This is a genomic window from Pedobacter sp. 22163, assembly GCF_052045595.1.
GTDB lineage: Bacteria > Bacteroidota > Bacteroidia > Sphingobacteriales > Sphingobacteriaceae > Pedobacter.
Genome location: NZ_JBQEPM010000005.1, coordinates 173,015 through 230,685, shown reverse-complemented (window position 1 = coordinate 230,685; position 57,671 = coordinate 173,015). Strand labels below are relative to the sequence as shown.

The following is a 57,671-nucleotide window of genomic DNA, read 5'->3' as shown; positions in this document are numbered from 1 at the left end:
AATACTGATCAGTCCGCGGGGGGCGATGTATAAAATCGGACTAAGGTTTTCTTTTTTGAATATTTTGAGAAATACCACTCTGATGACGTAAATCGATATTAAAATGAAAAAGCCGTTGGCCAGTACAATTGTATTGTTCAAATCGCCAATATTCATAGTAAAGCCAAAAATAACGAAGAAAAAAGTACGCAGAATAAAAGCGCTTTCGGCTGATAACTGATAAAGCTGGGATAAATCGGCTGTTAAATTTTTATATAAAAAGACACTTCTGAACCAGGCATTTTCAATCGTATCGGCATTGTTCAGAAATAGGCCTGTGCTCAAAATCAACACCAGAGAGGATAGGTGGTAAGACTGACCAATGGCATAAACCAGAATCAGTATGGCTATAATTAAGAAGAATTTAATGTGGTGTACCAATCGGCCCATTACGTATAACAACACCACACAGGCAATGGCCGATAGTAAAAGGATGAGGAAGGTACTTAAGCCCAAACCAATAAAAGCAGAGGTATTGATCGAATGATTAGTAATGGCAAAATTGAAGATGATAATCCCTAAAATATCAGAGAAAGAAGATTCATAAATTACAAATTCTTTATCGGTATTGTTTAATGCCGCTGCCGAAGGGATGGCAATGGCTGAGCTGATTACGCTAAAGGGAATGGCATTTGCAATACAGGTATATAAATCGTGGTGGGTGATCTGGTAAATGATACTGGTGATGACCACGATAGTTCCCATTAAAATGGTTAAGGCAGAGAAAAAAGCACTGCGTATAACCTTGTTTTTATGCCGGTCGTATTTAAGCTCGAGAGAACCCTCAAAAACAATTAAAATTAAGCCTACGGTACCCAATGTGGGTAGGATAGAGAGGAAATTGAAGGTTTGTATTTTAAGGTTATCGACCAGCAAACGTAAACCAATACCTAAAAGGAGCAGCAATAAAACCGATGGTACTTTGGTTTTACTTGCCACTAAATCAAACAGATAAGAGAAGATTACTAATCCGCTTAAAATAATAAGAATGGTATAAGTTGTCATATTTTTCAGCGTAGGGTAAACCGCTAAAATAAAACAATCATGCTAAGCAGAAAGAAATTTAATGTAAAAATTATGCTTTAAAGAAAAGCGCCTTCAGTTCGCTGGCGTCATCAGGGTTCATTTTTCCACCCAAAACCAAACGCAATTGCCTGCGGCGTAAAGCGCCGTCAAATAAGTCAATTTCTTCGGGTGTTTCTGGTATTAGTTCTGGCACAGGGATGGTACGGGCACTCTGATCTAGCGCAACAAAGGTATAATAAGCCTCATTACTTTTTTGGCGTGCACCACTTGGAATATTCTCTGACCAAACATCTAAACGGACTTCTACTGAGGTATTAAAAGCCCTTGTTACTTTGGCCTCAATGGTAATCACATCACCTAATTTAATAGGTTGTTTAAAAGAAACGTTATCAACCGAAGCAGTTACCACAATACGGTTACAGTGTTTCTGAGCCGAAATTGCCGCTGCAATATCCATCCAATGGAGCAAGCGCCCACCCATTAAGTTGTTTAAGGTATTGGTATCGTTTGGTAATACCAATTCGTTCATGATGGTAAAACTTTCTCTGGCAAATTTCTTTTTTAGACTCATTTGATGGCAAAAGTAAGTAAAATGTGGGTAAAATGGTATTGCAAATAGATCCGGGCGGATTTAGAAGTTGTTTCTGCGGTTATCTATGTAATTAGTGGGAAAAGTATGCGCCAGTATGTTCCCGCAGATTCAATAGATTATCGCAGATTTAGAGCCTGTTTAAATTTTTATAACAAATATAAATAGCTTTTGCTGTCACACTGAGCGTAGTCGAAGTGCTTTATTAATGCGTTGAAATGGTCTTCGACTACGCTCAGACTGAGATACGAAATGAATTTTATTTAATTTTAAACAGGCTCTTATTATTTGTTTTTAAGCGGAGATCTGCGTAATCAGCGGAAAGATGCTCTTTTTTGCACATAACTAAGCATTATGTTTGCCACGGAAGCACGAAAAACACGGAAAAACTTTAATCTCTTCTGTGATTTCTGTGTTTCAGTGGCTAATTAATTTTTGCACAGGCGTTGTGTTTTAAAAGCGATTCCTTAGATTCTAGTGGATTGAAGGGATGTTTTTTCTGCGGTGATCTGCGAAATCAGCGGGAAATAACTTGCGAACATCTTCCTTTAATCCAAAAACAATTCACCAGCTATCATGTTATCCATACAAAAAAATCCAAATTAATGCAAAACCAGACCCTGATCCAATTTTTCCATTGGTATTATAATGAAGAACAAAATTTGTGGACTAAAGTAGCTGCCGAAGCGAGTCATTTAAAAGAAATTGGCATAACGTCTGTTTGGTTGCCACCAGCCTATAAATCAAACAATGCGGCTTATGATGTTGGTTATGCGGTTTACGACCTTTTCGATTTAGGCGAGTTCGATCAGAAAGGAAGTGTGAATACCAAACATGGCTCTAAAGATGAATATATCAAAGCGATTGAAGCACTGCACGATAATGAAATTGGCGTCTTGGCCGATGCGGTTTTTAACCACAAAGCCGGGGGCGATGAACTCGAAAAAATAGCCGTTAGAACTGTAAATCCAGAAAATAGAAACGAGTTTACCAGCGATGTTTTCGAAATAGAAGCCTGGACGAAGTTTACTTTCCCTGGGCGACAGGGTAAATATTCTGAATTTATATGGAATCATGAGTGTTTTAGTGGGGTAGACTGGGCCGAAGACCTCCAAAAAACGGCCATTTATTCGATCCAGAATTATTTGGGAGAAGGCTTTGAAGAGGTTCCTTCCACTGAATTGGGCAATTATGATTATCTGATGTTTAACGATATCGATTACCGCAACAGGGCTGTTATTGAAGAGTTAAAATATTGGGGCGAATGGATCGTTGAAACCACCAAAGTAGATGGTTTTCGGTTGGATGCGGTTAAACACATCAATCCGGATTTTATTGTAGAGTGGATCGATCACCTGAATCAAAAATTTAACCGCGAATTTTTTATTGTGGCCGAAGATTGGAATGTGGTGGACAGGGAAGGACAATTAAAATATATTGAAATTACAGGAGGCCGGACGCAAATATTTGATTCGCTTTTGCACCATAACTTTTTCCTGGCGAGTAAGGAAGAGGACTTTGATATGCGGACGATTTTTGATGGAACCCTGGTTCAGGTAAAGCCAGATCTGGCCGTAACATTTGTTGATAATCATGATTCGCAGCCTTTGCAGGCACTAGAATCTTATGTCGATTTTTGGTTCAGGCCTTTGGCTTATGCCATCATCCTGTTGCGTATGCAAGGTATTCCGTGTTTGTTCTTTCCTGATCTGTACGGAGGGATTTATGATGATAAAGACAAAGAGGGCGACGAGGTGCATGTGGAGTTAGTTGCAATTCCTGCAGTGGAAACCATGAGTAAAATCCGTACAGCCTTAGCCTACGGTGAGCAGCGCGATTATTTTGACCACGGCATTTGCGTAGGATGGACCCGCGCAGGTGATGAGGAACATGAAAATAGTGGCTTGGCGGTATTGTTAAGCACGGGAGAAGAAGGGTATAAAGAAATGGAAATTGGTAAACACTTTGCAGGAAAAACCTTTGTTGATGCTTTAGGTTATCGCCAGCAGGAAGTAACCATTGATGAAAACGGCTGGGCGGAGTTTCACTGCAATGCCGGAAGTGTATCGGTGTGGGTGTTGAAGGTGGGGTAAGGATTGCAATCCGTCAACGCCATGGTCTGTGTCCTCACAGACCATTTATCCGCAATTTCATCACAAGTGGTCTGTGAGGACATAGACCACGGAATGTGACTGTCAATTCCATGCCCAGGCTCAATATCTAATCCACGCGTCATTCCCGTGCAGACGGGAATCTTAATGCACCTTACGAACTCTGCTAACCTTTAAGATTCCGAAGAAATTACCTTCGGTGAGCTCGCAAAGGCTCGGTTCGGGATGACGCCCACATGTGACGATGGTGCGCAGAAAATTTATCATACCTTTCTTATTTAGAACATAAACCTTATGAGAAATAACGTATTTTTAAGATATGGAACGCGGTGGTTGTGTTTACATTATGACAAATGCCTTTAACACGGTTTATTACATCGGTGTTACCTCTGACTTACACTCAAGAGTAATTGATTATAAATGCAAAAGATATCCAACTTCCTTTACTGCCAAATACAATTGTATAAAGCTGGTATATTTTATGTTCTATCCTGGCATTGAGGAGGCAATTGCTGAAGAGAAGAAATTAAAGAAATGGAATAGGGATTGGAAAATTAAGTTGATTAGCGATAACAATCCTCAATGGCTAGATTTGTTTAATGAGGATTTGTGACTTTTTAATGTTAACACATTTGTTAATCTCTTAAAGATGAGAATCCGAAAACCTGGCGTAATGCATTACGATTCCCAATCGAGTTGGGAATGACGCGTGGATTTAACCTTACGCGTCATTCCCGTGCAGACTGAATTTCCTACAATAAAAATCGTCATTGCGAGGCACGAAGCAATCTTAATGCACTCGCTGGTAGCGATCGTTGTAAGATTGCTTCGTCGGCTGAAAAAGCCTTCTCGCAATGACGAATTTTATTCCTAAACTATCTACAAAAAGTTATCCTCAGCCCTGTAAGCCGAAATAACAGCCAGTTCGCCTTCTTTTCCGCCTTTCGAATTGCCATGCTCCATGCCCATAACCCCTTTATAACCTTTTTTATGCAGGTGTTTGAATAGGTTTTTATAATTGATTTCTCCGGTTGTAGGTTCTTTTCGGCCTGGATTATCACCAATCTGGATATAGGCAATTTCGTCCCAACAGCGGTCGATGGTTTTAATTAAGTCGCCTTCTGTACGTTGCATGTGATAAATATCGTAAAGGATTTTACACGAAGGACTTTTAACCGCTTTACAAACCGCATAGGTTTCATTTGTTTTTTGCAAGAAAAGCTCCGGGGTATCGCTCAAGGTTTCTAAAACCATAATCAAACCGTGGGGTTCAAAAATTTCGGCTCCGGCACGCATGGCATCAATTACATTGGCAAATTGATTGCCATAAGGCAGGTTGCGTTCATAAAACCCAGGTACTACGGTAAGCCATTTTGCATTACAGCGTTTTGCCGCTTCAACCGATTTTTTGCAGGTTTCTACAAATTTATCTTTAAATTCCTTTTTGCCGGTGGTTAAAGAGGTTTTCCAGTTATCGCCACCATCTACCACAAAAACGCCCATACGCATACCCAATTTCGCCAGCAGGTTTCCAATTTTTTCCTGTTCTTCTACTGAACGGTTTAGGTAGCCATTATCTTCGATTGAACGGAAACCTTTATCGTACATAAACTGGATCTGATCTAAGAAACTCTTGCCTGCGTGGTTTTCGAACATGCCCTGGTGTGGGGCATAATCCATGTTAAAAACCTTATCACTTAATGTATTATGCTTTTCCGCTGCAAAGGTGTTGGTAATTCCAGATCCTGTAGTTATTGCACCAGCAGTTAATAAGCTGTTTCTTATAAATTCACTTCTTTTCATCGGTTTGTTTTTAAACGGATAGGTGTTAGTGTGTAATTAATTTTTTGAACCCTGTAGTTAAGGTATCAGCTACTTTGCCATCTTTTTGATGGTACACAAAATAAGCTTCGAGATTTTTTCTGTTTTCTACAAAGGCAATGGCATCTTTAAGGTGCATGGCCATTAAGGCATTGTCGTAGCCATCGGCTGTAATGGCATCATTAGCGTACACTGTTATGCTGATCATTTCATTATCCAGCGGATAACCTGTTTTGGGATCGATCAGGTGTGAAATCTTTTTCTTTCCGCTCTGGTGAAATTTCCGATAGTTACCAGAGGTGGTGATTGCTCCTGAATTTATCGCGGCGATATGCCTGATTACCGGAGTCCCATCCTTATCCGGACCTTCAATACCGATCTTCATGGTTTCGCCATTGGGTTTAGGTCCTGAAATCCGAATTTCGCCCCCCAGTTCGGCCACGTACTGCTTAATTCCTTTTTTTTCGAGATAAGCGGCAATTAAATCAACGCTGTAACCCTGGGCAATTCCGTTTAAATCGATCTGCACGCAGGGCTTTAGTTTGCTTAATAAACCATTCTTTAATTTTAGGTTTTTCATGCCCACGCAGGCGAGTATCGATTTAATGACTGCTGGATCGGGCTCGTTTTTAGCCTCTTTTGGCCCAAAACCCCAGGCTTGTACCAATGGAGCAACCGTAATATCGAAAACACCTTTTGTATCCCGATTGATGTCGAAACTCCTTTTGAGCACATCATTTATAAAACGGTCGGTTTTGATTTCTTTTTTAGCCGCATTAAATTGATTTATCAATGATCCCTTTTTGTAAAGCGACATCGATAAATCAATTTCGTTTAATAAACTATCTATACCCGCCTTAGTGGCTAAACTATCAGTGGCATAGTACATTATAGCATAATCGGTTCCCTGCGCATAACCATTGATTTTGTATTGCCTCACTTCTTTTTTCAAGGAGAACGCAAAAATCAGTGGTAAAAGGAAAAGCAAAAACCTATAACGCATCAGTTTAGTTTTAGATCACCTTTGCTTGTCCGGGCATGGCGATAGGGTATAGTCCTTTTTCATCAGGCATTAACCTTGGATTCGCATCCCATGCAAAACGCTCTGGCATTAAACTGATGTTCGAAGCTAAAGCCTCATCCCATTTAATGGTTTGACCAGAGTAAGTAGCATAACGACCGATAATTGCAGAGAATGTGCTGGTTGCTGCATAGTCTACATTACTGAATTTATATTCTCCCTTAGAAACCGCATCGAACAATTCGTCGTGTTCTGTTTGGTAAGGATTTGCGTTTCCTTTAGTATTGTGGTTATACAGTTCTTTGCCACTGTAATCTTTCATAATGGCCTGATTGCTGCCTGAAAGAAAAATTTTGCCTTTGGTACCTTGAAAAGATTCATCCACACGGTTACTGATGCCTTCGAAATGTCGGCACTGGCTATGGATTACGGCGCCATCTGCATAAGTTAATTCTATAGAGTGGTTATCGTAAATCTCTCCGTAATCTTTTCCTGTTCTCCAGGCACGGCTACCTGTTCCCTGTACCGAAACCGGATGTCCGTTTTTTATCCAGTTGGCAATATCGATATTATGTACATGTTGCTCAACGATATGATCGCCGCATAACCAGTTGAAATAATACCAGTTTCTCATTTGGTATTCCATTTCGGTTTGGTTTGCTTTACGCGGACGTACCCAAACGCCACCACTGTTCCAGTATACCTGGCCCGACATGATATCGCCAATGGCACCATCGTTAATGCGTTTCATCGACTCGCGATAGTTGGTCTGGTAACGGCGCTGTAAACCTACTACAACATTTAATTTTTTCTTTTTGGCTTCTTCGGCTGCGGCCAATACCTTTCTAATGCCCGGTGCATCTACAGCAACAGGTTTCTCCATGAAAACTTGTTTGTTCTGTTTAACCGCTTCTTCGAAATGGATCGGGCGGAAGCCTGGAGGAGTTGTTAATAGCACTACATCGGCTAGTGGGATAGCTTTTAAATAAGCATCGAAACCTACAAACTGGCGTTCTTTTGGAACATCCATTTTTGCTGCAAATTTTCCGCTTAGCGATTGGTAACTACTGTCTAGGCGATCCTGAAAAGCATCGGCCATAGCCACCAGTTTAATATTGAATTTAGTGCTCAAGGCCTGGAAAGCGGCTCCTGTTCCACGGTCGCCACAGCCAATTAAGGCAATTTTAATCGTGTCTGATCCTGAAGCATAAGCGCCGGCCAATGGGATACTGCTTAACATTGCACCGCCTGCGAGCATTGCAGTAGCTTTTAAAAAATCGCGACGATCTTGTTGGTTGATTGGTTTTTTCATGTGTTTAGTTTTTATTTTGGTTAGATAGTGTCGGTTAAAAGTCTTTTATAGGTTGTTTATTGTAATAAGCATCGATTTCGGCTTTTGATGGCGTTTTAGCTGGTCGTACTAAACGCATGCCTACAAATGGCGCTTCGGGGAACCACCAATTGCTTTTCGGGATCTGTGGATCTAATTGTTTCCATGATGGATCAGACGCTAACCTAACTGTTGATGTCAGGTTGTTCGGTGTTTCATCATAAGAGCCACCGCGAACTACATTTGGGTAGAGTTTTTCGGGTACTGCCACAGGGTTTTGTGCAGTTTTATCCTTGCTTTTGCTATAGAAATCAGCGATATACTGGTCGTAAGTCCATTCGCTCACGTTACCATGCATATCAAATAATCCCCAGGCGTTTGGTTTTTTTTGCCCTACCTGATGCGTTTTATTGTCGCTATTATCCTTATACCAGGCATAATCTCCTAATTTGGTTGCATCATTGCCAAAAGAATAATTGGTTTCCGTACCTGCTTTACAGGCATATTCCCATTCGGCTTCTGTTGGTAAACGGTAGAAAATACCTGTACGCACATAAAGCCATTTGCAAAACTGGATGGCATTATATTGTGTCATTGCTACCGCTGGCTGGTGCTCTTTACCCATGCCAAAAGTCATATCTAGATAAGGTTTTGTAGGTCTGGTTACGGCATCTACCTCGGCTGGAATAGCACTTATGCTGGCTTGTTTTTCGTAATCGCGATAAAGAAAGGGTTCAAAAATATCCCAGGTTACTTCATGTTTTCCAATCCAGAAAGCATCGAGTTTAACCTCATGAACGGGTTGTTCATCAGGTTTCCCTGTTTTACTTCCCATCTTAAATTTGCCTGCTGGTATAGCCTGCATATCGAATTTTAATTTTGTTCCATTAATGGATTGTGTGTACGATTCACTAGAAGTTTGTGCTGAAATCTGTGCACAAGGATAGGCGATTAATGCTACGGCAATTAACTTTTTAAACATAATTTTTGGTTAGATACACTTGTTTTCTAAGTGTTTATCTGTTTACTTTCTGAAACGCTAAAGTAAATAACCGCATTTAAAACAAAGAAAATTTATGTAACAATAAAGGTAAGAAATGTAACATTAAAAGTCAAACTGACAATTAAAGTTGTCGCCATCCTGAGGGATAATTTATTTTGTAAAAATCAATAAAGATGACAAAGGATCTTTTTTGGAGTAATAGGCTACGAGGAATCGTCATTGCGAGAAGGCTTTTTCAGCCGACGAAGCAATCTTACAACGATCGCTACTAGCGTGCGCTTTAAGATTGCTTCGTTCCTCGCAATGACGACCTTTCTATAGATTCTGTCAATGGTACTTGTTTCAGGATCTAATTGGCGCAGATCTTTTAAATCGATATTACTTTATAATCAATTGTCAAAGAGTGTTATAGGCGAAAGGTCTTTTACCACATAAGGAATATAAGGTCATTTAAGCTTATATTCCTTATACCGTTTGTTTTGCATTTTAACGCATCATAAATTGCAAGTTGACTTACCTTCTATCGGTAACCTTATTGCTGAGGTTGGTATAACCAATCAATGTATCCCATCGTGCACCGGGACGGCGATAATAAACGAAGATCTGATAGCTGTTTTCGGTCTGGAAGAATGCACCTTCGAAAGGTTTGGTTTCCATTGTCTTGGTGTCTTTATTAAACCAGGCAAACTCGTAATCGTATAGGCCCTGTTTAAGTATAACGTTCCCATAAAACTGTTTCCTGTTGGCATCATAGAGCAGTTTATTTTCATTGCTCATGGTATAATTGTTAAACCGGCCAACAACATAAGCATCGCCATTCGGGCTGGGTGCCGGAGCATTTAATGTAAATAAAACACTCATGTACTCTGCTTCTGTTTTATCGTCGCGTCCGTCGGTATTGCGGATAAAAAAGTTTCCATTTTCATCATACTGATTGGCAAATGCACCAACAGTTCTGGGTGCATCCTGAAAAAGCATCACATTTACGGATTGATTATCGCGATAAATATCTTTAACATTATCAGCCTTGTAACGCAAACTCCTCGTATCAAATTTTCTAAATTCGTTGTCTCCCCAAAAATCATTCGTATTGAGGTCGTTATAAACCAATTGGTTTGGCCTTACAAAAGATGGTTTAGTATTAACCTGGATAGTATTGGCATTAAAATTTTGCATCACGACTGCTTTTATATCCTGGTAGGGGTTAGGGATGGGAAAAGTATGGTTAATGGTGAAATTGATTTTTTGTTTGTAGTTTCTGTTTTCAACCTGCATGGAATTGTTTACTTCTGCCGCTACGGCAACCTGACTATCGAGAATGTAGAAGCGTTGCGAAATAACAGGTTGGTTTTTATCACCGTCTAAATAAACTTTTAGCACATAATTACCCCCAATTTTTGGCTGGATTTGGGTATTGGGTAAACTGATTTCGTAATGAGTGTATTTTCTTGTGGTGTTGGAAGAGTAGCGGTAATTGATGATGCGGTCGTCGTTAAAACTACCCAAATAATCGATGCTCGAAATTTTAGAAGTTTCCCATTCTGCGGTGCAATGCTCTATGGTATACCAGTAGTTTTTGGTGCCTGCAAGTAAATCGTCGAACGAAAAAGTTATCGTTTCTGAAGAATTGAGCATAATTACAGGTAGGCTCTGCTCTTTATTACTGTTATAGCAAAGTACAGTTTTAATATTTGGAAGATAAATTTTATTCCCATTGGTAAACGTTTTGTCGTTTTGCGCAAAGGCCAGGGTAGAAATGAAAAATAAAACCGGAATTAATATTTTCTGCATGGCTAAAAGTAAAGTTTTATTGGGAAGTGGCAAAACCGAATTGTGTATGGTTGCCACGGAAGCACGGATGAACACGGAAGATTCCCGTGCCTCGTCAAGCTTAACATCGAAGATTCTATTAGCACGATCGTCATTCCCGCGCAGGCCTATCGTGTGGACACATCTTTTGTTAACTCTATATTTGTTTTTTTAGTATATTTCATTAAGGCGGTCGTCATGCTGTCCCGAATGTTCGGGATCAGCATCTTTCCAGCTACAAAAAGGCATTTATTTCGAAAAAACATTAATTAAGCAAACATTGTCTTTCCGCTCTATGCCGCGGTGGCATGGTACTTTGGAGCGCCAAAGTACCCAAAGCGCTCTGTCAATCCAGCAATGGGCCTTTTACACAACCCTGCTCACATCAAAAAAACAGCGGCACTTCGTTTTGTGTTCAATATTTCTTAAAACTTTAAATTAGCTTTATGAACACAAAACCACTGCGTTTTAGGTTTGAAAATGCTATTTTTTCTTTCCTGCACCTGTTTTTTTGATTTCCCGGGCCCTTGGGATTGACGGCGTTCTTCGGTTATAACAGTGTGTTATTCGAGGAAGTTGGCAAAACGCCTAAAGAATCAACCTCAAAGAGATGTGTCCACACGATAGACGCAGTCGAGAAATCTTTTTGTGGTGTCAGATATTGCTATCTGGCACTAAATGATGAATTCAATAAACAAAGCCAGATGGTAACATCCGTCAGCACACTTAGGTTGCAGATGCTTCGTGCCTCAGCATGACATAGTCTTAAATGTTGTTATCCGTGTTTCTGCGCTTCCGTGGCAACAAAAAAGCCACAGAAATTTCTGTGGCCTTAATATGCTTTAATAGAGGGCTAAAACTATCCTTCCAGTTCCATAATCTCAGCAGCTAAACTTTCCCATTTATTTTGGCTGGCGTCTAACTCCTGTTTAGTTGCTAAATAACGTTTGTTCGCTTCTGCCAGTTTATCGGCTTTGGCGTAAACATGCTCATCAGCCAATTCTGCTTCAATATTTTTAACGTTCTGCTCCAGTTCGGTAATCAGCTTTTCTGTTTTCTGCAGTTCGTCGTTCAGCTTTTTTAATTGGTTGGCCGTATTTGGCGTAACAACTTTTGGCTGCTCCTTTTGTTTCTCTGGCATTTTAATCGGAATAGGTTTAGCTACAGGAATTATTCTTTTGCTATTCCATTCTTCATATTCGGCATAAGTACCAGGGTATTGTTTAATTTTTCCGCCTTCGATAAACCAGATTTTGTTGGCTACGTTATCTAAGAAATACCTATCGTGGGATACGGCAATAAAAGTACCTTCAAACTGATCTAAAGCCTGGATTAGGATGTTAACCGATTGAATGTCCAGGTGGTTGGTAGGCTCATCCAGAATCAGGAAATTTGAATCTGTTGTTAATGATTTGGCCAGGGCCACACGCGATTTCTCTCCTCCCGAAAGCACTTTGATTTTTTTGAAAACATCGTCGCCGGTAAAAAGGAAACAGCCTAAAATACTACGTAATTCGGTATCGCTATGTTTTGGGGCAAATGCCTGTAATTCTTCTAAAATCGAATTATCTAAATGCAGTGATTCTAATTGATGCTGCGCAAAGAAAGTAGTGGTAACATTATGACCGGTTTCGCAGAAACCTTCAAATTTTTCGGTTCCGGCAATCATTCTCAATAAAGTAGATTTACCCTTACCGTTTGCACCGATCAAGGCAATTTTATCGCCTTTTTCAATTACACCTTCAGCGTCATCTAAAATGTGCACATTTGGATAGCTCTTATTGGCATGCTCTATCCGCACCACGTGCCTGCCCGATGGTTTAGAAAATTTGAAAGCGAAGTTTACGGTCGGATTATCATCATCTACATCATCAATACGCTCCATCTTATCTAAAGCTTTCATGCGCGATTGTGCCATTTTAGCCTTGCTCGCCTTCGCTTTAAAACGCTCAATTAAACGTTCTTCCTGCTTTATTTTGGCTTGCTGGTTTTTAAATTCGCCCTTTTGGATTTCGCCACGTAAGGCTTTTTCTTCAACATAGAAGCTGTAGTTACCCGCATATACGGTTAATTTCCCTTTGCGCGATTCGACAGTACGGTTTACAATCTTATCTAAGAAGTACCTATCGTGAGATACGATTACAATGGCACCTTCAAAACCCATTAAATAGTTTTCCAACCATTTAATGGAAGGTAAATCCATGTGGTTGGTAGGCTCATCCAGTAATAGGATATCAGGCGTTTGCAGTAATATTTTAGCCAGCATTACACGCATACGCCAACCCCCGGAGAAGGTATTTAAAGGGCGCAATTGGTCTGCTGTACTAAAACCTAAACCAGCTAAAATTTCGTTTGCCCTGTATTCGATGTTATAGCCATCTAAAGCTTCAAACTCTTGCTGTTTATCGCTTAATTTAAATAAAACCTCTTCGCTATAATCCGTTTCGATTTTTTTAAGCAGTTCTTCAATCTCATCGTGCAATTGGTTTTGGCGTTCAAAAGCTTCCATGGCCACATGCAAAATGCTATGGTGCGAATCGTAAGAAAGTAAATCCTGGTTTAGGTAGCCAATTTTCAGGTCTTTAGACATGGAAACAGTACCCGAACTCGGTGCATATTCGCCTACAATTATTTTTAAAAGTGTTGATTTTCCTGTTCCATTGGCACCGATTAAACCAGCTCTGTCGCCGGGTTTAATGTGCCAGTTCGCGTCATCGTACAAGGCCCTTGAGCCAATCAGGAAGGTTAAATTATTTATTGAAATCATTTCGGCTGCAAAAGTACGAAATTTAAAGGCTTTTTCCAGCTGGAAAGTCAAATAGGATTAGCCAACAACATTAATTAGTTAGGAAAGCAATACTTGCTAATTGGTATCGTAGTAACCTTGAAAATCTGTTTTTGCAAAAACAAAAGCTTTTAAGTGCCTGTTTAGTAATTATTACTTTTTTAAATTGATACCCGATACAACGCCTATCTGCTCTATATCCTCAAATTTTAGTGATCTATAAAGCGGTAACGCATTACAATTGTCAGTACAGGGTTAAATGATGTTAAATTTTTATGGTATATAAAAATTATCATACCTTTGTTCTGTAATGAAAATAGTTACAGTATGAACAACAGTCATTTTTCTATATCGCTTCACATCCTTACGCTCCTCGATCAGGTGAAGGGACAGCTATTGAATTCTGAATATATTGCCGGAAGCATCAACTGTAATCCTGTTTTGGTAAGAAAAGAATTGGCCAACCTACATAAACATGGTTTTGTGCAGAGCAAGGAAGGAAAGGGTGGGGGTTCTACATTGGCGAAAAATTCTGCCGACATTAACCTGGGCGATGTTTATAGGGCGGTTAAGCAAAAAAGCCTGTTGGGCGAAAGCAAAAATGAACCTAATCCCGATTGCCCGGTAGGCAGACAGATTACCAAACACCTAAACGATTTATATGATGAAGCCGAAACCGCTTTGGTGAAGAACCTTTCATCTAAAACATTAAAAGATTTTAGTGCAGGTTTTAAATAAAAAATTTTGAGCATAACTGTAATAAAAAATATTACAATTTATATTGGATTAATAAATTTTAAAAATTAAATAACATGAAAGTAGCATTAATTGGAGCCTCTGGATTTGTAGGCAAAGCCATTTTAAACGAATTGGTAAGTCGTGGAAATGAAGTGATTGCCATTGCACGCGATACCGCTAAAATTGAAAATAACAATGATAAAGTAAGTAAAATCGCAGTCGATGTTTTAAATACTGAAAAATTAGCAGCGGTTTTAAAAGGTGCCGACGCAGTGGTGAGCGCTTTTAACGCAGGTTGGACCAATCCGAATTTATATAACGATACGGTACAGGGAGCAGAGGCTATTCAGGCTGCAGTAAAAGCTTCGGGCGTTAAACGTTATATTTTTATAGGTGGAGCAGGTACTTTGCAGATTGATGGTCACCAAATTGTAGATGGGCCGAACTTCCCTGCTGAATATAAGCCAGGTGCAACAGCAGTAAGAGATTATTTCAATACACTAAAACAGGAGCAAGAATTAGATTGGTTATTTTTTAGTCCGGCAATTGAGATGCATCAAGGCATCACCACTGGCCGTACCGGGAAATACCGCTTGGGTAAAACAAGTCCGGTTTTTAATGAAGAAGGCCGTTCCATCTTATCAGTAGAAGATTTAGCAATTGTTATTGCCGATGAGCTGGAGAATAATGTACACCACCAGGAGCAGTTTACAGCGGCATATTAACAATGGAAGTGGGAAAATGGATGATGGTGTAGTTGGATGGTTCATTGGTCATTAGTTCAGTGGTAACTGAAAATTATTAACTGATAACTGCTCTATTTTCCTTTTTCCCATTAAGTTCTTATCTTCGTGCCATGTATCGCCTTATTAAACCAATATTCTTCAAATTTGACCCTGAAAACGTACATTATTTTGTCGTGAAGCGGTTAAAATGGTTTAACGATAAATTTCCACTTGGTAAAACCATTATCCGTAGCAGCTTTGATGTACACATTAAAGGTCTAGAACGTGAGGTTTTTGGCATAAAATTCAGAAATCCTGTTGGTTTGGCCGCCGGATTTGATAAAAATGGAGAATATGTAGAGCCGCTTAGCAATTTGGGTTTCGGATTTATCGAAGTGGGTACGGTAACGCCAATGCCACAGCCCGGAAATGATAAACCCCGTATGTTCCGTTTACCTAACGATGAAGCTTTAATTAACCGGATGGGCTTTAACAATAAGGGTGTAGATGTAATGGCTGAGCGTTTGCGTTTGCTAAAAGATAAACATCCCGATATTGTGGTTGGTGGAAACATCGGTAAAAACAAGGCTACTCCAAATGAAGATGCAGTAAACGATTATATTAAATGTTTCGACCGTCTTTTTGATGTGGTCGATTATTTTGTGGTGAATGTAAGTTCGCCCAATACTCCGGGTTTGCGCGAGCTTCAGGAAAAAGAACCGTTAAAAAAAATCCTCAATACCTTACAGCAGCGAAATCGTAAAAACGATATTTCACGTCCGATTTTATTGAAGATTGCTCCCGATTTAACTGATGCGCAACTGGACGATATTATCGAGATTGTTGCAGAAACCAAAATTGCTGGCATTATTGCCACCAATACAACCATTAGCAGGGAAAATCTGGCTACTGAGAAAGACCTGACTACGCAAACCGGTGGTTTAAGCGGTAAGCCTGTTAAAGAGCGCTCCACTGAAGTAATTCGTTATCTTTCGGAGAAATCGAACAAAGCATTTCCAATTATCGGGGTAGGTGGTATTCATTCGGCAAAAGATGCAAAAGAGAAATTAGATGCGGGTGCATGTTTGGTTCAATTGTATACTGGTTTTATCTATGAGGGACCAGGGTTGATCAAAAGCATCTGTAAAGAGCTGGTTTAATAGAGTCATCACCCTGAACCGAGCCTTAGCGAGCTCACCGAAGGTAATTTATTTCAGGGTCTATCTTGCAGGAAAGATGCTGACCACGTAGTAGCTACAAGACAGTTGAAAACACTATTTATACTTGTAAAACAAGTTCAGCATGACGACCTCCTTAATGAATGTGCACTAAAAAATATAAATTAACAAAAGATCTCTCCACTACGCGTTGCTCCGGTCGAGATGACGCCGATTTTTAAAATCTGTTCATTGATAGCTGCTGAAGACCTTTACTAATCGAAAGTATATTGCATTACGGGTTAAAGAACTACTTCTGCCGGCTTACCATTTCATTAATCCAGATTGGTGCAAATGGAGAAGTACAGCCTTTAGAAACCGGGTAATCGCGATAAATGCCAAGTTTTTCACCTATGGCTAAGGCTCTTACTCTATAATCAGGGTGGTTAATGCCAATTTGGGCCAATGCGGTATTCATCGTCCATTGGATTTCTGGTGCTGCTTTAGGCATTTCTTTTTCAATCCGATCAAGAATTGCTGGGATGTCTATTCCTTCAGGTGCCCTGGTTATACGTCCGCTGGTTAAGCTCCAGCCTGCGCGGGCCAGCATAATATTTCCCGAATTCATCCACTTTTCCCTGAATTGCTCCTTATCAGGATATTCTTTAACAATGTAATTGTAAAACCAATCAGCTGCCCAGGTAAAATTTTCTGAAGCTACCATTTGCTCAATCTGTTCTGCAGATAGTGCTTTTGGTTTAAGGATTAAGATGGCCAGCAGTCGGGCGTCAATGTTTTCAGTTTCCCAGAGCTGAAGTGCAAGCTCATGATCGGTTTTGATCTTTTTGGCTATTGCCCTGATGTCGCCCATTTTAACGCCAAAAATATTTTCTCTGGCGCCGTTCTTAATGTGCATGGCGCGGACTTTCTCCTCGCCGAGCGATTCTAGTTTTGAAAGAGTTTCTGTAAGATTCATGGTTTTACCTTTCGCTGTTTCCAAATTTAAAGATTATCCAGATTTTTTAAGGCATAAAAAAAAGCATCCTTTGATCAGAAGGATGCTTTAAATTCTTTAAGAAGAAATTTCTAAAAACTATTTTGCCAAAGCAGCTAAAACAGCATTGTTTTTAGCTAATTGATCGTTTTTAGGTTGTGCAGAGCGGCTTCCTAACTCGATGTTAGTTGCTCTCTTTAAAAATGCTACCTCTTGGTGAGCTGTATTTTTATTTCTTCTGTCTTTTCTTTTTAATCTGGTAACTGCCATGGTAATAACCTTTTAATTATTTTATTTGTACAAATGGAGGTCGAGAGCGGATTCGAACCGCTGTAGAAGGTTTTGCAGACCTCTGCCTAGCCACTCGGCCACTCGACCCTTAAATTCAAGGCTGCAAAAATAGCAATTAATAGTTAGCCCGCAAATAATATCTCAATTTAATTTCGAACTCGCACTAACTCAGCACAAAAGATTGCCGCACTTACTGCCACGTTTAACGATTCGGCCTCACCAATTCTCGGAATGGTTACCGGTTTATTTATTTTTTTGATCACTTCTGCCGATATTCCCTTTCCTTCATTGCCCAAAATCACCAATCCTTCAGCTCCCCATTGCGTTTTGTAAATCGATTCGCCATCTAACAACGCCCCAAATACAGGGATGGTATTTTCCGCTAGCAAGGCTGGCAGATCTGCTTCGTAAATATTTACCCGCGCCAAAGAACCCATTGTGGCCTGTACAGTCTTAGGATTGAATACTTCTACACAGTCGGCAGAGCAGATGATGTTTTTAAAGCCAAACCAATCTGCCGTTCTGATAATGGTACCCATATTACCTGGATCCTGAACGCCATCTAAAACCAAAGTGAATTGATTTTTTAGCGCTGTTAGCGCTAATTCTCTGTTTTTTGGGATATGAATGAGCGCTAAAAAGCCTTGTGGCGTTTGCAGCGCACTAATCTTATCTAATTCGGCGTTCTTTACTTCAAATAAGTTTATATTTGCAGGCAATTTGGGTAACAAATTGTATTGTTCGCTGTTGTAAAATATAGTATGGATCTGGTAGCTTGACTGAAAAAATTCTTTTATGGATTTTATACCTTCAACAATAAATAAACCATGTTCTTTACGGTATTTTTTTTGATGTAACGACTTTATAAAACTAATCTGTGATTTTGAAAGCATACCAAAACTCAATAAATATTAAACTGAAAAGCACTGCAATATTACTATTTATTATTGTTTTAATTCAGGCCTGCTCATCAACTAAATACATTGCCGACTATCAATCGATAGTGAAAAAGGTTACTATTGATAGCGTTGATGCTAAATTTGAAGAACAGGCTTACAATTATGTTCAGAAAGATATCAGGCCGGCATCTAAGCTGAGTATCAATGTGCCTTTGTACAATTTGTTCAATACAAAAGACGGTCGGTATAAAACCAGTGATATTAAACCATTCGGTACGCCACCTGCTATCTTAGATAGTACATTGGTCGAGATTTCCAGAACACAGATACAAAAGTTTTTAAAAAGCAAGGGCTACCGCCAGGCCGAAGTAACTTCTGCCATCAAGATTGCAGATAAAAAGGCCGAAATTGTATTCAGCGCCAAACCTGGGCCTGCTTATTTTATTGAAAAACTTTCTGATTCGATACCAAATGCAAATATTAGAAACCTTTACGAATCGAATAAGGCTAAAATAACACATTTACACAAGGGAATGCAGTACGATGAAGACTCTTTAACTTATGAAAGGGAGCAGATTTATCGGATTATGAAAGAAAATGGATACTTCTATTTCTTAAGACCTTATGTAAATTTTGATGTATACGGTGCCGAAGCAAGCTCTAAAACTAACAAAATGGATCTGAATCTTAATGTAACAGATCCTGCAAATGGGCCACATAAGCAGTTTTATATTGGTTATACGCATTTGTTAATTGCGCCAAATCCTGATGGCTTGCCCGATTCGGCAAGGTATAAATTGAGCAAAGATACGTTGAACGGAATTATTTATACCGATTTCTCTAAGCGTTACAGGCGTAATCCGATCGTTCGTTACGATTTTCTGAAGCAAGGTGACCTTTATGATATCCGGAACGAAAACCTCACTTACGACCGCTTATATGAGCTAAATGTTTTCAAAAACGTAAAGATCGATTATTTCAGAAGGGACAGTACCTCAAATAAAATCAATGCGATCATTTTGCTCACCCCCCAAAAGGTAATGAGTAACCGCGTGGAGGGCGAGGTTCCGTTTAATGGTGGTACCGTTGGGTTTACCATCGGAAATACCTATACTAATAACAATATTTTTAGAGGGGCAGAACGATTCGAACTCCAGGTAAAAGGTGGTTTGCAATCGCGTATAGGTAACGGTGCCAAGGTTTTTAGTGATATTTATCAGCGCGATTTTTCAATCAGTGCCAGTATTTCGGTACCGAGATTGATGATCCCTTTCTATAACCCTGTTTTAGGTGGCAACGGAATGCCACACACTACTTTTGCAACCAGTTACATTTATGCCTTACAAAAAGATGTTTCGGTAAGAAGGATTTTCATCAACTCCATTACTTACGATTGGTTTGAAACCAAATCTAAGCTGCACTCCTTTACCCCATTAAATTTCGAGTACCGTTTTGGTAACCTTGATACATCTAAAGTGGATGCAATTACCCGCTTTAACAACCTTTATTATTCTTCACTACTCGATCGTAAAGATTTAACGCTGGGTATGAAATATACCTACACCTTGAATGCAGATAAGTTAAACCAACTGAGAACTTTTGTTTATTTAAGGGCGGGGATGGATATTGCAGGCAATATGTTGCAAGGCATATCGAAGCTAACAGGTTCAAAGCATGATCCGGCAAACAACGACCCTGCAAAGATATTGGGTTTGCCTTTTAACCAGTATACCAGGCCAGAGGTAGATATTAGGTGGTATAAACATTTGGGCGGCGAAAGGCAATTTATTGCCCGTTTAAACACCGGATTAGCCTACGCTTATGGTAATTCAATTTTAACGGGTATTCCTTTCGAAAAGCAATTTTTTGCCGGTGGATCTAACGGCTTAAGGGCCTGGCAGGCCAGAACCATTGGTCCAGGTAATTATAATAGACAGGTACTTGCCAGCGATGAAGTACGGAAGGCTGTTTTTGGGCTAGATCAACTGGGTACTTTACGGATAGAAACTAATTTTGAATATCGGTTTACAGTTGCCCGAAAATTTTTCGGGGCTACTTTGAAAGGGGCAGCGTTTGTTGACGCCGGAAATATCTGGAATATCCGCAGAGGAGAGTCGATTACACTTGAAAACCCTGAATTGGATGAATTGACCGTGTTTAAGCTTAGTAAAATGGCTAAGCAAATTGCTATTGGTACAGGGGTTGGTTTAAGGTACGATGTTCAGTATTTTGTTTTCAGGTTTGATGTGGGACTGAAACTTAAAGATCCTCAGTTTATCGGATCAGACCAGTGGGTAATCAGCAAATTTTTATCTGGGGCCAGAGATTTTAAAAATAGCTATAACGCCACACACGGGCCTGATACCTATCGTTTTCTACAGTACAACTTTGGTATTGGTATGCCATTCTAAATTAACCGAAAAGGCTTAGTGCCTTAGGTTTGGTATTCGGATCTTTAAATGAAAATTCTTTAAAGGGTTGCCATCTTTTATCCATGTGTTTGTAAACAGAAAAGGATGAAACCTGGAACTCGCGTTTAAATTTCCGGTCTTTAAATTCGGCAGAAAGCTGTTTGAAAATGGGTGGTTTTACATCTCTAAACGCCAAAGTTAAATGTGGATTGAATTTTTCTTTTTTCTCTATCAGTTTTAAAGGTTGTAATATTTTTGTAATCTGTTTTTCCAGGCTCATTAAGCCCTCATTTTGTTCAACATCGAGATAAAAGGTATGCTCAAGAAATGAATTGAAGTTTCGGAGTACCTGTGTAAATGGCTCACTGAAAGAAGCATCTGCTAAAGCTTCAAAAAATCTTTTTTCTGCATCGTAAGCTGATAGTTTTACCGGGGGGTATAAGGTAATATGGGCAGGCCGTTTTAATGATTCATGCACATTAAATTTCTCTGAAATGTATGTCCTAATCTCGTCTATGTCTTCTGCAACAGAAAAAGGAGGAACTAAACATACTAAAAATAGATTTTCCATGAATCAAATTTACTAAAAATTTTAGTAAAACAAAAAAATATAGGAATTGCTGCTGTCTATCGAGGCCACATTTATTTGTGAAGCAAATTCAGCAACTTTTAGCTTATTGCAGTCCCGCTCCCGCTTCTGCCGATTGAAATAACCGGCATCTCGCTTCGATCGGGTTTAGGGGGCTTAATATGTGCTGCTATTGGTGGTGAAATAAACCCGAGCGACAGCGTTATCCCGATTTAAAGTGATTTTTTTATCATTTAAATTTTATCGGGATTAAGCAAAGGGCGGGACTGGTATAACCGAAGCACCACAGGCCTTGCTTTTCTAAAAAAACAAATTTAATAACTTGCCGACATTGCGAGGCACGAAGATAACCGAACGAAGTGAGCTCATGAATGCCTTTAAAAACAAAGGCAAAAATGAATAATCTTAAAGCAATCGCTAGGATTGTCTTATTTATTTGCGAAGTTCAGCCCATAGTAGTAAGATTGCTTCGTGCCTCGCAATGACGATTTTAGTTAGGAAAATCAGACGAGGTTTTTTAACCCATCAAATATACTTTCGAAAAAGGTAGAAAGGTTTAAGCCATTGCTGTGGTTAAAATACACAAATACCAGAAAAACAATGACCACAAATATGATCAGTTTGCGGAAGGCAAAGGCAATAATTACCAGTATAATCGGAATGATGAAAAGCCATAAACTATTTATGGCATACGGACTTAAATCGGTATCTTTTTTATACACATACACCAGTTTGCTATGCGTACCAGAGTCGTTTTGATGTTTGATGTAAACGAAGGTAGATTTATCGATTGGTAAAGGCAGCACGGCTATGCCATCGTTAAATTTTAGTACCTGTGTAAAACCACTTACACTAAAGGTGTAGGTTCCGTTTATATTTTCGTTGGGGTTGTTTAGTGAATCGGCGGCTATTATGGCCAGTTTATTATTTTTAAGCAAATTTTCTTTTACCAGAAAATTATTGATTGCTGCGTTTTGTGCATGGCTGAAAAACCCGGTTAAACACAGCGAAAGCAAGAGTAAGATTCGTTTCATTCGATAGAACGTTTATTGTAAATTAAATAACCGATATGCAATAATACACCATTTCTTTTAACTGCATCATTATATAAATTATAACTTAAGCTTACAGGGCCGAGCGGTGAGTGGTAAACTAAACCTGCAGTACCTGCATAGCGTATTTTTGTGATGGCTTTAGCATAATCTACGTCCTGAAAATTATTCAGCTCAAACTCTTTATGTGGCAAAAATAAATAACCTTCCAATCTAAAATCGAGATTTTTTTTAACATTATAAATGTTTTTTATTCCGCCGGCAGCATAGGTAGTGGCCCTGAATTTATCCAGAAATAATGACCTGCTATCTTGCAAAGGATAAAAGGCCGGAGCAGTTAAAAGCGTAGCGTAATAATTGCTAAATAAAGGTTGGTTAGAGAAAACGCCTTCCACAATATAGCCCAATGTATATTTTTTGATGTGTAAAAAATAATTTTCCTGGGTAAGTTTTATGCTTCCCCATTGGCGCAAATGACTGCTGCCCGGAATTTTAACAAAACCTGGAGTGGTGCGGAAAATATTGCCGGGATTATAGTTTTCGCGGCCCGTGGTATAATTGAAACTTAGCGAAAAGCTTTGACCTCTGCTGGGATACTGTTTCCGGTTTAACGAATTTTTTTCGAGATTTAATGATCCCCTAAATCCATTAAAAATAGTTTGATCAAGCAGATCGCCAACCGCAAAGGTATTGTTTGGGCTATAGCGATCATTATTATTTATAAAAGTAGAATGAAGAACGATTTTGGTGTTATAATTTAAAGGCATTCCCATCATTAGGTCAATCTTACGGTCAGATTGCTCGATGTAAATGGGGCGTGGGTTTTCGATAAATATCTGGCTGGTATTATAAAAATTCCAGTGATTATAGGTTAATTCCGCCGCCAGAAACAAAGGTAGTCTGGTTGGATAATCTACCCGGCCATTAACCTGTACCGATTCGTAAAAGCGGCCAGAGTAAAAGCTGGTTCCAAAAGTATACGATTTTCGGTTGAGGTAATTGTACTGGGCACCTAAAAAAACATTGCTGATGGGCCTTGTGGATATATTGCCGCCCAATTCGAGTTTGAAGCTCTTTTTCGGCTGTGCCACCACCTCAAAAGTATAACTGTCTGTTGCTGCCTGATAAGAAATTTTAGGATATACGGTTTCGAAAGTTTGGTCGGCAACCAGTTTATAATACCCACGTTTAATATCTTGCAGGTTAAAAGTAACTTTATCGCTTTTGAAAAGTCTTTCTACGTATTTTTTCTGCTGACTGTTTACACCGGTTACGATGATATTGCTGAACTTTAAATCTGGCTTTTTCGCATTAAATTTTTCCCTTCTTTGTGCCAGTTCTTCATTGCTCACTCTTTTGCTGATTAAGGCTTTAATCCTTGGCATATCGGCTATTGTTGCATCATAGCCTTTTTTAATCAGCTCTTCTACAGGAGCAAAATTGGTTACGCTATAAGTAGCCAGATTGGGCTGGATGTATACGCCATTTTTTCCGATCATGGTAGAATCTGATTTGGATAGAAACATGTATACCAAAAAGCGGTTCATTAAACGATCATCGATGTTTTTGGGGTATTCGTTATAGGTTTTTGAAGAAACATTGGCGCCGATCACATAATCAGGTTTAAAGTCTCTTTCCATTACATCGGCAGGGAAATTATTGTACAGACCTCCATCAAAAACGTATTTTCCATCTAGTTTAATGGGCCGGTAAATAATCGGAACCGTCATGGTTGCCCTTACTGCTTCTGCTAAACTTCCTTTGCTTACCGTGATACTTTTTTGCGAAAGTACATCTGCAACCATACACCGATAGGGAACAAAAAGATTATCAAAATTGTCTTTAGAAACAGCTGAAGCCTGGGCGAAAAGCTCAAGAAAGGCAAAATTTAATGGAATATCGTTAATGAGGTTAGAACGGAAGCTAAAATGAAAACCTGTATCAATTGCCACTTTTGCGGTAAGCATAGAGGCATTGGGCGCATTTTTCTGAAAGAAAAAGGTGTAATCGCTGGTGTACCGCCCATTTACCCAGTTTTGGAAGTCGTTGCTTCGTGCAATTTTTTCTATCTCCGCAGGGCTATAACCTGCGGCATACATGGCGCCAACTATGCCACCCATCGATGTGCCTGTAATGTAATCGATAGGGATGTGGTTTTCTTCCAATGCCTTTAATGTGCCAATGTGCGCCAATCCTTTTGCACCGCCACCGCTAAACACAAGACCTACCTTTTGCGCCTGCAATTGGTTACAGTACAGAACGAAGAGAATCAGCAAAAATCTTTTAAAAGTTACCACCCTTAAAAATAGGGGTTTTCTTTTAAAATTAGTTCAATATGAAAATGTTGTATGTTAAAAATGATGCAAAACTTACCCAAATAATGTAGGGGATAAATATTAAACCCGCCCATTTGTTTATTTTATAGAACATAGATGCATTGATGACAATGATGATCAACAGTAAAATAATTTCTGCCAGGGCAAAACCTACCTCGCGCAGATAAAAGAAAATAAACGACCAACCCAAATTTAAAATTAACTGGATTAAATAAATGGCAACTGTTCGCGGGAAATGAACAATTTTATCGCGTCTAATCCATACCAGATAAGCCGCAATACCAATAAGTATATACAGTGTAGTCCAAACAGGTGCAAAAAGCCAGTTTGGTGGATTAAAGGATGGTTTGTTTAACGTTGGGTACCAGGTTTTAACCGATTGAGCGGTTGCCCACCCGCCTAAAGCACCAACACCCAGTGTGATGGCTATATTAACAATAAAAGCTAAAGGTTTAAATTTCATGCGCTAAATTTGAGTTTAAACAACGGTAAACCCTAAATGTTTTATCTGCCAATGCCTGGTACTACTGGTAGGCTTTCAGTATCATCGTTTCCGATGCTTTGTACCGCAAATAAATAATTGTCTTTACTATAAGGCAATCGTAATTCGGTGGCAGAAGTGAAAAATTTCTTTTCCCAAACTGCGCTGCTGGTTTCGCGCATTAAAACATAATAGCCTTTTACTGTACCATTAACAGGTGCTTTCCAGTATAAAAAGGTAGCGTTGCTCAGGTTTTTTACATCAACTTTTACTTCGGTAGGGCTTGAGGGGGCTTTGGCCAGATTGGCCAAAACCGCAATATTTACACCTGTATTTTTGCGTAAATATTCGAAATCCATAAATTCCTGAAGGTCGCCATACCTAATGCCTTTCTCCGTTCTAAGGTCCTGGTGCTGGTGATCGAAGTTCTCGTTCATTTCAGTTATGCGCACCGCTGTAAATCCATTTTCTACGAACGGGGTATGATCTCCACCACGGAGAAATCTATCGTTCCGGTAAATTAATTTAACTTCTAACTGATCTACATAACGCTCACCTATTTCTTTAACGTATCGTGCCAACTGACGGCTTTTGCCATCGTTTTCTAAACCAAACTGACGGATGCTCTTCGCATTTTTATCCAGCTCGAAGCTGGGTAAACCCTCACTAAATACACGTAATCTGGTATTGTCGATAATTTGTGTTTCACTACTGTTGTTGCTGCCAATCATATCGTTGTTTAACATGGCATCTACATTCCAGTTTTCTTTTTTTGCTTTTGCAGCCATAAAGCCAGAGCCTAATAAAGATTGTTCTTCACCGCTTACGGCTACAAAAATTATGGTGGCAGAAAATTTATATTGACTCATAATTCTTGCAGCCTCAATTACGCCCGCAACACCACTGCCATCATCATTGGCGCCAGGTGCATCACTGGTTCTGTTCATTACATCGGTAACACGGCTATCAAGGTGTCCGCTCACCACATAAACACGTTTGTCGTTAGCATCAGTGCCTTTTAGTATGGCTACAGCATTGCCCAAAAGTGTAGGCTGATCTACTCTTTTGCCATCGGGTTTAAATGTAATGGTATCCAGGTATGCCGTAAGCCTGCCATCTCCTTGCTTGGCAAACTGATTAAACTTATTTACAACCCAATTTCTGGCAGCTCCAATTCCTTTCGTTTTACTTTTAATATCACTAAGCGTATTTCTTGTTCCGAAAGAAACCATTTTACTGATATATGATTTTAGCGAATCCTGGTTTACAGCCTTAACCATTTTATCAATATCCTGATTTCGGTTAACCACAACCTGTGCCTGTAGCGGTAAACTTATGGTAACAAGAAATATGAGTGTGTAGATTTTTTTCATCTGTCGGGTTTTTCAGAAATAATGATTTATTTAAAGCGAATATATTGAATGATTCCTTGAATACAGGCGGTTTAAACCTAATCTCTTGTAACATTTTGGGCATAAAAAAGCCCTTTGAAATTAATCAAAGGGCCTCAAATTTAATTTTAATATTACCTTGCCACAGTTAATGCAAGCTCTTGTGTCGGGTTCCAGTTGCCAAAAGCTTTTTTAGCTGAAGCTTTGGCTGTATTTAATTCAATAGCTCCGGCAATCGTTAAAAATGTTTTTTCAGGAGAGATCTGGCTGTAAAAATTTTTAACATCTGCCAAGGTTAATGCATTAATCGAATTTTCATTTACCGTTTGGTCATAATCGTAATCCTGCAATTTTAAACTGGCAATTAATTTAGCTTTAGCTGTATTAAAAGTTTTTTGGTCGAAGCTTGCATGTTGAATTACCGAAGCCATTGCTGCCAGGTCCTTATCAAGATCTGCATTTAATGTAGCCAGTTTACCGCTGTTATCCTTAAAGCTAATATTTGAGTTTTTATTTATGTTTTCATTTAAGACCGCATTTAATAATTCAACCACACCATCTTTTTTATGGCCGAAAGCTTTGCTATCCAGCGTAAAACTAGAGTATGCTTTTGGCGACCTGTCATTTTCAGATATGATGATGTTCATGCCATTTTTGAGTTTATAGCCAACAGGTTCTTTAAAAGATTGCGCTTTAGCGGTGTAAATGCATAGCATGCTTAATGCTGCAATGAAGATTTTTTTAATTTTGTTCATTTTGTTCTTTCTGTTATGGGTAATGTTTTAATTTGGTGTGCGTTTTTAAGCTAATTTGGTGTTGTCTAGGCATTGGAAGGGTTTAAAATTCCGGACGAACGGGCGTATATACGTGATAAAGACTTAAATAGTTTTTGCAAATATATATTTTATTCATTTTGTTCATTATTTATTCGTGAAAATATTCTCCCGGTATGCTAAGTTTTATTTGCAACGATAACCTGATAGTGATGAACCATTTAATTGATGACCCATGTAATCGTCAGGGGGATTACGGGTCACTTTTTGTAGCTTAAAAATTGATTGCTGAATGTACTTGTTGCACATAAATGATTTCAACCATTTATATGTGGGGTAAGCCAAAACTGAGCACTACACCTGCAGGCTATTGATGATGATGATTTAGCTGCCGATCATTAAAGGGTAACAGGCAATTTCATTAAGTTGAGCCATTCTACGCCAGCAAAAATAATTAACCACAGATGGGAAGGGATGCACACAGATATGAAAATCCGTGTTTATCTGTACTCATCTGTGCTCAAAAACGCTTAACTTAATCCTATTGGGGTAATGGGAAAGTGCCATTCGACATCAGCAAAAATAATTTAATCACAGATGGGAGGGGATGCACACAGATATAAAAATCTGTGTTTATCTGTGCTCATCTGTGGTTAAAAACGCTTAACTTAATGCTATTGGGGTAATGGGTAATGTGCCCATTCGACACCAGCAAAAATTATTTAACCACAGATGGGAAGGGATGCACACAGATATGAAAATCCGTGTTTATCTGTACTCATCTGTGCTCAAAAACGCTTAACTTAATCCTATTGGGGTAATGGGAATGCGCCATTCTACACCAGCAAAAATAATTTAACCACATATGGGAGGGGATGCACACAGATATAAAAATCTGTGTTTATCTGTGCTCATCTGTGGTTAAAAACGCTTAACTTAATGCTATTGGGGTAATGGGTAAAACTATACCATGGTCTGCGAAAAGGCTAAAGAAATAGCGCAGGTGTTTTTAAAACAATAGCTCTGCTTTTTCTTTGCTAAAAGATTTTTAATTTATTGCTGGTTGAAAAATCATTAAGAGGCATACAGGTGATCAGATGCCGATTTTAAAGGAATATCTTCAATAAAATCTTTTATTTCCCTGATGGTTTCTTCTGGTTCGCTAATTTGCGGAAAATGCCCCGTGGCTTTCATTACAACCAAAAAATTCTCTGGTGTATTTTTATGGATAAATTCGCCGGCCGATAAAGGAGCCATAATATCGTTCGAACTTTGCAGGGTAAGACTTGGCACGCCCAGATTCTTTAAATCGTCTCTATAATCGGCCTTAAAAGTTGCCATTGCAAAGGCCAGTGCCACGCTTGGGTCGGTAGCCTCAAAACATTCCTGTAAAAAATCAGCTAATTCGGGTTTTAAAGGGGTATTCATTACTACTGGTGCCAATTGTTTGCTCCAGGCCACATAATCATCTGCTATGTGCTCAAATATGGTTTCAATATCTTCAATATTAAATCCGCCTATATAATCACGATCATTTAAGTACCTTGGCGAAGGGCCAATAAAAACTAATTTTTTGAATGCTTCTGGCACCTGTAATGCGGCAATCATGCCAATCATGCTGCTTACCGAGTGACCAACAAAAATAATGTTGGTTAAATCAAGCGCTTCTATAATATCGATTACATCACAGGCATATCCTTCGAGTGTAGCATATTTCCTTTGGTCGTATTGGCTTAGGTCTGAATCACCCGATCCAACATAATCAAATAGTATTACTTTGTAGGATTGGAGAAAAGCATCTGTAATAAATTTCCAGGAACTTTGCGCACAGCCAAAGCCATGGGCAAATACAATTACCTGGCTCCCTTCGCCAAGGATTTTAACGTTGTTTCTGATGAGAATAGGATGCAAGATATTTGGTTTAAAATTCTTACTTAAGTTAAGCAATGTTATTATGTTTTTCTTAAAAAATAAATAATGAACGCAATGCATTGCTGATTAGCGAATATTTTATGTTTTGCACTTAATTGTTATCTTGCGTTATATCTATACTAAAACGATTAAGTTGTATGAGAAACAGTATTTCTATATTATTGATAATGTGCTTTTCAGCATTTTGCGCGCAGAGCCAGGTAAATCTAAAAGCCTTTAAAGCTAACGGAGCTACCGTTTCTTCCAATCAAAAAGAACTCATGCTCACCTGGCCAGCTGGTAAAGGAACCTTAGGTAAAATGATTTTAGATCTTGATCGTACCAAACCATTGTTTAAAAGTTTGCTGTTGGGTAAGCAAGGTGCTTTAAAAGAAGTTGCTGCTCATCTCGACCCTGGATTTGTGCTGAGAATAGGTAAACGGACTTTAAGTCCGAACAGTGGGGGTTGGGATGTTTTTTTCGACCGGGTTCCAACCAAACCATATACCACAAATGTTGTAAAATTCGAAAAAGGCGCAGCCAGTGTTTCTACGAAAGGCTCGCAAACTGTGTTGCGGATAGATGGAGTTCAATGCGAAACCTTCAGCGGTGCTTTGGAAATAACAATTTACAATGGAAGTCCTTTATTTAATGTGGCTGCAGTGATATCAACCCCAAGAGATTCTACAGCTATTTTATATGATGCCGGATTAACGAGCAAAAAAGACGCCTGGACCAATATCGCTTGGTCTGATGTAAAAGGAAACCTTCAGCGCGAAAAGGCGGTACAAGCAGATCCAAGTGAAAATTTAGAAGTAAAATACCGTACCGTTATTGGCGAAAACAATGGTGGAAGTTTGGCCGTTTTTCCTGCTCCACATCAATATTTCTATCCCTTAGATGAAGCTTTTAACCTTAAATTTACCTGGAAAGGCAGTAATTATTTAAACTTAATCCCCGACTTTGGTATTGGGATCAGGCAGGATCCATTAGGCGATAAACGTTATGTACCCTGGTTTAATGCACCACCAAATACCCAACAGCGCCTTAATTTTTTCTGTTTATTGAGTACTGGGAAGGCAGGAGCAGCGTTGGATGAAGTTAAAAAGTTTACACATAATGATACTTATGTGCCGTTAGCAGGTTATAAAACAATGGCTAGCCATTTCCACAATGAGTTTATTTCGGACGTAGTGCTGAGCGGAAAAGCCGTTCCGGAAAAGCCCGAGTTTGTTGAGGTATTGAAAAAGGCAGGTTTGAATATTGTTAAGCTTGCCGAATTTCACGGACCAGGCCACCCCAAAGGACCAGATTCGGTACGTTTAAAGGAATTAGATGCTCTGTTTAAACAAACAAAAAGATTATCTGACCCTAATTTTTTATTGTTACCAGGAGAAGAAGCCAATAATTTTTATGGTGGACATTGGCTGGCATTTTTTCCAAAACCAATTTATTGGATCATGTCGAGAAAAAGCGATCAGCCTTTCGAAACCAACGATCCTAAATACGGTAAAGTTTATCGTATTAATGATAAAGCAGAAATGCTTAAACTATTGGAGCAAGAACATGGCTTAGCCTGGACTGCCCATGCCCGAACAAAGGCTTCGACAGGTTATCCAGACAAATATAAAGAAGAAGACTTTTTTAAATCGGAGACTTTTATGGGCGCAGCATGGAAGGCCATTCCAGGAGATCTTTCGTTGACGACCTTAAGTAAACGGGTATTGAACCTGATGGATGATATGGCCAACTGGGGTTTGAAAAAACACATTATCTCAGAGGCTGATATCTTTACCATTACTGAACAAAATGAAATGTATGCACACTTAAACGTGAATTATTTACAGTTGGATAAAGTACCTAATTATGCCGATGGCTGGCAGCCTGTTTTAGATGTAATGCGGAAAGGAAAGTTTTTTGTATCAACAGGTGAGGTCTTGATCCCGGGCTTTAATGTTAATGGAAAAGGCGCGGGAGAAACTTTGAAGATTGATAATAATGGAAAAGTAATGATAAACATGCAGCTCAACTGGACATTTCCCTTAAGCTTTGTGGAAATTGTATCGGGTGATGGAGCAAAGGTTTACCGCAACCGTATTAATTTAAACGATACCCAGGCTTTTGGCAAAAAGGATTACAGTTGGGCAGTTAATTTAAAAGGGCGTAAGTGGGTAAGGGTAGAGGCCTGGGATATTGCAACCAACGGTGCTTTTACACAAATGGTTTGGCTGGAGTAGTTGTACTGTCATTCTGAGGGATAATTTATTGTATAAAAATCAATATGAATGACGTGTATAATTCAATATTTCTTTTGCCCTATGACTCATCCTTGCCTCGGCTCGCCGCCGCCGATGGGGCTCTTTCTTTTTGTTGTCAAAAAGAAACAAAAAACACCGGCTGAAAATTTTTCTTTCGAAGCTAGTGGGTTGGCTGGGTCGGTGGAGCCCGAAAAATTTGTTAGGCCGGATTTAAGCAGAACGAAGATATGGTGCTATGGCCCAGTTGGGTGGAATGCATAAGCAATAAAGGGCTGATTAATAAATAATTACAAAATAATGTCAATGGTGGCGCAGCGAAGAATCTAAGCGATAAAACACCTAAACTTATACGATCTGTCGTCCTGAAGGGTAATTTGTTTTATAATGATAGGAGGATTTAAAGGATTAAATCTCCTCAGATTATCGTCATTGCGAGAAGGCTTTTTCAGCCGGTGAAGCAATCTTAATACATTCGCTATACCCATAGCTGTAAGATTGCTTCGTCGTTCCTCCTCGCAATGACGATTCTAAACTTAAATGCGCTTACATGTCTTAAATGGTAAAATAACAACGCTATGTTCGAAAAAGACCATGAATAGCATTCTAGAACTACCCCCGAAGACCAATTTGATGTTGATAAGTATAAAAGGTACTTACGAACTCCAACGTCGAGTTTCCGTGTTTTTGTGCTTCCGTGGCAAAATTGGTTTTCTAGTGTTTGGTGGGTAACCAAACAGCGTAAGGATTTAATATATGGATTGAATAGTAGTCCTATTATTGTGCAGATTCTTCACTGTGTTTAGAATGACAGCCGTTTTCAAAATGAAATTGCGTTATTGCATCAATTCTAAACCTTCTAATAGCGAGATAAAAAAAAGTAATAGAATATAAACCAGCCAACAATCCCGCACATACAGCAGATGGGGTGATTCCGAAATCGTGATTTTTAGGAAAAGAGAAGTGAAGTGTGAGCATCAATGCAAATACCACCAAAATGCTGTACAAACCATTTAGGCCTGCTTTTTTTAATATAAAAGGATAACCTGTAATTTTTTCTTCTATCTTATAGTTAATGGCGCCGGAGTGTTGCAGTATTTTTATTTTTTTTAAGATATCGAGGGTAATCATAAAGGGCAGGAGCAATGACATCGGCAATAAAAACCTGGCCAGATTTTGCTCTCCACTAAATAAATGCACCGAATTTTGTGCTTTAAAAGCAAAATATGGCACTACAGTATTTAATACCGTGTTTGGGATAAGGTGTATCAGCAGGTTTTTGCGCACAAAATTTCGCCAGTTCGACACTTTTGCCTGCTCATCGTATTGCACTTTATCAGACATTGACCAATTCGTTTAAATTTTCTTTAATCAGTTCCATTACCCTGTCTTTGATCTGCCAGGCTTCAAATTCCCGAAGGAATGATTCGTTTGACATAAAAGAGAAATCCAGCTGTCCATTAAAAGTGCTGCATACCAAAGTGTTGGCATTTTTCCATGGGAAAGCAACCGTGGGGCTGTAAATGGTTTCAATAGAAAAATGCTGATAATCCTTTGGGATGTTTAAAAGCCCCATGTTGCTGAGCGTTACATCGTGTGTGCCCTTGGTTGTTTTCAAAAAGCCAATCATTTTATTTACTGATGAATGGAAATACTCGCTCATGTTTAACAGGTCGTGAACTTTCATTTCTGCTACTTTTGTTTCCAGATCGGTTTTTAAGGCTCTTGTTTTTGTCCAGAAATCGTTTTCGCCTTGCGCTAGTTTTAACTCTACAATGGGTGCAAAGGCAAACATGGTATCTTGTTTTATGGCTTCTACAAACCGCCTGATATCAACCGGACAGATCACTTTTCCATGAGCTTTGGTGCCTTGTACATGTTTAAAAGCTTCCATAAAGGCCACACAGATGGCCGCATGCACGGTTGTGTTTTCTTCTTTACACTTAATTAATAGGTTTTTGGTGTCTTCTGCACTGATTTTCCAATGAACGGTGTAATTGCTCCTGTCTATGTTATTGTTTGAAGTAGATTTAAAAAAGAAAAACAAACGGCCAAGCGCTGCAAAAATTTTCCCTTTAAAATGGTCAGCCTTACTGGTCACAAAATCTGCTGGTAAAAGGTCGCGAACAGAAAGAAATGAAGGATATGGAGCCAGATCTTGTTCAGGATCATCAATCAAAGTCATCAGCTCCCGCATTAGATTTAAAATGGTAGTTCCATCGCAGATACAGTGTGGAAGTACGAGCAAAAGGTCTGATTCGGTTTCACCTTTTAACCAAACTAACTTAGCTAGTGGCTCGTTTGGGGCATCAAAAAGTTTATACCATTCTATTTTTGATTGTTTTAACCAATCCTCGTCTGTTAAACGATCAGCAGTTCTAACGGGTATTTTTCCAATGTTTTCGTTCCGCACGAAATATGGTGTTTTGCCTGTAGCATCGATATTCATTTGCAGCAGCGGATGTTTCTGCTGGATTTTAAACAGTGCCTTGTGCAAATTTTCCTCACTGATTTTACCCAAAATTTTGGCGCCAAAAACACAGTTTAGCGGTGTTTTGGTATCTACATGCATTATTCTTTCACCTAAAATTAATCTTCTTTTCATGCGGTCGCAGTTAAAATCCCGATTGGTTTTTCAACCTGTTCTTTAAGGATAGCTATTACTTTTTCTTTTATGGCTTCTGCTTCTACAAAAGGAACATAACCCTCGCTGGCCACAAAGGTAAAATCCATTTGATTGCGGTAGGTGGAGGCAATCATGGTGGTGGTGTTGCCTAACGGTCCCATTACCGAAGGGCTGAATATGGTTTCTACTTCGAAGTTGCGATATTGGTAACCGATGTCTATTTTGCCCAGGTTGGAAAACATACAATCATTACTCGATTTTCCATACTTTAAGAAATTAGTGAAGTTGTTTAATGCAGGGTGGCAGGCTTCCATCATCATCATCAGGCTGTAAGGATTAAGTTTGGCCGATTTATCATTCACATCTTTTTGTAAGGCCCTCACATTATCAATAAAGTCTTTTTCTGGCAGCAGGGAAAGTACAATCATTAATCCGAAGGCAAAAATGTGGTCTTTCTTAATAATCGGATTAAAATTCCGGATATCAACAGGTAATGATATTTTGTTAAATGCTTTTTCTTTTCTCACGGCTTTAAAGGCCGTTAAAACTGCGGCACTCAACAAAGTATTTACGGTGAATTGATTGGTTTTGCAAAACTGGATTAGCTGTTTGGTAAGTTCCTGATCGAATTTCCAGCGGAGCATAAAATCCTTTTTTCGCTCTACAGCTACTTTTTTGATCGGGATGATCCAAAGTGCTAAAGTGGCAATTTTGCCGATTAATCCGTTTTTGGCCCTGTTGCGGTAGCTGTTTAATACCTTTTTCGGAATTACATCCTTTATATCCATAATTGGAATTTCTTTCCCAATATTGGCGTCGGGGTCATCCAAAAGCTGAAGCAATTCTGTTAAAATAGAAAGTGCCGAAGTGCCATCGCAAAGACAATGGTGATATACCATCAAAAATTCGGATACGGCTTTACCTTTAACCCAAGTAATGCGGCAAAGTGGTGCAATTGAAGCATCAAAAACGGTTTTCCACTCATAAGTTGATTCCTCCTCCCAATGCTCATCGCTTAATCTATCTACAATGCGAACTGGAATTCTAAAGGTTTCGGTAAGATTGGTTACAAACCAAGGCCTTTTATCTTCATCAAAACGTATTGCGGCGGTTAACCAGGGGTGCTTTTTTTGGATTTTAAATAAGGCAAACCTTAAATCATCTTCATTGATTTCTCCCCTGATTTTGAAAGGTATTACAATATTAAACGGACTGTTTCCATCTCCGTATAACATCCTTTCGCCAAATAACAGTTTTCTTTTCATTTTTTAGTATTATTCTGAGTTGTCAACTTTCTAGTAACCTGGTTATGCAAGTTGACAACTCTTAAAGCTATGTTCATGCGTTCCGTCATGCTTGCGATTAGTTTAGTCGATTCGTCATGCTGTCCCGAAACTTCGGGATCAGCATCTTTCATGCTATTAAGACCCTGAAATAAATTCAGGGTGACGACCGAGAAAGGCCTCGAGATGACGACCGAAGGTTTACAAGCTGTTGGTTTCCACAACCTGTGCGGTTTTTGCAAAATCTTCCAACAATTGCACAGCTTTGTCATTCCCACCAGCTTCGATAAATGTTTCTTTTATTTTTTGTGCCGCCTCGCGGTATTTAGGGTTTTTTAAAAGCTCGAAAACGGTATCTCTTAATTCGCTGATGCGTAACCTTTTGTAACGGATGCTTACTCCACAACCTGCTTGCTCAATTAGTTTAGCCGTATGAAAATGATCATAGGCGATAGGCGTAATCAACATTGGTAAGCCATTGGTGAAGGTATCATTTACCGTATTAAAACCACCATGGCAGATTACCGCATCCATGTGCGGCATCAACTCAGATTGCGGAACAAAGCCGTTTACGATAAAATTATCAGGCCATTGTTCGAAAATATCGGGATTGGTTGCCGCTACAATGGTTACAGGCTGGTTTTCGAAAGCAGTAATCAGTTTTTGGAAAAATTCTTTACGGATATCAACCAGCAAAGTACCCAACGAAACAAAAACTTTAGGGGTGGTGGCTTGACTTAAACGTTCCCAATCAAAAGGGGCTAAATTTGGCCTCCCTTTTACCGGTCCAACAAAATGCATGTGCGGTGGTTTTTCTTCAAAACCTGCAAATGCCTGTGAAGTGAAAACCATATTCAACTCATGCGAATGGATGTGAATATCATCGCTATATATGCCTACTTCTCTTTGTAAACCTTTAATTAAGTTTTGTTGCCATTCGAATATTTTGGGTGCACTGTTAGCCGTATCACCCATCACATCGGGTGGCACCGGGGTAGTGGTAACCGATGGTATGCCTTTTAAATGTGCACTTAATGCACCGGCAAAGGTAATGCAGTCATTAATAATTACATCAGGTTTCCAGGCATCAACAAAGTTGTTTAGTCCTTTCATCATCATTTTTGCAAAAGGAACATAGGTTTCTTCAAGGGCCAGTTTCATTACCTCCGGACCAGAACACGCCGGGCCATCATCCTGACGTTTTAAAATGCGTTGTATTTCATCAGCATACGCTGCCAGATCTTCTTCAGGGTAAATGAATTCGCCGCCTTCAGGTAAATGTACCTGTGCAAGTGGGGTAATACCCAGCCATTTTACTTCATGGCCGCGGGCCAATAAACTTGCGCCAATACTTAAAGTTGGACTGATATGGCCAAAAAAAGGCGGGACAACGAAAAGGAATTTTGACATAATGTATAATTTAACTGATGAATACGTTTGAGGTTTTGTTGCTTAATGCTTCCAATAAATCGGCGGCACTTTCTGTTCCGCCAGCCTGGATAAAAGATTGTTTGATCTGTTCTGCGGCGATTTTATAACTTTCGTTCTGCAGCACTTTGTTTACCGCTTCTTTAAGGTGGTTGGCTTTAAAACGGTTAAAGTTTAAACGCTCTCCGGCACCTACTCTGAAAACACGTCCGGCCACATGGCTTTGATCGTATGCTATTGGAATAACCACCATGGGCAGGCCATTCATCAAGGTTTCGCAAACGGTATTGTGTCCGCCATGGCAAACCACGGCATCAAGGTGAGGCAAAAGTTCCAATTGTGGTACCTGGCGCTGTACCGTAAAATTGGTAGGCCATTCTTCAAATAAAGCAGGATCTGAAACGACAACTACGTGTAAGTCTTCATTAGCGAAAGCTTCGATTACCTTGGCAAAAAAGGCTTTTTTATGCTCATGATCGAAGGTGGTACCAATGCTGACCAGTATTTTTGGTTTGCTGGTATGAAATGCTTCCCAGTGGAAAGGAATTGTAGTTTTACGGCGGTTAAAAACGGGGCCTACAAATTTAAAATGCCCGGGTAAATCCATCTCTCCAAAAAAATCTCTAGAGGTAAATACCAAAGTGGCAAGATCAGAGCAGGCAATAGAATCTGTGGCATTTATACCGAATTCTTTTTGCAGCGCTACAATCTGATTTACTTCCCATTCATGCACTTTGGGCAGTTCATCCATAACTTTTATGGCTGCAGGTGCGGTAACTGATGTAACATAAGGATAGTTTTTATTGCTTGCAGCAATGGCTCCGGCAAACATCTGATGATCGGTTATCACCACATCGGGTTTGAACTGATCGAGTAAATCGGCAATGCCGTCATAACTGTGCCTGTTAAGTGGAATCAATACTTCCTCGTACAGAAATTTGATGCTATCTATACCGTAAACAATCTTTTTGGTGATGATATCGAGGTATTTTTCTGAATCTTTCTTCTGTTGGTCGTTTTGGTTGTAACTGATCAACAGCAACTCGCCTCCGGCAGGAAGTTTATCACCTAATAATTCATCTAAAGTGATCCATCCTACACGGTGGCCTCTTTCAAGCAAGGCAGTGCCCATACTTAGCGTAGGGTTAATATGGCCGGTTAGCGGAGGAACAACAAATACAAATTTTGCCATGTGTGTTTAATTTTATATTTCCTGAAAGAAGTTTAACAATGCTTCGGCGATTACCAGTGGTTGTTGTATCGGGATATTATGATCTCCCGGCACAGCGATTAATGAGGCGTTTTTAATCATTCCGTCTAAATGTTTACCTGCGTTAAGGCAATTGGAATCAGTGCCATACAGCAATAGGGTAGACTGTTTTATAGTTTCGATTGCAGGGTTGCCGAAAAAGTCTTTTTCGAGTTCCATGTCGGTTTTAATCGAAGTTTGATAAAAAAGGTACTCGTACATGCGGTGGTTACGCTCCATCTGCCTTTTACCCATTTTTACTTTTGTGGTATCAGTGAAATTTTCAACGTAATGTTCTAAAAATTCACGGCTGTACTCATCAATAATCCCCCTTGTTTTATCGTCATTCGGATCCGGTGCTTCAATTATTGCCAGTTTGTTAATGCGTTCTGGAAAGCGGGTGGCCATTTTTAAAGCAATCAATCCACCGAAGCTATAACCACCTAGATGCACTTTTTGAAGGTTTAAAACCTCTACTAATGCAAACAGATCGTTGGTCATACTCTCCAGGTCGTATCCCTCCAAAGCCTTTTCGCTCATGCCATGACTTTTTAAGTCGTACAGTACCACATGATACTTTGTGGCCAAGAGCGGCGCGATATTAAAATAATAGACAGACAGGTTGCTGAACATCCCATGAACGAGGACGATGGTTTCAGTAGCTTCTTTATTGAGCTCCTGAATGTGAACCGATTTGCCGTTTACCGTTATGATTGGCATTCTTCGATATAAGAGATAATCATGCCTAAGTTTAAGTTGATCAGCTGATCTAAATCCATTGAAGATAACCAGCCCGTAAAATCGATCTGTTCGCCAAAATGGGCTTTGATTTTTTCCGAAAAAGATACAATTTCGATGCTATCCATTTCCAGATCTTTGGTGAAAGAACTTTCAGGGGTGATATCCATTTCTTCAACAAATTCTTCACCGATTACTTCGGTGATAAATTGTTTCATGAGGTTGAAGATTTCTTCGCTGCTTAGTTTTGTAGTTATAGTGTCCATCCGATGATATAGTTTTTATGTTTGATTGTTTTGATTGTGATGTTATTGATGCATAGTTCTTCTCCATTGATTACTTCAACAGTATAGGCTTTGGGATTGCCCTGTAAACCTTTGCCGAGGTATTTTCCATAAGCTTCTTTAGCTACCCAGAACCGGGTTGCCCATTCTATTTTGTCGCGGCTTTCGAGCAGTGCCATTTCGTGATCGTTAAACACAAGATCGAAGAAACCGGCGCTCCGTTCTTCAATATGTTCGATATCGATGCCAACAGGTTCGTTAAAACGTGCTATGCCGACGGCATCGGTACCTTTATGTGCAATCGAGATATTGATGTTATCTGTTAAACCACCTTTAACGTAAGGTTTGCGGAATTCATCCGAATAGATTTCGAAGGTGATGGGGTAACAGGCCTGGTTTTTCTGTGTATTCAATAAATTCCGAACGGCATCTTTCGCCGCCACGCGACTGATCATCCAAGTTCTTCTTTTATTGGGTAAGAGGTTTTGGTGGTGCTTTTTCTCTGTCTGGTTGAAATATCTTTTCAGGATAAAATCCCATGATACCACACGCGAATATGCATTGCCGAAAAGGAAAACGCCAGGTGCAACCTCTTGCGATAAACGGTTGTGAAGCGGCGACATCGACACGTTCCAAAGGGGCTCATCTATTTCGAGTCTGCGGTTTTGCCAGCCTGATATAATGAGCCAGGTGATGCCATCTCTTTTCATCACGATATCGGCAGTGGCAAATTCATCGTTTATTTCTGTAAGTACGCAGGTACATTCGAATTGTCCTTTCTGATCGGCCATATCGCCGAAAAATTCTATTTCCTGAATTTTAACCGGAAAAGCAATCCGATCTTTTTCTAAAGTGAGTTGAAGCCATAAACCAAATAGCTGACCTGCATTATCAAGCAATGAGCCTTTTCCACCTGAGGCTTCGATGATGCCTGTGATTCCTTTTTCGCCAACTGCGGTCAGTTTTTTGATACCCTGGTAATCTGGTCCGTGGAACATGTGTGCATCGTAAATCTGTGCAGCAGTACGGTCGATATCCAATAATTTTCCAATATCGAAAGTTCTTTTCGGAGCAGGGCTTAACTGTGCAGCTAACTGCACTTCTGCATTGGCAAAACGTTCCAGATTAAGGTAAACCCTTTGCTCGTCTTTCCATTCGCCAGTTACGGTTTCCTGAAAAGGTTTAACCACGTTCATCCATTGGAAAACCCGCATATTCATGATTTTCTGTACCTTTTCTTCGGGCGATTGCGCGTTGGCTATTTCAGCAAACACTTCAAAAATCATGGTCATAGGAATTACGGGATCCATATCTTCTACCGTTGGCCAGCCTTTTGGTTGCCTCAATAGGGAATGATCGATCAGGTAAGGGCAGTTCTCCAGGCTCACATCAAGTTTTTGGCTAAAAGGTTGCCTTATGGGTTTTATTGGTTTGGTTGGCGCCCAGTTGCTCGGCTGATCGACTTGTAATGCTGCATTTTCGAACAGTTCGATCATTTCGCTCTGCATATTGATCATTTCCATCACATTCTCATTAAAAGCCTGTAAAACCGGATGTTTAGCCTCCACAAAAGTTTTAGATGGTGTTGGTTGAGCTTGTTTAATGGTTAAGCCTTTAAGTGTTTGCAGGTTATGGATAATCGGCGAACCCAGTTCGAGTTTAATGCCTTTGTTTTTTTGTTTTGGGGTTGATCTGATATTACCCAAATAATTAAGGCTGATTTCTTTTCCTTCAATAAAAAGTGCTGCCAAAACCCTTTGCAACTGCGTAATGCCCGAACGGATCGGCACATTGGCACTAATGGTGCTGATTTCTTTTCCCCTTAAAGTATCGTCGATAAAGCCGACTAAACCACCAGAACCCACCTGAATAAAAACACGCGCACCCTCTGCATATAACTTTTCGGTAAGCTCGCGGAAACGCACTGGTTTAATCAGGTGTTCGGCACTTAACTGACGGATGGCTTCAAAGCCTTCGGGATAAGTTTCTAAAGTAGTGGCCGACCAAAGCGGTGTAGTGGTTTTTCGGAACTGCATATCCTGCATGCCCTCGAGGATCAAACCCAGCTTATCGGCCACAAATGGAGAATGAAAACCCGATTGGAAAGGCAAAATCTGATGAAAAATCTGTTTTACCTTTAATATTGAAACAAGCTCTTCAAGCGCTATTTTGCTGCCACAAAGGATTACCTGTTGCGGGCAGTTATCGTTTGAAAGGTATAAATCGGGTATACTTTCGATAATGGGTTGAAGCGTATCTAAACCGCAACCCACGGCAATAAAACGCGAATCTTTCAGCTCAAAAGTTTCGGGGTTAAGCACATTCAGTAAATTCATTACCGAACTTTCTTCTGCCAGTTCCGAAGATCTTGCAGCCAGCCATTCGCCAAGGCTGTGCCCTGCATTCATATCAGATTTAATGCCCAATTGTTTTAATGCCTGATCTAAAACACTGCTTTTGTTCAGGATATTGAGTGCCTCGCTTAAAAGACCGTCCTGTTTTTCGTTTTCGTCAATACTGATGTTGAAATAATCGGCTACCGATTTGATTTCGCCACCTGCAAGTCCATCTAAACCCGGAAAAACAAATGCTATTTTTCCATCGTTCGCCAATAGTGGCGCATTGGTGTACCAAATGTCCTGTTTATTTCTCCAGGGAGAATTTTTAGCCACAATTTTTAGGGCTTTTTTGATCCTTTCGGAACTTGGATTAAATAACACTAAACGGAAATTTCCATTCCCAATGCTATAATCTCCATTTTCGAGCGATTCGATCAAGGCCTCATGACTTGGCCTTGCGATGACCAATACTTCATCTTTTTTAGACGTATCATAAGCAGTTAATACCACATGGGCATTTATTCCACCAAAACCGAATGCATTTACAGCTGCCAGTTTTGGCAAACCCGATTGGTTCCAGTCTATCGCTTTTTGCACTGCCGAAAAACGGGTTTCGGCCAGTTGTGCTACAGGTTCATCGCAATGTAAAGTAGGGGGGATGATGCCATGATATAAAGCCAGACTCGACTTGATCAATCCTGCTATACCCGCTGCAGGCATGGCATGGCCGATATTCGATTTTACAGAACCGATACCTGCTTTTGGCAGATCGGCATCCTGGCCGAAAAACTGTTTTAAGGTTTCAACCTCGGTTTTGTCACCAAGTGGGGTACCTGTTCCATGGGCTTCTAAATAGCCAATATTTTTACTTTCCAGTTCTGCGTTTTTCCAGGCTTCGGTAATGGCTTTTAATTGGCCTTTAACCGATGGACTCATTACGCTGGTTCCGCTGCCATCGCTACTGATGCCTACACCTTTAATTACTGAATAAATTTTATCCTGATCCCTTATGGCATCTTCAAGGCGTTTTAGCACAACAAAACCACAACCTTCGCCAATAATCAATCCATCAGCGTTTTGATCGAAAGGCTTTATTTTTTCTTGTTTGGATAAAGCGCCCAGCTGAGAAAAAATGCTCCAAAAGGCTGCATTCTGGCCTAAATGTACACCGCCTGCAATAATCATATCGCAACGCCCACTATTCAGCTCCTGCACGCCATGATCAACTGCAATAAGTGAACTGGCACAGGCAGCATCCAAAGTAAAAGCCAGTCCGCCTAAGTTAAGGCGGTTGGCTACCAATGATGCCACTAAATTAGGGATCAATCCCATTGCGGTATCGGCACTGAAACGGCCTTTACGCAATTGAAATTCGTGTTTTACCTTTTCAATTTCTGCATCGGTAAGTTGTGGCATCAAGTCTTTTAATACACTCGAAATTTGCTCGCCAGTTCTTACAATTTCGATGGCACGGGTTGCCCCTGGCCCCACATAATTGCCTTTGCCAATAATGATCCCGGTTTTATCGAGGGAATATTTTTTTTCGAATACTGATGCATCCGCTAATGCCTGGTGAACCAGATCTAAGGTTAACAGATGATCGGGTTCGGTACCTTCAACAGCCAAGGGTAAAATACCGAAGCGCTGCGGATCAAAATGATGATCCGGGATAAAACCTCCTCGGTTACAATAAAAGCGATCTACCCCGCTCACCGCTTTGTCGAAATGTACAGGGTCAATCCGATCAGCCGGAACCTCTTGTGTAGAATCTACGCGGTTGATAATATTCTCCCAAAAGGCCTGCATATCTTTCGCACCCGGAAAAATGCATGACATTCCAATAATTGCTACATCGCTTTTCTTCATCTGCTGTTTGGTTATGCGATTTTTACGTCCAGGTGTTTCCGGCCATAATCAATACCTGGCTTTCTTTACCATATTTAAGTTCGTTCAGGAAAGTTTCCATTCCATCCTGTAAAGGGATCAATGCAATTCCCCTGCGTTGGTATTCTTTCTCTAATGTTGGCGAAACCATACCGGCACCTTTCCACGGCCCCCAGTTAATGGCCATTACCTTACCTTGAATCTTCTGTTTTAAGGCCCAGGCATATTTATCCATTACACTGTTTGCTGCGGCATAATCGGTTTGCCCGCGGTTTCCATAAACAGAGGCAATGCTCGAGAAAAGGATCACAAATTGGGTTTCTGGCCTTAACTGCTCGGCTAATACTCTTAATGGGGTTACTTTGGTGTCGAAAACACGTCCGAAAGATTCGGAAGTTTTGCTGTGGAACAATTTATCTTCCAATAAACCTGCACCATGTACCACACCATCTATGCGACCATAATCTTCGTAAACCTGATTGATCAAACGGGTTAACGCTTCTTCATCTTTAAGGTCTAGCGACTCATACACTACCGTCGATCCACCTTCTTCTAAAGTTGCAATGCAGCGTAAAATCTGGTTGTTTTTGTAAATCCGATTCGTTTCCTGTTCTATTTCGGCAGGTTTTTTAATCTCACCCTGTTTAATTAGGTACTGTCTGATTTCATCTTTGGTCTTTAATGAAGAACTGGCTTCATTTGCCGAAGCTATTGGATTTGCAGAGCGGCCTACCAAAATGTACCTGCAAGGGTAGTCTTTGGCAAAATGAATCATCAGTTCGGCTGTAATCCCTTGTGCGCCACCTAAAACCATCACTACAGCATCTTTATCTAAGTGAATGTGCGCATCGGTTTCGGTACTCAATTGATGCGGTACAAGTTCCATAATATGTCTTTTATGGTCATTGTAAATGATCTCTGAGGGTTTATCCGGATTCAGGATTTCATTTAAGGTAATATTGGTGATTTCATCTGGCGACATTTTGGTTTCGAGACTGATGAAACGGCATTTGGTATGTTCGTATTCGCGGTCTAAGCTTTTAAAGAAGCCCGAGTAACCCTGGTAATTTCTCAAGAAAGAGATGTCCGATTGATCGTTAAAATATTGTTTGGTATCTGCAATCAGGTACACCCATTTTACGGTATCAAAATTTAGTTTTTTAATGGTTGCGAAATGATCGAGAATGCCTACTTTTTGCTGTGCTTCGAACATATTCAAAATGATGAGGCCCTGATAGCCATCCAATGAGTCTTCAAAGCTCACCAGATTGGCAATAGCACCATGTTTTTCGAGCACTTTCTTGATTTTGACCGCCTGTCCGCCACCATCATCGGTTAAGGCAAAACGCTGACCTTTTAAAATGGCTGCTTCGGTAATGGTAAGTGCAGCAGGAGTTAGCTCAAATCTTAAACGGGATAATTTTTCTTTAACCGTTTGATCATCGATGCTCTCCTCAATAAGCTTTTTTGCTTCTGTAAGCACCTCCGAGCTTTCAGCTTCAACATCGGCAATCCAGTTAACCAGGGAATTTAAGGTTTTGATTGCGGCCAGTTTCTCCATTAAGTCATCAGCTTGTTCACTTTGTGCGCCAAAACCGATTTTTTCTTTTAAAGAGGCGATAATTTCCATCCGTTTGATCGAGTCGATGCTTAAATCAGCTTCAAGATCTAAATCCATGCCCAGCATTTCTTTTGGATAACCTGTTTTTTCACTCACCACATCAAGAATGGCCGATTTTAACTGATCTAATGAAAATTTTGTTTGTTCAGCCTGGCTTGTTGCTACGGCTATCGGAGCAGGAACACTAACCGCTTTTGGCTGTTCGGTGTTTTCTACAAGCCAGTTTACCAGGCTGTTTAAGGTTTTAAGTCCGGCAAGCTGCTCCATGATTTTATCTTCCGGAAGGTTTAATTGAGAGAAACCACCCAGTTCGCTACGTAAAGCACCAATAATTTCTACACGTTTGATCGAATCGATACTTAAATCGGCTTCCAGATCCATTTCCATACCTAACATTTCTTGTGGATAGCCAGTTTTATCGCTTACAATTTGCAAAAGCACCAGTTTTAAATCTTTTTGTGCAACAACAGGTGTTATTACTTCGATGGTTTGTGCTTGTGGCACTTCCTGTTTTACCGTGAACTGATTTTCAATCCGTACTGGTTGAGGTGCCTGGTATGATGTTAAAGGTTGATTAATGATTTGCGAAGGCATTGCGGGAGCCTGCCCTAAAAAGGAAAGCATCACATCGCGTTGTGCCTGAATCAGCATTTTCATGCTGTGCAGGTACTCCTGCATCATTAAGTCTTTGGCTGAGCCATTAACCTGCTGATTTTCAGTTAATGTAGAGGTGTTATTCATAAGGATAATCGGTTTAGTAATAGGGGACGCACCATTTGCCGGAAGTTTACCTGTTGATGGAACAGCGTGTTGACCGTTCACATACCAGATAGCGGGACTTTTTTTATAAATTGAAGGTTCATCCAATTTGATGTTTTTAACAGAACGGCCTTCAAATAATTTTTCGAGTTTGATTTCGCGACCGGTAGCCATGTAACCAGCCAGTGTGCCCAACAAATTGCTGAGTTTATTTTGCCCTTGATCTTCGGTGTGTAAAATCACTTCGTCTTTACCGATGCAAGCTTTGGTTAAACCACTTAGCACCTTGCCAGGGCCAACTTCTACGAAAACCCTGGCGCCGGCGGCATACATATCCCTAAGCTCATCAACAAAAAGGACAGGTTTTATTAAATGGTCAGTCAAACGTTCTTTTACAGCGGCAGCTTCAGTTGGATATTCTTTTGCCGTGGTGTTAGACCATACGGGAATTTTTAGATCATTAAAGTTTACGCCAGAAAGCACTTGTTGATAAAGCTGTTTCGATTTGGCCACCAATGGACTGTGGAAAGCACAGGCTACCTCTAGCGGGCGGAAAGATATTTTGGCTTGTTTTAACACTACAGCCAACTGGCCGATAGCTGCTGTACTGCCTGCAATAACACATTGCGTTGGTGCATTAAAGTTTACGGGATAAACGTCTTTGATATCGCCAAGATATTGTGCAAGGTCTTCCTGTTTTGCGCTAACGGCAAGCATAGTACCCGGATCGCCGTTTTCTACTGCATTTAAAATAGATTGTGCCCGTTCTGCGCTTAGGTGTACCAGGGCTTCTTCTTCAAAAGCACCAGCAAAACAAAGCGCAGGCAATTCGCCATAACTGTGGCCTGCAACCATATCAGGCACAATGCCCAATGATTTTAAAAAGTTAGCGATTGCAAGATCAACAATACCCAATAGCGGTTGTGCCATGCGGGTATCTTTTATGCGTTCTTTTTGTGCTTTCGCATCAACCTCGTTAAACACGGTATTTGGGAACAGGATTTTTTCGTATTCAGGATAAGCTTTCAGCAGTTTTCTCATTTCAGGGAAAACCACAAAAAGATCTCTTGCCATATTTACCCTTTGGCTGCCCTGCCCTGGGAACATAAAAGCAACCTTGCCATCCTGTTTTTGAGTAAGGTAGGTGTCTTTGCTTTCTACGCCAGATAAAACAAGGTCGATTTTCATCACCAGATCTTCTGCATGATTGGCAACAATGCTCAATTGAACAGGTTTGGTATCAGCAGTTGCTAAACTATAGGCAATATCTTTCAGTTCGATCTGATCGTTCAGTTCTAAGAGATTTTTTACCAAAATCACCCTCTTTTTGGCTTCCTCGTAAGTATCGCCTCTGAAAACAAACAGTTCTGATGGCCACGATTTTAAGATCGAATTTTTATTTTCGGTATTCTGAGCACTTTCCAATACGGCATGGAAATTTGTTCCGCCAAAACCAAAGGCACTAACGCCAGCATATCTTTTTTCTTCCATCCATAAACCGGCTTCCGTATGGAAAGCGAATGGACTGGTTTGGGCGTTATAGAAACTATTTGGTGTTTTTAAATTGATAGTAGGTGGTTTAATCCCGTGGTAAACGGATAGCGATGCTTTAATCAAACCTGCAATTCCGGCAGCGCATTTGGTATGGCCAATCTGAGTTTTTACAGAGCCTAAATGTGTTTGTCCGGCGGTTGCACCCGATTGATTAAGCATGTCGGTCAGCGCGCTGATTTCAGTTTTATCACCAACTACTGTGCCTGTACCATGTGCTTCTACCAGGCCAACCAGTGATGGCGTAATTCCAGCCTGGCTATAAGCCCTTTCCAAAGCATTTACCTGTCCGTTTTTACGTGGTGCGGTTAAACCCAGGCTTTTGCCGTCGCTCGATCCACCTACACCTTTAATAATAGAATAAATCGTATCACCATCGCGTAAAGCATCATCGTATCTTTTTAATACGATCATGGCAATCCCTTCGCCAAGGGCAATTCCATCTGCTTCGGCATCAAAAGTGGCACATCTTCCTTTTTTAGAAAGTGCATGTGTGCTCGAGAACATCAGGTAATCGTTAATGCCATTGTGCAGATCTGCTCCGCCGGCCAAAACCATATCTGATTTCTCTAAAAATAATTCCTGACAAGCCAGATCGATTGCAGCCAAAGATGAAGCACAGGCCGCATCAACCGTATAATTCCGACCGCCCAGGTTTAACCTGTTGGTGATTCTGCCAGAAATTACATTCGCCAAAATACCCGGGAACGAATCTTCTGTTGTTTTTGGTAATACGGCATCTACTTCGGCTGGCATTTCGCCAAAAACCTGTTTGTAAAAGCCTCTAAAGCTATAGCTGTTGGCGAGGTCGTTTCCACCTTCGGCGCCAATAATTACAGAAACATTTTCGTTATCCACACCGCCATCTGCATAACCTGCGTGTTGCAAGGCCTGTTTAGCTACCATTAAGGTAAGCAGTTGGGTAGGTTCTATGGCCGCAAGCGACTGTGGCGGAATGCCAAATTCTAAGGGATCAAAATCTATCCTCGGGATGAAACCGCCCCATTTAGAGTGCGACATATCTCCTGCAGTAGAATCTGGATTATAATACAGCTCTTTGTTCCATCTTTCATCTGGTACTTCGGTTACCGAATCTTTGCCTAAAATGATATTGCGCCAGTATTCTTCGAGGTTTTTGGCCCCTGGGAAAATACAGGCCATGCCCACAATGGCAACATCCAGTGCTTTGATTTTATTTTCCGGAGGTGATGAAAGTGTGGCGTTTAAAATATGTGAATAGTTGTGGTCGGCTACATCCTGATGAAGATCGAGTAGCGACATCACTTCCTTATGCATAGGCGCAATCTGACCGATCATATACATGCCCAGGTCAGTTTGTTCAGCCTCGTCGATTTTTACCAGTTCATCGCCGCGTCTTTCTATACCTTTTGCGGCAATACGTAAACGGCCAACATTTAGCGTTTCGAGTTTGGCCCAGATTTCTTTTTTATCCATTCCCTCTGCCTGGAGTTTCTTTTTTTCTTCGTTAAAGAAAGTGGCAAATGAAGAATTTAAACACCTGGTTTCGTGTCCTGGAGCGGTTTCAAGCAGTACGGTTTCGTTTGCCTGCATGGCTTCCTGTTGGAATTTATCTAAAATGGCGCCTTTGCTTACAGCTTCTTTGGTATATAAATAAGCGGTGCCCATTAATACACCGATTTTCATTCCTTTGGCTGCCAAAGGGGCAGCCATTACTGAAATGAATGCAGTAGAAAAAGAATCGTGAATGCCACCTGCGAAGAAAACACTGATGCTTTCCGGATTTTCTTCCTTTAATAAACGTTCGATCTGTTTTTCCCACAATACCATGCTGGATAGGGGGCCAACGTGGCCACCACATTCGCGGCCTTCGAATACAAAGCGTTTAGCTCCTTCTTTTAAAAACATATCTAAAAGAGAAGCAGAAGGCACATGGAGAAAAGTTTTGATCCCTGCTTTTTCGAAGGGTTTAGCCTGCGACGGCCTTCCGCCTGCAATTAACAAAACAGGAGGTTTGGCATTTAATATATATTCCTGTTGTTCATCCCTAAGCTCTTGTGGTGCAAAACCTAAAATACCTACGCCCCAGGTTTTTTCGCCAGCCAGTTTTTTGGTTTCTTCAATCAGGTTTTTTGCCGATGCACCTTTTAGTAGGGATAACGCTATAAACGATAAGGCACCGGCTTCCGAAACTGCATCTGCAAACGGTGCAACATCGCTTACCCTGGTCATTGGGCCCTGCGCAATAGGATAGGTGATGTTTAAATCTTTAGCAAGCGGGTTATCCGCTTTTATCACATTGATGGCTTTGGCCTGTTTTAAATGGCCGTAAATGGCTTCTTTTATGCCAAAAATCAACTTATCAAGTTTTTTATATTTGGTAGCCAGGTCTATCGATAGGGCAATATCCTGACCCATTGGAAGATAATTTGTTTCCAGATCGTAACCTTTAAAATATTTTTGAAGACCATTATAATCTATATCTTCTGCCAATGCCGGCGAATTTGGACGGGTCAATACGCGAGCTTTATCAATCAGTTTAGTTTCTGTTCCGCTTAATTTACCACAAACAGTTTTTAAATCTTCAGGAGCGGAACATTCTGGAAATAAGGCGAGTTGGCTATCTAAAATAATTCCTGCTGCGCCTTGAGCCATTAAAGAAGCCGCTGTATGAATACCTACACCGCCCTGAACCCAAACCGGAATAGTGGTAATTTCTTTAATAACCCGTTGAAAAAGAACAAAAGAAGATTCGTATGCTACACGGCCAGCGCCTTCATTCCCTTTTATTATAATTCCATTTGCACCATTAGCTTGTGCAGCCAGTGCCGACTCAAGATCAAAAACCTGATAGATAATTTTTGCTGATGTTTTACGCTTTAGTACGAGATCAAACGGTACAATAATTAAACTTACCTGGGTAGGAAGATCAATATCAGCCAATTCTACTGAATTGATACTAACACCGAAATCGGAGATGCCCTCCGCTATAAGTGAATGAAGAGCGTCTTCAGCATCTGCTATGCTATGTCCAAGACTGAGAACCGGAAAGCAATCTGCTTTTTGTAGATTAGAAACCAATCTACTATCAGGGATTTCGAAGGGAGTTACTCCAATAATGGCGTATTTGTTCATGGCTTTAGATTTTTCTACTTCTTCTGTTTGATGGATGACTAAAAGCGAAACATAATGGTTCTTTATGCCTGCCTGTATACGCAATAACACAGCTTTTTAGGGCTACAATTAATGTGTATGATTAATTAGACTAATATACGACTTGATTAAGTCAAATTGTTTTAAAAATTTATAAATGAATGAACTGAACAGGTGTTTAAAAAGCAACCTTTTTTTTCATTAAAAATGAATTTTATGAACAAAATTCTAATTAATATTTTCAATTATGGTTCTTTATATGTTGTGTATAAATTTTAAATACAAAAAAAGACTATCCATATTGAGTTAGTATTAATAATGGGTTAATTTACGGATTTATTTTTGTAATTGACTGATTTTATACGTTTTGTGTTTGATTTTTATGTTTTTTAAACCGAAAATTATTGAATTTTTGTTGATTTAAGTTTATAAACAGGAGTTTTTGCCTTTGCTGCTATATATTTCTCAGGCTTATTAATTTTTAATTAAAAACTGAAGAAATTTATGTGGCATTGTAAATGGTTTATTTTTGTAGTATTAATTAGTATTTAAAATTGAGTGTTTGTTGTTTTCTGAATTTGCTGACAATGTACTTTCATTAAAAAAATGCTTAAATTTTAAATACGCTGTTCATTCTCGTTTTAATTGGGAATTGTTTTTATATATTCGTTTATAAATGTCAAGTAGACGTTTATTTAACCAGATTTTAGGAAAGTGATCATGATGGATTTAGTCATCAAACAGATCCTACGTCAAACCTTAAGTATATGAGCATTCAAAAGTTTATTAAGCCATTCATTTTTCTCGGTTTAATTGTCAATCTATCCCAGGCCCAGGAAAAAACCAATTACAAATTTGATTTTGGTACCGGAAAGGTTGCTAAAGGTTATACACCAGTTTTGCCAACTGATGTTTACAGTAAAGAAAAAGGTTATGGTTTCGATTTTGATTCGAAAGTTGTGGGCGTAGATTATGGTGCGAAGAATTATTTAACTTCGGATCTGGTGAAAAGTGATAAACCTTTTTATTTTTCTGTAGCCGTTCCTGAAGGTAATTACAAAATAACTGTCACGCTTGGTGATCCGAAAGGCCCCGCATTAAGTACAGTAAAAGCAGAATCGAGAAGATTGATGCTCGAAAATGTGAAAACCACAGCTGGGCAATCGCTAACTAAAACTTTTATCGTAAATATTAAAGATAAACATATTGCCGGTGGGCAACTTGTTTCATTAAAACCACGCGAACTTACCAAACTCGATTGGGATGATAAACTGACTTTGGAATTCGACCATCAAACTGCACTACAGGCACTCGAAATTACGAAGGTTGAGAATCAGGTTACTGTTTTCTTAGCAGGGAACTCGACTGTAGTGAACCAGGATGATGAACCTTGGGCATCGTGGGGGCAAATGATTCCCCGTTTTTTTAAACCTGGTATTGCGATTGCCAATCATGCAGAATCTGGCTTAACGCTGGGTTCGTTTTTAGGGAGTAAAAGATTAGCGAAGGTTTTAAGTGTGATGAAACCTAGCGATTACCTTTTTATTGAATTTGGACATAATGATCAAAAAGATAAAGGACCTAACGATGGCGCTTATAAATCGTATACCGAAAGGTTAAAAACATTCATTTCGGAAGTGAAGAAAAAAGGAGGAATCCCCGTTGTGGTTACCTCAACCAGTAGAAGGTCTTTTGGCCCGGATGGAAAAATTGTAAACTCTCTTGGCGATTTTCCTGATGCTGCACGTAAGGTTGCTGCCGAAGAAAAAGTTGCTTTGATTGATCTGAATGCCATGACATCGACCTTGTTTAATGCATTAGGCGAAGAGCCATCGAAAAAAGCCTTTGTTCATTATCCTGCCAACAGTTATCCGGGTCAGGATAAGGCATTGGCCGATAACACACACTTTAATCCTTATGGGGCTTATGAAATTGCACAATGCATCATCTTAGGGATTAAAGAACAGCAATTGGACATTGCTAAATATCTGGTTGATGATCTGCCTAAATTTGATCCGGCAAAACCAGATAATCCTGCAGATTGGCACTGGCCAGAGAGCCCTAAAAGCAGTGTGGTTAAACCAGATGGGAATTAAAATGAGAGGTAACTTAATTTTAATATTAACTTTTATTGGCTTTTCTTGTTTCGGACAAAAAAAGCCTGTAATTGAAGTTTATCTAATTGGCGGACAGTCGAATGCAACTGGTCAAGGATACTTGTCCAATATGGATGATTCGATGAAGGTTGATCACAGGGTTTGGATTTATCATTCAGGAAAACCTCATCTTAATAGTAGTTTTTTACCTGATCAATGGTTTCCATTACATGCTTCATCAGAATCGCCCGACCGTTTTGGCCCTGAACTGGGTTTTGGATCACAATTGCAAAATCTTCGTCCAAAAGCTCATATAGCCGTTATAAAACATGCACATAGTGGTACTAATCTTTATAAACAATGGAATCCAGGGAAGGACCAAAAGGATACCATAAACCAAGGTTTACAATATAAGATATTTATGAGTACGGTTAAATCTGGGTTGGATAGTTTAGTCAAACGTGGTTATCAACCTGTGATTAAGGGCATGTTGTGGCAGCAGGGCGAATCCGATGCTGATAAAGGAGAGGAAATAAGCAAGAGTTACGGTAAAAACTTGAAGCAATTCATTATTCGCGTCAGGCAGGATTTGAAAACAGCCAACATGCTGTTTGTTTACGGGTATGTTTACCCGCCACCCAATAAGAGTATAGCAATAGATGAAGTTCGAAACGGACAGCGTGAAGTGGCATCAAGTGCTAAAACATCATTATCTGTCCGCAATGCTTATGTTGTATTCACTGATGATCTCAGCCAAAGGGCGAATGATAAAAATACGCCTTATCCAAAAGATCATATCCATTTTGGTACCAAGGGGACCTGGGAACTGGGATTAAAAATGGCCGAAGAGATAAATAAACATTTAAAATAGACTATCATTTAACAATGAAAAAAATAATTACCGCTGTATTGTTTACTGCTCTGTATGGAACTACTTTCGGGCAGGCGAGGTTGCAGCCATTTAATTTAACGGAAGTAGGTTTGCTCGAAGGGCCGTTTAAGCAGGCTCAGGAAACCGATAAAAAATACATGCTTTCGTTAAATGCGGACAGGCTTTTGGCTCCTTACGTAAGGGAGGCAGGATTAAAACCTAAAGCAGCATCTTACGGAAACTGGGAAAATACAGGTTTAGATGGGCATATCGGCGGACATTATTTGTCTGCTCTGGCTTTAATGTATGCCTCAACTGGTGATGCTAAAGTTAAAGGCCGAATGGAATACATGATTGCTGAACTGGATAAATGTCAGGAAAAAAATGGTGATGGTTATTTGGCAGGTATTCCAGGTGGAAAAGAAATCTGGAAGGAGATCAAAGCAGGCAACATCAAGTCGTCGAGTTTTTCGCTGAATGGAAAATGGGTTCCTTTGTACAATATTCACAAAATTTATGCAGGGCTTTATGATGCCTATGCGGTTGCAGGTAATGTAAAAGCAAAGCAGATGCTCCTAAAACTCACCGATTGGTGTGTAGATCTGGTCTCGAATTTATCCGATCAGCAAGTACAAGAACTTCTAAAAAGCGAACATGGCGGGTTGAATGAAACTTTCGCGCATGTTTATGCGATAACGGGTAATCAAAAGTACCTTCAACTGGCAAAACGGTTTTCGGATCAATCTATCCTAAAACCATTACTGAAAAATACTGATTCCCTGAATGGCCTGCACGCAAATACACAGATTCCTAAGGTAATCGGTTTTGAGCAGATCGCCTTGTTGGATAAAGACCCTTCATGGGCAAATGCCGCCGCTTTCTTTTGGAAAACAGTAGTTGAACATAGAACGGTGGCTATTGGTGGAAATAGTGTTAGAGAGCACTTTCATCCAGCGAATAACTTTTCTTCTATGACTGAATCGCGGGAAGGACCAGAAACCTGCAATTCCTACAATATGCTAAAGCTCACCAAACAGCTGTTTTTGGCCGAGCCTTCTAACACTTATCTCGATTATTACGAACGTACGCTTTATAATCATATCCTCTCTTCGCAACGGACAGAAGGTGGTTTTGTATATTTTACACCGATGCGGCCTGGGCATTACCGTACTTATTCGAGTCCGCAGGAGAGTTTCTGGTGCTGTGTAGGCTCGGGATTGGAAAACCATGGTAAATATGGCGAGTTGATTTATGCTCATGGCAAGAATGATGTGTATGTAAATCTTTTCATTCCCTCTACCTTAAACTGGAAGGAAAAAGGTATTCAGCTTACACAACAAACACTTTTTCCAGATGCAGAAAATACAACAATCAAACTTCAGTTAAAGAACAAGCAGCGTTTTGTTTTACATTTCCGTCGGCCATCTTGGATAGAGCCAGGAAAAATGACTGTTTTGGTGAATGGAAAAAAAGTAACCACTAAAAGTAATGAAAACGGGTATGCCAGTATCGATCGTGTTTGGGCTACCGGCGATGTGATTAACATTTCATTGCCAATGCACACCACCACTGAGTTTATGCCCGACGGTTCTGATTGGGTGGCCTTTCTTCGTGGCCCGATTGTGCTCGCTGCGGCAATGGATACATTAAATCAACCTAATTTATTAGCTGATGGCAGTAGGATGGGGCATATTGCTTCAGGACCATTATTCCCGATCAGCGATGCTCCGCTCGTTACAGGAGCAAAAAATACCTTAGCAAATGAAATTACTTTGGTTGATAAAAACAGTTTAACCTTCAGTGCCCAAAATGCGATCTATCAGCCAAAATACAAATCTTTAAAATTGGTTCCTTTTTACACCCTGGCCGAAAAGCGGTATGTGGTTTATTTCCCTTACAGCAGCGCCGAGGCATTGCCAGCGCGTGCAAAGGCGATTAAGCTGGCAGAAGAAGAAAAAATGAAAACGGAACAGCGAACCGTCGATCTGATCAACACTGGAGAACAGCAGCCAGAATCGGATCACAATTTTAGGGGCGAGCAAACCGATAACGGAACTTATCAGGAAAGGCATTTTAGAAATGGAAAGGCATGGTTTATTTATATGCTTAAAAACAAAGATTTATCGGCAAATAAGCTGAGCTTAACTTATTACGGAAAAGAAAAGAATAAAAACTTTTCTATTTTGATTAATGGTGTTGTAATTGAAAAAGTAAAGCTGGATGGAAGCAAAGGTGATACTTTTTATACCCAGGAATATCAAATCCCAAAAGCGCTGTTAAAAACAGATTTAGAAGTGAAATTTGTTGCCGATCAGGGATCAGCTATTGCAAATATATATGAGGTGAGGTTGGTGAGATAGACTTTATGCTGATGTGGTCTGTGAGGACACAGACCACGGCGACTACCCAATGCGATCGTCATCCTGAACTTGTTTCAGGATCTATTTGAAGCGTTTATACCAAGCATTCACGTGGATTGGATTTATTTATATAGATTTCTCCACTGCGGTCGAAATGACGAAGGATCTAAAGGCGATCGTCCTCCTGAACTTATTTCAGGATCTTATTTGAGAAAGTTTTATATCAAGTATTATAGATGCTAAATTCAGCAGGACGATACGTAGAAGTGGTCTGTGCGGACACAGACCACGGAGAATCAGGTATTACTTCGCTTTCTTAAAACCCTTATTGCTTTAATAAGGTTTCCAGTTCTTTTTCCTTAATTGTTAATATGGTTCCGTGCCTTAAACCTTTTGGTAAGGAGATTTTTTCTGAAACATCGGTCCAGTTTTTTAAATCTGCAGATTGGATTGCGCCATATTTATGGTCGCGATACTTATCAAAATACACCATCCAATTATTGTTGATTTTTAAAGTTGTTGGTCCTTCTGCCCAATAATTTCCCGTAATTGGATTTCCCGCCTTGCTGTAAGGACCAATCAATTGATCGGCATAAGCCATTTTGATATTCTTTTGAGCAGGCTCGCGGGTCTCGTCTTTTAAAAACATGATAAACTGTTTCCTGTTTTTTACAATAGTGGCATCAATCACATTAAAACCCGGATCGTAAAGCAGTTTGGTTTCCGAATAGGTTTTGAAATCTTTGGTGGTAACGTAATACATACGGTGATTGTAGCCGCTTTCTTCTGTTGAGGCCGTTTCATTAAACTTACCCGTAATCGTTGTAGCCCAATAAATCATATAAGTTTTGGTGCGGCTATCGTAAGTAATTTCAGGTGCCCAGGTATTTCTCGCACCATCTTCTTTAGCCATTACCGGCAAAAACTGCTGCTCGCTCCAGTTAATCAGGTCTTTCGAACTGGCATAACCGATACCTCTATCTTTCCAGCTAACTGTCCAGACCATGTGAAATAAGCCATTAGCTCCCCGGATAATACAAGGATCTCTCATCAATTTATCTTTGCTTACCGTAGGCGTAAGGAACGATTGATCATTTTTAAGCGCCGTCCACTTGTATGCATCGTTACTATAGGCCAGGTGCAACCCGTCTTCCCCATTACCTTTAAAATAAGCAAAGAGATAAACTTCCTTTTTCGACTGTGCCTGGGCATTAAAAAAAGCCGATAGTAAGATTATAGAAAGGTATATGAGTTTTTTCATTATTTATTTTAATTCGAGTACCACAACTGATTGCGCAGGCAATTCAACTTTAAGCGAATTTCCTGATTTTTTTGCACCGGTAAATTTAGCATTGTGTACTTTGTTCGAATCGCTAAACGTATTTACATCGGTAAGTTTGGCTGAGGTTAAAATCTGTCCCGTAACCGAGTTCCATTTTAACCCATCTAAAACGGTGCTTAAGGCAATTTTTTTGTTTGGGTCTAAATTTACCAATGAGATATGGATTACACCACTTGCATCCTGAGAGGCAGAAACATTTAAAGCCGGAATTTTTTGATCGCCTACAGTATAATCAGGACTGGTAAATGCAATCGGTAGATATTTGGCATCCTGATGCACTTTGTACAGATCAAAAACATGATAAGTAGGGGTTAGGATCATTTTATCCTTTTCGGTTAAAATTAAGGCCTGTAAAACATTAATTGTTTGTGCCAGGTTGGCTACTTTAACACGATCGGAGTGATTATTAAAGATATTCAAAGTTGTGCCAGCAATTAAAGCATCACGTAAACTGTTCTGTTGATACAAGAAACCTGGGTTTGTTCCAGGTTCTACATCCGTCCAGATTCCCCATTCGTCAACCACTAAAGCCACTTTCTTTTTTGGATCATATTTATCCATTATTGCTGAG

39 protein-coding genes and 1 tRNA gene (2 of these 40 running past the window's edge) are annotated in these 57,671 nt (G+C 39.9%); 10 read left to right on the top strand and 30 right to left on the bottom strand.

The features are described from left to right. On the bottom strand, positions 1–1,044 hold the 5' portion of the coding sequence (locus ACTJKN_RS14915; protein ID WP_440826160.1) for a sodium:proton antiporter. Its footprint begins 135 nt before the window's first position; the window shows 1,044 of its 1,179 coding nt (coding positions 1–1,044); the start codon lies at positions 1,042–1,044; its stop codon lies off the left edge, out of view. 70 nt (positions 1,045–1,114) lie between these two features. Further along, positions 1,115–1,636, bottom strand: a complete 522-nt coding sequence (locus ACTJKN_RS14910) for an acyl-CoA thioesterase (RefSeq protein ID WP_440826159.1) — start codon at positions 1,634–1,636, stop codon at positions 1,115–1,117. Between the two features lie 623 nt (positions 1,637–2,259). Between ACTJKN_RS14910 and ACTJKN_RS14905 the strand changes: the two genes are divergently transcribed. Together ACTJKN_RS14905 and ACTJKN_RS14900 are read left to right on the top strand one after the other, a co-directional pair. Beyond that, positions 2,260–3,747 (top strand): alpha-amylase, encoded by a 1,488-nt coding sequence (locus ACTJKN_RS14905; protein WP_440826157.1) that lies wholly within the window; start codon positions 2,260–2,262, stop codon positions 3,745–3,747. Positions 3,748–4,084: 337 nt separating this feature from the next. Beyond that, complete coding sequence (locus tag ACTJKN_RS14900) at positions 4,085–4,378, top strand: GIY-YIG nuclease family protein (RefSeq protein WP_440826155.1); 294 nt, start codon at positions 4,085–4,087, stop codon at positions 4,376–4,378. A gap of 266 nt (positions 4,379–4,644) precedes the next feature. Here ACTJKN_RS14900 and ACTJKN_RS14895 read toward each other — a convergent pair whose 3' ends face one another. The 6 genes from ACTJKN_RS14895 to ACTJKN_RS14870 all read right to left on the bottom strand — a co-directional run bounded on the left by ACTJKN_RS14895 (position 4,645) and on the right by ACTJKN_RS14870 (position 13,516). Further along, entirely contained in the window at positions 4,645–5,568 is a 924-nt protein-coding gene (locus ACTJKN_RS14895) for a hydroxypyruvate isomerase family protein (protein WP_440826153.1), read from the bottom strand. A gap of 25 nt (positions 5,569–5,593) precedes the next feature. Beyond that, on the bottom strand, positions 5,594–6,589 hold the full coding sequence (locus tag ACTJKN_RS14890; RefSeq protein WP_440826151.1) for an FAD:protein FMN transferase: 996 nt from the start codon (positions 6,587–6,589) through the stop codon (positions 5,594–5,596). A gap of 10 nt (positions 6,590–6,599) precedes the next feature. Continuing rightward, positions 6,600–7,919, bottom strand: coding sequence for a Gfo/Idh/MocA family oxidoreductase (locus tag ACTJKN_RS14885; RefSeq protein WP_440826150.1), 1,320 nt, complete (start codon positions 7,917–7,919; stop codon positions 6,600–6,602). 34 nt (positions 7,920–7,953) lie between these two features. Further along, positions 7,954–8,919: a formylglycine-generating enzyme family protein gene (locus ACTJKN_RS14880; RefSeq protein ID WP_440826148.1), complete on the bottom strand. Its 966-nt coding sequence runs from the start codon at positions 8,917–8,919 to the stop codon at positions 7,954–7,956. A gap of 534 nt (positions 8,920–9,453) precedes the next feature. Beyond that, positions 9,454–10,731: a DUF5103 domain-containing protein gene (locus tag ACTJKN_RS14875; protein ID WP_440826146.1), complete on the bottom strand. Its 1,278-nt coding sequence runs from the start codon at positions 10,729–10,731 to the stop codon at positions 9,454–9,456. A gap of 877 nt (positions 10,732–11,608) precedes the next feature. Continuing rightward, the gene (locus ACTJKN_RS14870; protein ID WP_440826144.1) at positions 11,609–13,516 is read right to left on the bottom strand and encodes an ABC-F family ATP-binding cassette domain-containing protein; all 1,908 of its coding nucleotides are present in this window, start codon (positions 13,514–13,516) and stop codon (positions 11,609–11,611) included. Positions 13,517–13,861: 345 nt separating this feature from the next. Here ACTJKN_RS14870 and ACTJKN_RS14865 point away from each other — a divergent pair, with 345 nt between their 5' ends. The 3 genes from ACTJKN_RS14865 (at position 13,862) to ACTJKN_RS14855 (ending at position 16,157) form a co-directional block, all read left to right on the top strand. Beyond that, positions 13,862–14,272 carry an Rrf2 family transcriptional regulator gene (locus ACTJKN_RS14865; RefSeq protein WP_440826142.1) on the top strand — a complete coding sequence of 137 codons (411 nt, stop codon included), beginning with the start codon at positions 13,862–13,864 and terminating at the stop codon, positions 14,270–14,272. A gap of 74 nt (positions 14,273–14,346) precedes the next feature. Beyond that, positions 14,347–14,997, top strand: a complete 651-nt coding sequence (locus ACTJKN_RS14860) for an NAD(P)-dependent oxidoreductase (protein ID WP_440826140.1) — start codon at positions 14,347–14,349, stop codon at positions 14,995–14,997. A 131-nt stretch (positions 14,998–15,128) separates the two neighbouring features. Next, positions 15,129–16,157, top strand: a complete 1,029-nt coding sequence (locus ACTJKN_RS14855; RefSeq protein ID WP_057933574.1) for a quinone-dependent dihydroorotate dehydrogenase — start codon at positions 15,129–15,131, stop codon at positions 16,155–16,157. Positions 16,158–16,464: 307 nt separating this feature from the next. Here ACTJKN_RS14855 and ACTJKN_RS14850 read toward each other — a convergent pair whose 3' ends face one another. The 4 genes from ACTJKN_RS14850 to ACTJKN_RS14835 all read right to left on the bottom strand — a co-directional run bounded on the left by ACTJKN_RS14850 (position 16,465) and on the right by ACTJKN_RS14835 (position 18,332). Next, positions 16,465–17,130 (bottom strand): DNA alkylation repair protein, encoded by a 666-nt coding sequence (locus ACTJKN_RS14850; protein WP_440826138.1) that lies wholly within the window; start codon positions 17,128–17,130, stop codon positions 16,465–16,467. A gap of 117 nt (positions 17,131–17,247) precedes the next feature. Next, positions 17,248–17,418, bottom strand: a complete 171-nt coding sequence (locus ACTJKN_RS14845; protein ID WP_029275070.1) for a hypothetical protein — start codon at positions 17,416–17,418, stop codon at positions 17,248–17,250. A gap of 34 nt (positions 17,419–17,452) precedes the next feature. Then, a tRNA-Cys gene (locus ACTJKN_RS14840) sits at positions 17,453–17,526 on the bottom strand. A gap of 59 nt (positions 17,527–17,585) precedes the next feature. Further along, positions 17,586–18,332 (bottom strand): TrmH family RNA methyltransferase, encoded by a 747-nt coding sequence (locus ACTJKN_RS14835; RefSeq protein WP_440826135.1) that lies wholly within the window; start codon positions 18,330–18,332, stop codon positions 17,586–17,588. On the opposite strand from ACTJKN_RS14835, the gene tamL reads away from it, so the two are divergent. Next, on the top strand, positions 18,323–20,749 hold the full coding sequence (gene tamL, locus ACTJKN_RS14830; protein WP_440826133.1) for a translocation and assembly module lipoprotein TamL: 2,427 nt from the start codon (positions 18,323–18,325) through the stop codon (positions 20,747–20,749). The two genes, ACTJKN_RS14835 and tamL, sit on opposite strands and share 10 nt — an antisense overlap. Position 20,750: 1 nt before the next feature. On the opposite strand, the gene ACTJKN_RS14825 is transcribed toward tamL, so the two are convergent. The 7 genes from ACTJKN_RS14825 to ACTJKN_RS14795 all read right to left on the bottom strand — a co-directional run bounded on the left by ACTJKN_RS14825 (position 20,751) and on the right by ACTJKN_RS14795 (position 29,282). Continuing rightward, on the bottom strand, positions 20,751–21,320 hold the full coding sequence (locus ACTJKN_RS14825; protein WP_440826130.1) for a 2'-5' RNA ligase family protein: 570 nt from the start codon (positions 21,318–21,320) through the stop codon (positions 20,751–20,753). 521 nt (positions 21,321–21,841) lie between these two features. Beyond that, positions 21,842–22,372: a hypothetical protein gene (locus ACTJKN_RS14820; protein WP_440826128.1), complete on the bottom strand. Its 531-nt coding sequence runs from the start codon at positions 22,370–22,372 to the stop codon at positions 21,842–21,844. Beyond that, a complete protein-coding gene (locus tag ACTJKN_RS14815) occupies positions 22,369–24,666 on the bottom strand; it encodes a patatin-like phospholipase family protein (RefSeq protein WP_440826126.1) in 2,298 nt (765 codons plus the stop codon). The genes ACTJKN_RS14820 and ACTJKN_RS14815 overlap by 4 nt, the downstream gene beginning before the upstream one ends. Positions 24,667–24,715: 49 nt before the next feature. After that, the gene (locus ACTJKN_RS14810; protein ID WP_440826125.1) at positions 24,716–25,189 is read right to left on the bottom strand and encodes a TspO/MBR family protein; all 474 of its coding nucleotides are present in this window, start codon (positions 25,187–25,189) and stop codon (positions 24,716–24,718) included. A 41-nt stretch (positions 25,190–25,230) separates the two neighbouring features. Beyond that, positions 25,231–26,580, bottom strand: coding sequence for a M28 family metallopeptidase (locus ACTJKN_RS14805; protein ID WP_440826124.1), 1,350 nt, complete (start codon positions 26,578–26,580; stop codon positions 25,231–25,233). Between the two features lie 152 nt (positions 26,581–26,732). Then, positions 26,733–27,353 carry a hypothetical protein gene (locus tag ACTJKN_RS14800; RefSeq protein WP_440826123.1) on the bottom strand — a complete coding sequence of 207 codons (621 nt, stop codon included), beginning with the start codon at positions 27,351–27,353 and terminating at the stop codon, positions 26,733–26,735. Between the two features lie 1,092 nt (positions 27,354–28,445). Next, the gene (locus ACTJKN_RS14795) at positions 28,446–29,282 is read right to left on the bottom strand and encodes an alpha/beta fold hydrolase (RefSeq protein WP_440826122.1); all 837 of its coding nucleotides are present in this window, start codon (positions 29,280–29,282) and stop codon (positions 28,446–28,448) included. Positions 29,283–29,440: 158 nt separating this feature from the next. Between ACTJKN_RS14795 and ACTJKN_RS14790 the strand changes: the two genes are divergently transcribed. After that, positions 29,441–31,519, top strand: a complete 2,079-nt coding sequence (locus ACTJKN_RS14790) for a hypothetical protein (RefSeq protein ID WP_440826120.1) — start codon at positions 29,441–29,443, stop codon at positions 31,517–31,519. Between the two features lie 795 nt (positions 31,520–32,314). On the opposite strand, the gene ACTJKN_RS14785 is transcribed toward ACTJKN_RS14790, so the two are convergent. The 9 genes from ACTJKN_RS14785 to ACTJKN_RS14745 form a co-directional block, all read right to left on the bottom strand. Then, positions 32,315–32,881 (bottom strand): hypothetical protein, encoded by a 567-nt coding sequence (locus tag ACTJKN_RS14785; RefSeq protein WP_440826118.1) that lies wholly within the window; start codon positions 32,879–32,881, stop codon positions 32,315–32,317. Next, positions 32,874–34,142 (bottom strand): hypothetical protein, encoded by a 1,269-nt coding sequence (locus ACTJKN_RS14780; protein WP_440826116.1) that lies wholly within the window; start codon positions 34,140–34,142, stop codon positions 32,874–32,876. The genes ACTJKN_RS14785 and ACTJKN_RS14780 overlap by 8 nt, the downstream gene beginning before the upstream one ends. Next, positions 34,139–35,428 carry a condensation domain-containing protein gene (locus tag ACTJKN_RS14775; protein ID WP_440826115.1) on the bottom strand — a complete coding sequence of 430 codons (1,290 nt, stop codon included), beginning with the start codon at positions 35,426–35,428 and terminating at the stop codon, positions 34,139–34,141. The genes ACTJKN_RS14780 and ACTJKN_RS14775 overlap by 4 nt, the downstream gene beginning before the upstream one ends. Before the next feature lie 219 nt (positions 35,429–35,647). Next, positions 35,648–36,856 (bottom strand): glycosyltransferase, encoded by a 1,209-nt coding sequence (locus ACTJKN_RS14770; RefSeq protein WP_440826113.1) that lies wholly within the window; start codon positions 36,854–36,856, stop codon positions 35,648–35,650. 10 nt (positions 36,857–36,866) lie between these two features. Beyond that, a complete protein-coding gene (locus ACTJKN_RS14765) occupies positions 36,867–38,066 on the bottom strand; it encodes a glycosyltransferase (RefSeq protein ID WP_440826111.1) in 1,200 nt (399 codons plus the stop codon). Between the two features lie 12 nt (positions 38,067–38,078). Then, positions 38,079–38,843: an alpha/beta fold hydrolase gene (locus tag ACTJKN_RS14760; protein WP_440826109.1), complete on the bottom strand. Its 765-nt coding sequence runs from the start codon at positions 38,841–38,843 to the stop codon at positions 38,079–38,081. Beyond that, on the bottom strand, positions 38,831–39,127 hold the full coding sequence (locus tag ACTJKN_RS14755) for an acyl carrier protein (RefSeq protein ID WP_057933556.1): 297 nt from the start codon (positions 39,125–39,127) through the stop codon (positions 38,831–38,833). The genes ACTJKN_RS14760 and ACTJKN_RS14755 overlap by 13 nt, the downstream gene beginning before the upstream one ends. Beyond that, positions 39,115–43,350, bottom strand: coding sequence for a beta-ketoacyl synthase N-terminal-like domain-containing protein (locus ACTJKN_RS14750; protein ID WP_440826108.1), 4,236 nt, complete (start codon positions 43,348–43,350; stop codon positions 39,115–39,117). The genes ACTJKN_RS14755 and ACTJKN_RS14750 overlap by 13 nt, the downstream gene beginning before the upstream one ends. A 22-nt stretch (positions 43,351–43,372) precedes the next feature. After that, positions 43,373–50,413, bottom strand: a complete 7,041-nt coding sequence (locus tag ACTJKN_RS14745) for an SDR family NAD(P)-dependent oxidoreductase (protein ID WP_440826557.1) — start codon at positions 50,411–50,413, stop codon at positions 43,373–43,375. Between the two features lie 785 nt (positions 50,414–51,198). Here ACTJKN_RS14745 and ACTJKN_RS14740 point away from each other — a divergent pair. From ACTJKN_RS14740 to ACTJKN_RS14730, 3 genes are read left to right on the top strand one after another with little or no spacing between them, the layout of a single operon-like run. Next, positions 51,199–52,527, top strand: a complete 1,329-nt coding sequence (locus tag ACTJKN_RS14740; protein WP_440826106.1) for a rhamnogalacturonan acetylesterase — start codon at positions 51,199–51,201, stop codon at positions 52,525–52,527. A gap of 1 nt (position 52,528) precedes the next feature. Then, positions 52,529–53,398, top strand: coding sequence for a sialate O-acetylesterase (locus tag ACTJKN_RS14735; RefSeq protein WP_440826105.1), 870 nt, complete (start codon positions 52,529–52,531; stop codon positions 53,396–53,398). Positions 53,399–53,412: 14 nt separating this feature from the next. Further along, complete coding sequence (locus ACTJKN_RS14730; protein WP_440826103.1) at positions 53,413–55,758, top strand: beta-L-arabinofuranosidase domain-containing protein; 2,346 nt, start codon at positions 53,413–53,415, stop codon at positions 55,756–55,758. Positions 55,759–56,083: 325 nt separating this feature from the next. Here the strand turns inward: ACTJKN_RS14730 and ACTJKN_RS14725 are convergent, their stop codons facing one another. Both ACTJKN_RS14725 and ACTJKN_RS14720 read right to left on the bottom strand, forming a co-directional pair. Next, complete coding sequence (locus ACTJKN_RS14725) at positions 56,084–57,019, bottom strand: glycoside hydrolase family 43 protein (RefSeq protein WP_440826101.1); 936 nt, start codon at positions 57,017–57,019, stop codon at positions 56,084–56,086. 3 nt (positions 57,020–57,022) lie between these two features. Continuing rightward, positions 57,023–57,671 carry the 3' end of an alpha-N-arabinofuranosidase gene (locus ACTJKN_RS14720; protein WP_440826099.1) on the bottom strand. Its footprint extends 893 nt past the window's final position, so 649 of the gene's 1,542 nt are visible here — the last part of the coding sequence; the start codon falls outside the window, past its right edge — the gene reads right to left on this strand; its stop codon occupies positions 57,023–57,025.

What these genes read in the sequence shown, in the direction of transcription:
- ACTJKN_RS14870 (WP_440826144.1), bottom strand. Translation starts at nt 13,516, where the DNA reads ATGATTTCAATAAATAATTTAACCTTCCTGATTGGCTCAAGGGCCTTG.
- ACTJKN_RS14880 (WP_440826148.1), bottom strand. Translation starts at nt 8,919, where the DNA reads ATGTTTAAAAAGTTAATTGCCGTAGCATTAATCGCCTATCCTTGTGCA.
- ACTJKN_RS14740 (WP_440826106.1), top strand. Translation starts at nt 51,199, where the DNA reads ATGAGCATTCAAAAGTTTATTAAGCCATTCATTTTTCTCGGTTTAATT.
- ACTJKN_RS14750 (WP_440826108.1), bottom strand. Translation starts at nt 43,350, where the DNA reads ATGAAGAAAAGCGATGTAGCAATTATTGGAATGTCATGCATTTTTCCG.
- ACTJKN_RS14835 (WP_440826135.1), bottom strand. Translation starts at nt 18,332, where the DNA reads ATGCTTTCAAAATCACAGATTAGTTTTATAAAGTCGTTACATCAAAAA.
- ACTJKN_RS14765 (WP_440826111.1), bottom strand. Translation starts at nt 38,066, where the DNA reads ATGGCAAAATTTGTATTTGTTGTTCCTCCGCTAACCGGCCATATTAAC.
- ACTJKN_RS14910 (WP_440826159.1), bottom strand. Translation starts at nt 1,636, where the DNA reads ATGAGTCTAAAAAAGAAATTTGCCAGAGAAAGTTTTACCATCATGAAC.
- ACTJKN_RS14725 (WP_440826101.1), bottom strand. Translation starts at nt 57,019, where the DNA reads ATGAAAAAACTCATATACCTTTCTATAATCTTACTATCGGCTTTTTTT.
- ACTJKN_RS14775 (WP_440826115.1), bottom strand. Translation starts at nt 35,428, where the DNA reads ATGAAAAGAAAACTGTTATTTGGCGAAAGGATGTTATACGGAGATGGA.
- ACTJKN_RS14850 (WP_440826138.1), bottom strand. Translation starts at nt 17,130, where the DNA reads ATGAATCTTACAGAAACTCTTTCAAAACTAGAATCGCTCGGCGAGGAG.
- ACTJKN_RS14770 (WP_440826113.1), bottom strand. Translation starts at nt 36,856, where the DNA reads ATGTCAAAATTCCTTTTCGTTGTCCCGCCTTTTTTTGGCCATATCAGT.
- ACTJKN_RS14780 (WP_440826116.1), bottom strand. Translation starts at nt 34,142, where the DNA reads ATGAAAAGAAGATTAATTTTAGGTGAAAGAATAATGCATGTAGATACC.
- ACTJKN_RS14905 (WP_440826157.1), top strand. Translation starts at nt 2,260, where the DNA reads ATGCAAAACCAGACCCTGATCCAATTTTTCCATTGGTATTATAATGAA.
- ACTJKN_RS14790 (WP_440826120.1), top strand. Translation starts at nt 29,441, where the DNA reads ATGAGAAACAGTATTTCTATATTATTGATAATGTGCTTTTCAGCATTT.
- ACTJKN_RS14785 (WP_440826118.1), bottom strand. Translation starts at nt 32,881, where the DNA reads ATGTCTGATAAAGTGCAATACGATGAGCAGGCAAAAGTGTCGAACTGG.
- ACTJKN_RS14890 (WP_440826151.1), bottom strand. Translation starts at nt 6,589, where the DNA reads ATGCGTTATAGGTTTTTGCTTTTCCTTTTACCACTGATTTTTGCGTTC.
- ACTJKN_RS14730 (WP_440826103.1), top strand. Translation starts at nt 53,413, where the DNA reads ATGAAAAAAATAATTACCGCTGTATTGTTTACTGCTCTGTATGGAACT.
- ACTJKN_RS14825 (WP_440826130.1), bottom strand. Translation starts at nt 21,320, where the DNA reads ATGGAAAATCTATTTTTAGTATGTTTAGTTCCTCCTTTTTCTGTTGCA.
- ACTJKN_RS14800 (WP_440826123.1), bottom strand. Translation starts at nt 27,353, where the DNA reads ATGAACAAAATTAAAAAAATCTTCATTGCAGCATTAAGCATGCTATGC.
- ACTJKN_RS14885 (WP_440826150.1), bottom strand. Translation starts at nt 7,919, where the DNA reads ATGAAAAAACCAATCAACCAACAAGATCGTCGCGATTTTTTAAAAGCT.
- ACTJKN_RS14855 (WP_057933574.1), top strand. Translation starts at nt 15,129, where the DNA reads ATGTATCGCCTTATTAAACCAATATTCTTCAAATTTGACCCTGAAAAC.
- ACTJKN_RS14735 (WP_440826105.1), top strand. Translation starts at nt 52,529, where the DNA reads ATGAGAGGTAACTTAATTTTAATATTAACTTTTATTGGCTTTTCTTGT.
- ACTJKN_RS14810 (WP_440826125.1), bottom strand. Translation starts at nt 25,189, where the DNA reads ATGAAATTTAAACCTTTAGCTTTTATTGTTAATATAGCCATCACACTG.
- ACTJKN_RS14745 (WP_440826557.1), bottom strand. Translation starts at nt 50,413, where the DNA reads ATGAACAAATACGCCATTATTGGAGTAACTCCCTTCGAAATCCCTGAT.
- ACTJKN_RS14845 (WP_029275070.1), bottom strand. Translation starts at nt 17,418, where the DNA reads ATGGCAGTTACCAGATTAAAAAGAAAAGACAGAAGAAATAAAAATACA.
- ACTJKN_RS14820 (WP_440826128.1), bottom strand. Translation starts at nt 22,372, where the DNA reads ATGAAACGAATCTTACTCTTGCTTTCGCTGTGTTTAACCGGGTTTTTC.
- ACTJKN_RS14860 (WP_440826140.1), top strand. Translation starts at nt 14,347, where the DNA reads ATGAAAGTAGCATTAATTGGAGCCTCTGGATTTGTAGGCAAAGCCATT.
- ACTJKN_RS14755 (WP_057933556.1), bottom strand. Translation starts at nt 39,127, where the DNA reads ATGGACACTATAACTACAAAACTAAGCAGCGAAGAAATCTTCAACCTC.
- ACTJKN_RS14760 (WP_440826109.1), bottom strand. Translation starts at nt 38,843, where the DNA reads ATGCCAATCATAACGGTAAACGGCAAATCGGTTCACATTCAGGAGCTC.
- ACTJKN_RS14900 (WP_440826155.1), top strand. Translation starts at nt 4,085, where the DNA reads ATGGAACGCGGTGGTTGTGTTTACATTATGACAAATGCCTTTAACACG.
- ACTJKN_RS14895 (WP_440826153.1), bottom strand. Translation starts at nt 5,568, where the DNA reads ATGAAAAGAAGTGAATTTATAAGAAACAGCTTATTAACTGCTGGTGCA.
- ACTJKN_RS14805 (WP_440826124.1), bottom strand. Translation starts at nt 26,580, where the DNA reads ATGAAAAAAATCTACACACTCATATTTCTTGTTACCATAAGTTTACCG.
- ACTJKN_RS14875 (WP_440826146.1), bottom strand. Translation starts at nt 10,731, where the DNA reads ATGCAGAAAATATTAATTCCGGTTTTATTTTTCATTTCTACCCTGGCC.
- ACTJKN_RS14865 (WP_440826142.1), top strand. Translation starts at nt 13,862, where the DNA reads ATGAACAACAGTCATTTTTCTATATCGCTTCACATCCTTACGCTCCTC.